The following is a 43,014-nucleotide window of genomic DNA, read 5'->3' on the forward strand; positions in this document are numbered from 1 at the left end:
TTGGTTTTTTTGTTAAACAATAGGAGATTCGTTTGATACAAAGATATCTTCATGTTTCTTTGTAGTACTTAAAACAAATTTATGTTGTAGTAATTGTAGTTTAAATAACGCCAAAGGATCATGATATGTTTCTGGATTGCTTCTTAGCGTCGCTAATGTTTGCTCGTCTTCCTGTATCTCAAGTTGAGCTGCATCTACATTTTGTTTCAATATATTAAGTGGATCTTTGAAGAACATCATGATATCACGTTCTAATGCACCTTCAAATACTTCAAATTGAAGGAAGAATTGTTTGGAAATTGTGTGAGCAATTTCTGTATAGTCTTCTGTTTCAATATATTGTTTATATTTGTTGGCGAGCATAGATTGGTTTTTTTGCATATTACCAAATAATTTTCCGGCACTTTTTAAGAAAAACTGTGTCGGTGTAAAGCGTAATAAAATATTGATGTTCGTTACTGTAATTCGATTTGTCATTCGTGCAACATCTCGATTCCAATCATCTAATAATTTGAAATCGCAAGGAAGTTTCATACGTTCTTCTTTATATAATTTATTAAACGTTTCACTCATTTCATCTAAATAAGCTTGAGCTTGAATAAATTCATTATGTGCGGTTTCAATCCATTCTTGAATAGACCCAGTAAATTTAGGAAGAAGTACCTGTTGTACATGCTTTTGAACACGTTCATTCATTGCAGCATTTAATTCTTCATGAACTAGTTTGAAATCACTATCTTCTTGAACAAGATCAGAGCAACTCTGTAATAATTCAGGAATTTGAGAATGTATATCTCGTGTAATTTCTTCTTTCGTTAAAAGATAGGATTCGGTAATAGAGCGAATTTTATCTTTTTCAAGAGCAGTAAGGTTATTAATAAATCCGGTAAGTTTCACTGAGATGTGTTTATTCCAGCGTACGGATTTTACTAATGTATTTTCTAATTCCACACGTTCATTTATGAGATAAGCAATTGTCTTTTGTGTAAACCATATTAGCTTTTCTATACGTTCTTTTTCTATATCGCGTTTTGCAAGAGTAGAGAGAATAGATTCTGTTACATCTCCAAGTTGCTGGCTACTCTCTTGCGAAGGAGAGTATGGGAAGAATTGTGCATCTGGAAAATGTACTTTAAGTTTACTAATTAGTTTTTCATTAGTAGTCGTATTATTTGTGTGTAATACGAAGTGAATTTGTAAGTTTGGTACTTGTTCACGTAAATAAATTAATGTATCAATTTCTTTACTATGCAATGGTGAAGAAGAATTTAATACGTAAACAAGACTATCTGCTGCTTGTAAGTATTCAAAGTATGCATTGTTTTTATCCAATTGCTCTTGAATGGATGGTGTAAGAAGAAATGTAAACTTATTTTTTCTTAAAAACCTACTTGGTAGCTTAATTTCTATACATTTTTTCTCAATTTCTGACTGAGCAGATGTAGCCGTTATTTGATGGAATTCATCAAGGTTAGGGATATTTCTTATATCTAACTCGGTAAATTCTGTTATTTCAGTTTGACTAGCGTCTTTAAATAGAATAGGAGTTGTTAAAGTTTCAGTTAAGATGTTCTCTCCCAATATTGAATTAACAAATGATGTTTTATCATGGTCACTAGTTCCAGCTATTAGTATTGGTGTGACATTTAAATCACATAGTTCATGGACTAGTAGCGTAAATTGATGACTTAAATCTACATCATTTTTCTCAGCCCATACAGCGATTGTTTCGAATAAATGAGAAACTGTTTCCATATTTACATCTGCTTCAGCTGATGTATTAGAAAGTAAGGATCCAGCACTTTTTACGAGTAATGATTCTAAAGTTGTAGGTGAGACTTCATTCCATGCTAACACTGCTGCAGAGACAACTAGAGAATCTTTTGCTTTCGTTAAACTAAACCAATTTGTTAATAAATTTGGTACAAGTCCGTTTAATTCATGCATAAAATGATTTCCGGTAATTAATGCAAAGTATGTTTCTTGATAGCGAGTAGAAATTTCATTCCAATCGTCATTATTGTCTGTTTCAATATGCAAGAATAAATGATTAATACTTTGAATCCAAGGAAGGTATAAGGATTCATGTTGATAGCTATTCCAAAGAGCAATAACAAGTTCTTTAAATTGAGCTTGATCAACAGCATATAGAGCTTTTAAAGACTCATAGAAATATTCAGGCTTAATATTTTTTGTAAATCCTTTGTTTATGTAATTTATTAACGTATCAAACCAGTGTAAAGATTGTGTTCGAATACCTTCTTGAACAGCTAGTTCGATAGCGTTGTTCCAATCTTCTTGTTTTTCATAGAAAGAACGTGCAATTGCAGTAATATTTGGATAATCCGGTTGGAATGCAACAGCTTCACTAATCGTCTTAAAAGCGAGTCCTAAACGATCTTGTTCGATATAAAGAGAAAGAAGTTGTAAGGAAACCTCCATCGTAAGAGTTGTATCTTCCGTTTGAATAGATTGATAAATTTCTTCTGCCTTTGGTAAGAATCCTAGTTCAAAATAAGCATCTGCAATATTTTTTGTCGCCCAAAGTGCAAGAGCATTATTTACTTTTTCCCATTTAAATATAGCTGCTTCAAAATCTTTATTTTGATAATAAAATTCACCTTGAGCAAATCGAATATTAGAAATGTTGGAGAATTCATTTTTAGATTCATTTATATATGCTTCACCGAGTACTTCCGATGCAGGAGTAGAAGTTTCTTCTGTTAAAAATGTTTTATAGTAAACTTTTTGAATAAATTGATTTTCAATGGTCATGTTCGTTCCCCCCTGTATAATTTAGAAAAATGATGTCGTATGTAAAAGGGTGTATGTTCTTTTAATAGGTAGAAGTTGCATTATATAGACCAAACTATGTTTTTGCTAGATATATCATTTTTCTTGAGAGTTAAACCGTTGCGAAAAGTAACTTTCCTTTATTGTAACAAAAAAACACGCATATGAATTTTTATTTTTTATCGGGTTATTTGCGGGCAGTAAGAATCTAATCTCAGAATTGTTGAATGTAAGTAAGTTATGTGGGAGTCGGGATGTCTGTAGAAGCAAGATTGGCATAGGTTAATAATTAGTAGAGGATGAACAAAACTCCCACTGATTAAAGTTTCACTTTATCTCTGTTAAAGGAAAGGATAGAAGTAGAGTTCATTATAAAAACAATGTATAGTGAATATGTATACCATGTTTGCCTTAAAGATAGAAAGGGTACAATGTGGAATAACGATCGTGCATAGGATGTGTCTTCCGAATGGAACAACATATTGGCGAGTTAATCGCGCATTATGGCTATTTTGGAATTGTTATAGCTTTGGCTGGTGGTATTGTCGGATTACCGATACCAGACGAGTTTTTATTGACCTTTGTTGGTTATAATGTTTCAAAAGGAGTTATGTCAGGAACTGCTGCTTTTTTAAGTGGGATGGCTGGTGCGATGTTAGGGATCACGTTAAGCTACATATTAGGTTTAAAACTTGGGCTCCCTGTTTTAAAGAAATATGGGCCGAAAATTAGAATTAAAGAACATCACATTGAAAAAACACATATTTTATTTGAAAAATATGGGCCATTTCTTTTAATGATTGGTTATTTTATACCGGGAGTACGTCATTTAACGGCATATTTTGCTGGGGTATCAAATTTGACACTTTGGCGTTTTTGTTTGTACGCTTACGGTGGTGCGCTCATTTGGATAAGTGTTTTTATTGGGCTTGGCTGGAAGTTAGGCGAGAAGTGGCGCTTCGTTGAGTATAGTTTACATCATTATGGAATATGGATTTTATTAATTTCAGCAGTTGTTACATGTGTTGTATGGTTGTACATAAAGAAAAAGAAAAACCGCTAATAGCGGTTTTTTTAGCTGAAAGCAATAAATAATACACCAGCTGTAATAAAGACTACACCAACACCGGTCATAAAGTTTAACTTTTCACCGAGGATAATCATAGCGAGAATGATAGAAAATACGACGCTTAATTTATCGACAGGAGCTACTTGTGAAACCTTTCCTGTTTTGAGGGCAAGAAAATAAAATAGCCATGACGAAGCACCTGCAACCCCACTTAATGTGATAAATAGCAGTGCTTTTTTATTTAGCAGTACGTCGCCGATATTTTGAAATTTACCTTGTATGATAATAACGCCTATCATAAATAATGCCATAATAATAGATCGAATTGTTGTTGCAACGTTTGCATCGATGCCGTCTAAACCAAACTTTCCAAAAATAGATACAAGGGCAGCAGCAATTGCTGATAATAGTGCAAATAAGAGCCACGAACTCATAGTAAAATTCCTCCAATCTTACAGTATTATACATGAAAATGATTCTCATGTATAAAGTTGAAGCAATTGAGCTTTATAGAAAGTGCGACTTCAACTTAACTTCTTGCTCCACCTGAATTTTAAGGTGGGAGTTTTACTGCCTGTAAATAGTGGGCTAAATAACGAAATAATCCCCACCTTATATTTTTAATAAGGTGGGGATTATTATACTACTCTGCAATTTCCTCATATAAAAAGTACGTTACATTATAAATATGTTCTACTTCATCGTCTGTCATAAACAGTAATTCGTCACGCTCAATCCCTTTTTTCTTTTCAATAAACTCAATCATATTTTTGCGTTCTTCTCTCTTCATCAATTTTATTTCTCCTCTCAATCTGTTTTAATACAGTTTATTTAAGTTACTGCTATTATATAACAGAATCTTTGGAAAGTTCCACCTATTTTATTATTTTTTTTAAAGAACTTTTCGACAAAACAAGCCCACCTAAGGGGGGCTTGTTTTATTTTATAGTCGTAAAAACTCAGGCTCCGTCGTACCCGCACCATCAATGTAATAAATTGTGTCGGGATTGATTTTGATCAATACGTAATTAGGGTCTTCAGGACCGAGTAACCAACGTTTTAAGCTATTATTCCAAAACTTGTTTTTTAATGTTGAGTCTTCCTCGATTGAAGCTAACCCTTCAACTTCAATATAATCTTCATCTAATTTTTTTCCTTCTCGTCCGAGTAGTACATGGACATTAGGATTTTGTTCAATATCTGTTATCTTTTTTGATTGTCGATCTGTTGCAACATATAGTACAAAATCTTCATGGAAAAACATCATAAAGGCGCTATGAGGTTTCTCATTTCGTACTGTAGATAATACACCAGTACGTTGACCTTGAATAATAGTTGCAATTTTCTCTTTTAAGTGCATATTCTTTACCTCTTTTCCTAATTTATATTTTCTCTGTTTAAAAAAGATAATTTAAATATCTTTCATACTGTTTTCTTCAAGTCGATTTTTTAAACGTAATTGTGATGAAATCGGACAAGTTAGGAGAAGAATAATAATAATATTGAGGAGAAATACACACGATGGAAGGATGAAAAGCATGTTTAATAAAATATTTCTTATAGTAGCACTTATAGGTGTACCACTATCTGTACTTGGAAAAACACTTCATTGGCCAGAAACACTTATGTTCGCTGTGTATTGTATTACGATTATCGCATTAGCTGGTTTTATGGGGAGAGCAACAGAGAGTTTAGCAATTGTTTCTGGTCCTAGAATAGGCGGGTTATTAAATGCTACTTTCGGTAATGCTGTTGAACTTATCATTTCAATTTTTGCACTTCAAGCAGGGTTAATTGAAGTGGTGTTAGCTTCTTTAACCGGTTCTGTACTTGGAAATTTATTATTGGTAGGAGGGTTATCTTTCTTTGTTGGAGGTCTTAAATACAAAAGACAAAGTTTTAATGTATATGATGCAAGGCATAATTCAGCTTTATTAATATTTGCTGTTGTTGTGGCCTTTGTTATTCCAGAGATCTTTTCAATGAAGATGGACGCTGGCAAGACGTATCAATTAAGTATAGGTGTTTCTATTATTATGATTATCATGTACCTTGCTGCATTACTATTTAAGTTAGTTACGCACCGTGGTGTATATCAACATAAAAGTGACGAAGTAGCACATGAAGAAGAGCCAGAGTGGTCAAAAGGGAAGGCGCTCCTTATTTTAGCGATAGCAACACTGGCAGTAGCTTATGTGTCAGAGGCACTCGTACATACTTTTGAAACTGTTGCAAAGTCATTTGGTTGGTCAGAGTTATTTATAGGGGTTATTATCGTTGCGATTGTTGGGAATGCAGCGGAACATGCGTCTGCAATTATTATGGCTTATAAAAATAAAGTAAATATTGCAGTCGAAATTGCAATAGGCTCTACATTACAAATCGCCATGTTTGTTGCTCCTGTATTAGTATTGCTATCTATGTTCTTCGCGCAAAGGATGCCTTTAGTATTTACCATACCAGAACTTGTGTCTATGATTACAGCCGTTTTCTTAACGATTGCGATTTCCAATGATGGAGATACAAACTGGTTTGAAGGTGGCACTTTACTAGCGGCGTATGTCATTATGGGAATTGGTTTTTATTTATTATGAAAAATAGGCATAACAATTGCGCTCAGAGAAAACAATAAACGAAGTAGTATATATACCTACATAGGAAGGAGCCAGACAGGTGAAACGAGTATACAGCATATGTCTTTCAACTATGGTCTCGTTTATTTTATTATTTCCTAACATGAGTTTTGCAAAGACAACAGTAGGAACAAAAATGCCTTCATCTGTTTTAAATATTTCAAAAGACAATACATTTCCAAATGATGCGCAAGATTTGCCACGTTTACAACCAAGTAAATTTGCTCAAGAGCTATTGAAAACGGCTAATATTAAAATTGAAAATCCAGACTTAATTCGAATGTTTAATGAAACGACAATTTCAAATGCGCCGCTTGCAGTAGGGTATCGGGCAAAAATTTATTTAGGTCAATGGGCTTTACATTATGAATCAGTAGACACATCGATTAATTGGGAATATAAACAAGTGAATCGAAATGTGTATGATAATCGCGGAGGAGACCGTTTATATCCACTTCGCTATAAGCAAGAAACACAAAAGACGGTTGAAGGCGATTTAACAGCAGATATGAAAGATGCTGCAGATGTGAAAAAAATGATGCTTCTCAAAGCACTTGAAAAAGTACAATTACCCCTTTCGTTTAAAACGACCATTGGTTATGGTACTGGACATGAGCGTGTGTATAATATTAGTCCGAGTCAACTCGGATATTTATACGCTTATACACCAGCAGTAAATGAAAAAGGGAAAGTAACATTTGGAGAAGTGTATCTTGTATTAAAGGGAAATCAAAAAAGACTTGTTGTGAAAAATATTACTTCTCAAGGAATTGGAGCTGCTATTCCAATTCATGATCATTTGTATTTTAAATTCATTTCTTCTTCCCACTCGCAATAACATGAAAAAACGTCAGCTTATAAGCTGACGTTTTTTTATAATGTAATGTTTGCTGTTTTTGATAAGAAATCTTCTGTCGGATAGTAGCTGTTTTTTACAAGAACATTTGGTCCAAGACATTTTACTGCAGGACAGTGACAGCTTAATGATTTTGCTGTTTTTGAAGCGCTCCATTTTTCATACGCTTCTTGTAATGTGTTTGTTTGTATGTTTCCTAGAAGTGGAACATCACCAAAATCAGTAACGATAATATTGCCATCAAAAATATTTACATTTAAGCGTGACCGACCATCTGGATCGTTACGAACAGTTACATTTTTGCTCTCTTGTAACTTTTTAAATGTGGCAATGTCTCGCTCGTCATCGCTACAAGCATAGAAAGGTAAAGTTCCAAATAACATCCATACATTTTCATCGCGAATTTCTAGTAAATGCTCAATCGCATCACGAATTTCAGCTTTTGTTAAAATCTCTAGATTACTCGCGAAGTCACTTGGATACATTGGATGAACTTCATGACGTTTACAGCCCATCTCTTCGACGATTTGGCGGTGAATATGTTCAATATGTGGTAGAGTTCTTTTGTTTAACATTGTTTCGGCAGATACAAGTACACCTGCATCTGATAGAGCCTTACTATTTGTAATCATTCTTTCGAATAATTTTGCACGTTGTTCGTAAGTAGGCTTACGCTCCATCATTGCAAATCCGCCTTCAACGAAGTCATCGATTGTTCCCCAGTTATGAGAGATATGCAATACGTCTAAATAAGGAATAATTTGTTCGTAACGTGCTAAATCTATAGTTAAGTTAGAGTTGATTTGAGTGCGAACGCCTCGTTCATGGGCGTATTTTAAGAGTGGTGTTACATAGTTGTCGACGGATTTTTTTGAAAGCATAGGTTCTCCGCCAGTAATACTTAAAGAACGTAAATGAGGAATCTCATCTAATCGTTTTAATAAAAGATCCATCGGAAGCGGATTTGGGTCTTTCGGCTGTAACGTGTAACCAACAGCGCAATGCTCACAGCGCATATTGCATAACGTCGTCGTTGTAAATTCAACATTTGTTAATAGTAGTTTGCCGTACTCTTCAAGGTCCATATACGCTTCCCATGGATCGTAAGAAGGAGTAATCGGCTTCATTTTTTGTGATATCGTCATATGAAATACTCCTTTGACTATTGAAATAACAATTTGTCCATTCTCTATAATAGAAGAATATGTGCTTTTTATAAAGTGAAACTTTTTAGCATGAAAAGAGAGAGGGCTTACATTATAGTGGATGACTGTGACAAAATTGATGAAATTTCATGCCCATAGCAATCGTTTTTGCGGTATAATAAAAGCAACTCGAATTAAAAGGAGAGTGCCTTCATGGGAAAAGCAATTCAAGATAAAGATACACAATTAGTATATTTAAAAGAACGTTTAAATATGTTCATTGAAGTAATTGATACAATTGAACCCGAAGAAGTAGAATTAGAAGATGTAGATCGTCTTCTTGCAATGTTAGATGAATTAGAATTAAAATGTGAGCAATTTAAAAAAGACGAATAATATATTAAAAAGGCTACCAATTCCAATTTGGTAGCCTTTTTCTGTTCGGGTAATAGAAGGACGATAGAAAAAGAGGTATAATCAAGTTGTGAAAAATTTCATTTATGCTCTAATAGCGTGAAATAAATAGCTAAAGAGCATAACAATTGAATTTTCAGCTCATAACGTTTTGGTAGCGTTCACAATTGAGGGGGAAGTAACAATGGAAAAGCTTCAAGAAAGCATGTATCAACTAATTGTTGAAACGTCAACGAACTTACCGAAAGATGTTCGTCGTGCGATTCAACAAGCGAAAGAGCGAGAAAATGCAGGGACTCGTTCTGCGATGGCACTTGGCACAATTACAAATAATATTAAAATGGCTGATGATAACATCTCGCCGATTTGCCAAGATACAGGGATGCCAACGTTTAAAATTTATACACCAGTTGGTGTGAATCAATTAAAGTTGAAGGAAGCTATCTATAATGCGCTTGAGCGGGCGACAAAAGATGGTAAACTTCGTCCCAATTCTGTTGATTCTCTTTTTGGAGATAATAGTGGAAATAATTTAGGACCAGGTACACCGGTGATTAAGTTTGAACAATGGGAAAAAGATTATATTGATGCACGTTTAATCCTAAAAGGTGGTGGCTGTGAGAATAAAAATATTCAATATAGCTTACCGTGTGAACTAGAAGGACTTGGACGAGCTGGCCGTGATTTAGAAGGGATTCGTAAATGCCTTCTTCATGCAGTATATCAAGCACAAGGGCAAGGATGTAGCGCTGGTGTAATTGGTGTTGGTATCGGGGGAGACCGCACATCAGGTTATGAATTAGCAAAAAATCAATTATTCCGTACATTAGATGATGTCAATCCAGTACCAGAGTTACAACATCTTGAAGAGTACGTATTAGAAAATGCGAACAAGCTTGGCATTGGTACGATGGGATTTGGCGGAGAAACAACTTTACTTGGTTGTAAAATTGGCGTCTATAATCGTTTGCCAGCTAGTTTCTATGTATCTGTTGCGTATAATTGCTGGGCATATCGTCGCCTTGGTGTGAAAATCCATCCTGAAACAGGAGATATTATGGATTGGCTATATCAAGAAGGGGAAGATACACTTCAGCATGAAGTACAAGAAAAAACAGAGCAACGTGAGATTGTATTAGAAGCACCAATTACAGAAGAGCAAATTCGTGAACTTCGCGTTGGTGATGTTGTAACAATTAATGGCATGATGTATACAGGTCGTGACGCAATCCATAAGCATTTAATGGATAATGATTGTCCAGTAGATTTAAATGGACAAATTATTTACCACTGTGGTCCAGTTGTTGTGAAAGATGAAAATGACAATTGGCAAATTAAAGCGGCAGGTCCAACGACAAGTATTCGTGAAGAACCGTACCAAGGCGATATTATGAAGAAATTCGGTATTCGCGCTGTCATTGGAAAAGGCGGTATGGGTGCGAAAACATTAGCGGCTTTAGAAGAACATGGCGGTGTATATTTAAACGCAATCGGTGGTGCAGCGCAATATTATGCTGAATGTATTAAAGAAGTGGAAGATGTTGATTTCTTACAATTTGGTATTCCAGAAGCAATGTGGCATTTACGTATCGACGGGTTTAAAGCAGTTGTAACGATGGACTCTCATGGTAATAGCTTACATGCAGATGTTGATAAAACATCACTTGAAAAATTAGCTAGCTTTAAAGAGCCAGTATTTAAGTAAATAAAAAATGCATCTCGAATGATTCGAGATGCATTTTTTTGGTATATATAGAAAAACATGTTCAGCATGAAAGAATGCGTTGCAACAGAAACTACAAGTACGATTATATATGGAAAGGAGACTATTTATGAAATATAAATGGTTATATATCGGTCTCATTTTTTCAATTATGATGGCACTTGTTCCAGTTTCAGCACTGGCTTATACAAATACTCCACATAACTGGGGAATCCCGCGTCCTAAAAATGAAACAGTACCAGATGCAGGAAAGTTATATACAGATTTACTACAAAAAAATGGCGGGTTTTATTTAGGAGATACGAAGAAAAAAGATATTTATTTAACATTTGATAATGGATATGAGAATGGATACACAGGGAAAATATTAGATGTATTAAAAGAGAAAAAAGTACCAGCAACTTTCTTTGTAACGGGACATTACATTAAAACACAAAAAGATTTATTGTTAAGAATGAAGGATGAAGGACACATTATTGGAAACCATTCTTGGAGTCATCCTGATTTTACAGCGGTAAATGATGAGAAACTTCGTGAAGAATTAACGAGTGTAACAGAAGAAATTAAAAAAGTAACTGGGCAAAAAGAAGTGAAATATGTACGTCCTCCGCGCGGTGTATTTAGTGAAAGAACGTTAGCTCTTACGAAAGAAATGGGCTATTATAATGTATTTTGGTCACTTGCATTTTTGGATTGGAAAGTGGATCAGCAAAGAGGATGGCAATATGCGCATAATAATGTTATGACGATGATTCATCCAGGATCTATTTTATTACTTCATGCAATATCAAAAGATAATGCAGAAGCACTTGCAAAAATCATTGATGATTTGCGCGAGAAAGGGTATCATTTTAAAAGTCTAGATGACTTAGTAAAAGGCAATCAACCGTAAGCATGTATGCTTACGGTTTTCTCATGCTATAATGATGTGTAAAAAGGATGGGGAAACGTATGTGGAGCGAGCATGTTACGTTAGAGTATCCGTATCATTTTGAAGAAGTATTAAAACGTTTATCTTTTGATCCTCTTAACGTCATTCAATTCGATGAGAAAGTTATTTATATCCCGCTTTGTATCGACGAGGAACAGGTTGTTGTTCGCTTACAAGGGATTGGTACTGTTCAAAATCCACAGTTTTGGATTTCTAGTCAGACAGGAGATCCAGAGAAAGTCATGAAACGAATGAGAGCCATTTTTCATTGGAATGAACCGTTTCAAGATATACAAAATCATTTTTTAAACACATCATTACGTCCACTATTTGAAATATATGCTTATACTCCAATTATTTTAGAATTTGATTATTTTGCTTGTCTGCTTCGCTGTATCATTCACCAACAAATAAATTTGAAATTTGCTACTGTGTTAACAGAACAATTTGTGAAACGGTATGGAACAGAGAAGAACGGTGTATTCTTTTTCCCCACTCCGGAAATAGTAGCAAATATTTCAATAGAAGAATTGAGAGAGCAGAAGTTTAGTCAGCGAAAGGCTGAATATATAGTAGGATTAGGTCGAAGTATTGTCAGTGGTACATTAAATTTAGCGAGTATAGAAAATGGGACGGAAGAAGAAGTTTCAGCACAATTGTTGCCAATTAGGGGAATTGGTGCATGGACAGTGCAAAACTTTTTAATGTTTGGGCTTGGACGGAAAAATATGTTCCCGAAAGCGGACATTGGGATTCAGCGTGCAGTGCAAGGTATATTTCAATTAGATGATAAACCTGATGATGCATTTTTAGAAAAATTGAAACAAGAGTGTGAACCATACTGCAGTTATGCAGCGTTATATTTATGGAAAAGTATAGAGTAGAGGTGTAATAATGATACAAAAGCAACATGAGAGTAAGTTGGAAGTTGGTCAAACGTTTCCTGTGACAATTAAACGTCTTGGGATTAACGGAGAAGGCGTTGGTTATTTTAAGAGACAAGTTGTTTTCATTCCAGGGGCATTACCAGGAGAAGAAGTTGTTGCAGAAACAACGAAAATTCAGCGTGGCTTCGCTGAAGCGAAAGTGAAAAAAGTTCGTAAAGCTTCACCGCATCGTGTGAAAGCACCGTGTCCAGTATATGAGGAGTGTGGCGGTTGTCAGCTGCAACATTTAGATTATAAAGAACAATTGAATCAAAAGCGTGATATCGTTGTACAAGCATTTGAGAAGTACATGAAAAATAGTATGGAAGAGAAAATTCGTCCAACGCTTGGCATGGAAAATCCATGGCATTATCGTAATAAGAGTCAATTACAAGTGGGGCGTAAAGACGAAAAGGTTATTACAGGGCTATATAAACAAAACTCACATCAGTTAATTGATATCGCTCACTGTATGATTCAACATAAAGCAACGAATGAAGCGACAAAAGTTGTAAGACGTATTTTAGAAAAATTAAATGTTTCTATTTACAATGAGAAAAAACAAAAAGGTTTAGTACGCACAATTGTAACACGTACTGCAGTTCAAACAGGTGAAGTACAAGTTACACTTATTACAACAAAAGAAGAATTACCAAATAAAGAACAATTTATTGCAGAAGTACAAAAACAGATGCCAGCGGTTAAATCAATTATGCAAAATGTAAACTGGCGTAAAACATCTGTTATTTTTGGCGACAAAACATTTAAATTAGCTGGAAAAGAAGTAATTCAAGAAACACTTGGTGATTTATCATTTGAATTATCAGCACGTGCGTTCTTCCAGTTGAATCCAGAGCAAACCGTTGTTTTATATAATGAAGCAAAAAAAGCCGCTGCGTTAACAGGCGATGAGAAAATTGTAGATGCGTATTGTGGCGTTGGTACAATCGGTCTTTGGCTTGCAAATGATGCAGCGGAAGTACGTGGTATGGATGTAATTCCAGAAGCGATTGCAGATGCAAGAAAAAATGCAAAGCGTCACGGATTTACAAATACGAAATATGAAGCAGGTAAAGCTGAACAATGGTTACCGAAATGGGTAAAAGAAGGATGGCGTCCAGATGTAATTGTTGTCGACCCACCACGTACAGGTTGCGATGATAAATTACTGGAAACAATTTTAAAAGTGAAGCCGAAACAAGTTGTGTACGTGTCTTGTAATCCTTCTTCATTAGCACGTGATGTACAAGCATTAATGAAGAGCTATGAAGTGGAGTATGTGCAACCAGTTGATATGTTCCCGCATACAGCTCACGTAGAAAATGTAGTGAAGCTTGTTAGAAAGTAAAGTTTATTAATATTCCCTCATGGTATGAGGGAATATTTTCTATGAAGGAGAATATTATGCATAATTATAAATTAACGATTCAGTACGACGGCGCACGTTTTAAAGGATGGCAACGTCTCGGTAATAACGATAATACAATTCAAGGAAAAATCGAAAGTGTCATATCTGAAATGGTCGGAAAAGAAATTGAAATTATCGGTTGTAGTAGAACAGACACTGGTGTACATGCTTTGAATCAAGTTGCTAACTTTCAAAGTGATGAGAAGTTAGTGGAACATAAAGTGAAAAAATATTTAAATCAATATTTACCTAACGATATTAGCATTACGAATGTGGAAGAAGTACATGATCGTTTCCATGCTCGTTACAATTCTAAAGCAAAAACATATCTGTATAAAATTTGGAATGAAGAGCATACAAATCCATTTATGCGTAAATACAGCATGCATGTGAATAAAAAATTAAATGTGAAAAGCATGAAAGCAGCTGCAAAACATTTAGTTGGTTCACATGACTTTACTGCTTTTTCAAATGCGAAATCAAAGAAAAAATCCATGGTTCGAGAAGTATATACACTTGATGTGATGGAAGAGGCAGGGTTTGTACAAATTAGAGTAAGTGGTAACGGCTTCCTTCATAATATGGTAAGAAAAATTGTCGGGGCATTAATTGAAGTTGGATTAGGACAATTAGATGCTGAAGCAATTCCAAACATTTTAGAGGAAAAGCAGCGCAATCAAATTAATTGTCTTGCTGAGGCAAGTGGGTTGTATTTAGAGAATGTTGAGTTTTAATGGCAAATAAAAAAATCGGGCTAAGTAGCTCGATTTTTTTAGTATTAAGAAGATTTTTCGTTTTTTATACGTATCTTCAAATTCCAAAAAGCAGCAAGCATAATAGCTGCAAAGGAGCCAAAAATTGTTCCTAATAGCTTTGCATAAGGAGAGCTGCTTACATCGGCATTAATGAATAACATCATACAGAGCATGGCAGGGAAAAAGTATAAGTATTGTAATAACTTTAATTTTTTATCATTACTCATATATATAGCCCCTTTCTAGCATGTTATATATTTATTATAACATATTTTACCAATTTATTTTTACACTTGGAGACATGTTTATTTCATATGTGTAAATGCAGTTTTTTAATTCGATATTGTAAGTTTTGCCTACTTAATCCTAAAAATTTTGCAGCTTGTGAAATGTTGCCATGATTCTCTTTAAGAATTTGATTAATGTAGTTCTTTTCCATTTTTTCTATTGTGTGTTTTAAAGTTTTAGGTGCATGAGTATTGTGATTAGTTAGTGCATGTTGCATATTGAATTCTGTTTTTATTCGTTCACGAAAGCGAGTAGGCATATGAAACGCTGTAATGATGGTTTCATCTTCTATCAAGTTCATGGAACCTTCAATTATATGTTCCAACTCCCGTACGTTTCCAGGCCAATCATATGCATAGAAAAATTCTCTTACATTTACATCTACATCGGTTACATTGAGCCCAAATTGAGTATTATATTTTTCAATAAAGTGCTGAACAAGATCTGGAATATCTTCTTTTCTTTCACGTAAAGGCGGAAGACATAAAGTAACGACGCTTAATCGGTAATATAAGTCTTCTCTTAATCGATTATGTGCGATGGCTTCGAAAGGATCTTCATTGATAGTTGCTATAATACGAACATCAATTTCTTTTTCGTGTGTGCCTCCGATTCTTCGTATTGTTTTTTCTTGTATAGCTCGTAGTAACTTCGCTTGAAGTGCTGGACTTAATGAGTTGATTTCATCTAATAACAAAGTTCCTCCGTTCGCTTCTTCGAATAAGCCTGATTTATCTATTGCTCCTGTAAAGGCACCTCGATTTGTGCCAAATAGTAGGCTTTCCATTAAGGTATCAGGTATAGCGGCACAGTTTTGTGAAATAAAGGGTTTGGTTGAACGCTGACTTTCATTATGGATGCTTTGTGCAAATAGTTCTTTACCAGTGCCTGTTTCCCCTACGAGAAGTATGGAGGAAGATGTACGAATTACTCTTTTTCCTTCTGTAATGATTGATTGAATGGCTTCAGAATCACCAATTATGTGATCAAAGGTAAATTTAGTGCTTTGTTTTCGAGAAGGACTTATTTTTATCGTTTGTTTTAAGTTACTAATTTCTTTTGATATTTCAATAGCGCCTTTAATTTTTCCATTTTCTATTATAGGGAAAGTATCGTTAATCGTTGTAATTTCTTGTCCTTTATTGTTAAAATACGTTTGTTTTATATTTTTCTTTGTTTTTCCAAATTTTAATGCCTCTATAAGAGTACTATTTTTATTTTCTTCAAATGCAAATACCTCTAAAGGACTTTTATATAATACATCTGAGCGTTCCATTGATTCAATTTCCATCATTTTGCGGTTATAGACAATCGTTTTACTTTCCTCATTAATAATATGAATCCCGATATCGAGTTCATTGATTAAAGTTTCATATAGCATATTCATTTCAATAAGTTGTTTGAAATTAATTTCTTCTGTATGCATGTAACATCTTCTCCTCATTTCACCCTATGAAGACTGACTTTTTATAATTTTATTAAAATTCTTATAAAATCGCAAAAAAATTTTGCTATTTTTCGTTTAAAACTTTTTAAATGATCGAAAAATTTTGCGGTTGTGCACATTTTTTTGTATGAAACTCTCATTTAATATATGAATTAGAGACTTGGTACGTATTTTGCATAAATAATATTCGAAATCTCTAGAGGGGAGAATATGAATTTTTACAGGATATACAACGTTTTGGTGTCAATTAATAAGAGGGAGGAATTTATAAAGTGAAGACAGTTATAGAAGGTGTGTATAGTCCTTGTTATGGAAAAGTAGAGAAGTTATTTGTTACGGAAAGTTCTTACGTATACGAGTGGGAGAAATTAGCGTTAATTGAAACAATAGATAAACAGAAAGTAGAAATTAAGATAGGGATCAGTGGTTATATTGAATCATTAGAAGTAGTAGAAGGACAAGCTATTGCTGATCAAAAATTATTAATAACAGTAAGGGATGACCTTTTAGTAACAGGCAGTGATTAATGTAAGTGACGTGTATTTTTGCTCTTTTCAATCATTATTTTTACAATGAATACTTTTAAAAACGCTTACATTAAATGGGTTGGCAAAGTGAAAAGGGGGGATTTATATGATGGATCAAAACCAAGGATTAAAAAGAGAATTGAAAAGTAGGCACATATTTATGATTGCACTCGGTGGAGTTATTGGTACAGGACTTTTTTTAGGGTCAGGTTATACGATTCATGAGGCTGGACCTGGAGGAGCAATTGTAGCGTATCTTGTCGGTGGATTTGTAATGTATTTAACGATGCTCTGTCTTGGAGAATTAGCTGTTGCGATGCCTGACGCAGGGTCTTATCAAACGTATGCGACAAAGCATATTTCCCCTGCAGCAGGTTATGTAGTGGGATGGATGTCATGGTTAAACTGGTCTGCTACGATAGGTATTGAATTAATTGCAGTTAGTATTTTGATGAAACGTTGGTTTCCTGATGTACCGTCATGGATTTGGTGTGTAGTGTTCGCGGTACTGCTCTTTGCTATTAATGCGTTATCTTCAAGAAGTTTTGCGGAAGTGGAATTTTGGTTTGCAAGTATTAAAGTAATTACAATTATTGCATTTATTATTTTAGGCGGGGCGGCAATGTTTGGTTTTCTAGATATGAAAGGAAATGAACCAGCACCGATGTTCTCTAGCTTTACTGATTACGGGGGACTGTTTCCGAATGGATTATCAGCCATTTTAATTACGATGATTGCAGTTAATTTTTCTTTCCAAGGAACAGAACTAGTTGGTATTGCAGCAGGTGAGAGTGAAAATCCAGAGAAAACGATCCCGAAGGCAATTAACAATACAGTTTGGCGTATACTTGTTTTCTTTGTACTATCTATTTTTATTCTTGCTGGACTATTCCCTTGGCAGCAAGCAGGAGTAATAGAAAGTCCATTTGTAGTTGTATTTGATAAAATTGGTATTCCTTATGCAGCCGATATTATAAATTTCGTTATTATTACAGCAGTACTATCCGTTGCGAATTCAGGATTATATGCAACTTCTCGTATGCTATGGTCTATGTCTAATCAAGGAATGATTAGTCCGATTTTTGGTAAGTTATCTAAAAACGGTGTTCCTATTTATGCATTGATTGTAAGCACAATTGTAGGTTGTCTCTCATTATTATCAGGTATTTATGCGGAAGATACAGTTTATTTATGGCTGCTTTCTATCGCTGGATTTGGAGCGATACTAGTTTGGGCATCTATTGCTCTATCTAACTTATTAGCTAGAAGGTCATACATAAAGCAGGGCGGGGATGTGAAAGACCTGAAATTTAAAACACCGCTGTATCCATTCGTACCACTGCTTGCGTTAGTATTAAATGTAACAGTAATCGTTGGCATGGCCTTTATTCCAGAACAAAGAATGGCATTGTATTGTGGTATTCCATTTATGATTGTTTGTTTACTGTTTTATCGTGCTACAAGAAATAAGGGAAGTAATGTAGAGCATATTGAAAAGACAAATACAACGGAAGTAGAGAGTTTATAATAGTGATCAATTAGGAGACTGTAAAATTGTAAACAGTCTCTTTTTTTGTGAAAATAAAGCTGGAAACATACTATGTATGCAAAGGGGAATTAGCGATGAATCGAGAAATTTCGCAGTTGTTAAAACAAATAGATTCAAGGAAAGAGGAATTGTTAGAACTTACAAAAACATTAATTCGTTTTGAAACACCAGCACCGCCAGCGAGAAATACAAATGAAGCGCAAGAATTTGTTGCAGAGTTTTTAAGAAAACGAAATTTTAGTATTAATAAATGGGATGTATATCCGAATGATCCGAACGTTGTTGGGGTAAAAAAAGGAATAAAAAGTGACTCATATAAAAGTCTTATTATTAATGGTCATATGGATGTAGCTGAAGTGTCAGCAGATGAGGCGTGGGAAACAGATCCATTTGATCCATTTATAAAAGATGGCTGGTTAGTTGGACGTGGCGCAGCAGATATGAAAGGTGGGCTGGCTGGAGCGCTATTTGCCATTCAACTTTTACAAGAAGCTGGTATTGAATTACCTGGAGATTTAATCTTTCAATCAGTAATAGGGGAAGAAGTTGGAGAGGCAGGAACACTTCAATGCTGCAGGCGAGGTTACGATGCTGACTTTGCAGTCGTAGTGGATACGAGTGATTTACATATGCAAGGGCAAGGTGGTGTAATTACTGGATGGATTACAGTGAAAAGTCCGCAAACGTTTCATGATGCAACGCGCAGACAAATGATCCATGCTGGAGGACGTTTATTTGGAGCGAGTGCGATTGAAAAAATGATGAAAATTGTGCAGAGCTTACAAGAATTAGAGCGTCACTGGGCAGTCATGAAAACATATGAAGGCTATCCATCTGGAACAACAACAATTAATCCAGCTGTTATTGAGGGGGGAAGGCATGCGGCGTTTATTGCGGATGAGTGCCAGTTATGGATAACCGTGCACTTCTATCCGAACGAAACACATGAACAAATAATAAAAGAAATTGAAGAATATATTGGAAAGGTAGCAGCTGCCGATCCATGGTTAAGCGAAAATCCGCCACAATTTAAGTGGGGCGGAGAATCAATGATTGTAGATCGTGGTGAAATTTTCCCTTCATTAGAAGTAGATAGGGAACATGCAGCTGTAAAAAAACTTAGCTCAGTACACGAGTCTATTTTATCAAAAAATGCAATTTTAGATATGTCTGCAACGGTAACTGATGGCGGTTGGTTTAGTGAGTTTCATATTCCAGCGATTATATATGGACCAGGTACATTAGAAGAAGCACATTCTGTAAATGAGAAAGTTGAAATTGAACAGTTAATTGAATTTACAAAAGTAATAACGGCATTTATATATGAATGGTGCCACACGAAAAAATAGATTTGTATAGTAAAATCGTACGAGTATGTATACTTGTACGATTTTTTAGTGAACTATTTCAGAGGTGAAAATAAACAACTGAAATAGTTCTTTATTTTGCTATGTCTTTCGTTTTATTTCAAGTAATTTCTCTTTTGCTAATTCAACGGCGATCGCATCATCTAAATAGCCAATTGGAAAGAGATAGTCGGGAATAATATCTGTCGATAAAATGAAATACAGTAATGCGCTCCCAAGAACTGCACGTTCTTCTTTTGAAATGGTTTCATTGCAAAATTGTTGATACATATCTGTTAATTGTTCAATAAAAGGACCAGCACTATCAATTTGCTCTAATTTACTTGCGAAACTGTCATGAATACGTTTTTCGCCTTCTGTTGTCTGGGCGTAGCGTTCGTAATTTTCGAGTTCTTGTTTTACGCGAGTTGTAGTGTAATCGAAATCGAATAAGTTAGAGGATTGTAGCGTTTGCTGAATGGTATCAATAGATGTGTACATATCTGTTTTTTCTTTATTTATGTGAGGAGAATCAGGGTACATTTCATCAAATAACAATTGGGGTGAAACTTGAAGACATTCTGCAAATTTTTGTAGATGTTTTTGTTTTGGCGGTTGTTTGCCATTAATAATTCTTGAGACTGTTGCAGGATCAATATTTGTAAGTATTCCTAGTTGGCGCATAGATAAGGCACGTTCTTTTAAAAGTTTTTTTATTAATTTGCCAAGCCGATCATTCGGGTTTTCATTAGCCATAGTGTAGGCACTCCTTTTTTAGTATTGAAAAAATATTGAGCATTTATTACAAGTATATGAAACAGACAGGCACAGTTGCTCAACATTTTCATAATATGCATTGAAAAGTGAGAAAAAGGGGTGACTATTTATGAGTACAGTAGGCTTATTTTCAATTTTTTTAATCGGGATCGCTTCTAATTTAGATAATGCAGGTGTTGGAATTGCATATGGCATTCGTAAAATTCGTATTTCGTGGTTTAACAATTTTATCATCGCATTCTTTGGATTTTTATTTACTTTACTAGCTGGATTTTTTGGAAACTGGATTGCGTTATTTATTTCAGAGTTTACAGCAAATCTGATTGGAGCAATCGTTTTAGGGGTAATCGGTGTGTTTATTTTGTGCCAGCCTTTCTTGGGTCAAAAAAATACTGCAGGTTCTAAAGATGGTAATGTACTTATGGGCATTTTACGTAATCCGGAAAAAGCAGATTTTGATGGTTCTAAAACAATTAGTTTCTCAGAAGCAATTGTTTTAGGAGTTGCGTTGTCTATTAATAATATTGCAGGTGGATTTGATGCAGGGGTAACAAATTTAAATCTTTGGCTTACAGCGACTATTTCTGGGGTGTTTAGTTTTATTTGTATTAGTGGTTTTGCGTATGTAGGAAAACGATTTTTGGCAGAATACTTAGGGAAATGGGCGACAGTTATCGCAGGACTATTATTAATTCTTATTGGGATCGATCAGTTGTTGTAAGGAGAGTAGAAAACAAGGTTCGAGTATTTCCTTGGAAATACAGCAAGAGATTGCATATATCGACGTACTTTTCTCCATACTAATACGGATTTCTTTTAAGAAAGGGGGATTTGTATGGGACGCGGGAAAGCATTTGATCATAAGAAAAAAGGGCATGATCATCAACCACCTAAAGGTGCGTTCATTCATAAAGATGTAAATGAACATACTTTGGAAGAGGAAGAGCTACCAGTAAATATTGAGGCGTATAAAAATAGTTTAAAAAAACATTAAAAGCACCTACATAGGTGCTTTTTTACCGTATATCTTCAATTAATTGTTCGGATTCTTCATGCATACTGTACTCACTTAATACTTGAATGCAAAGCCACTTTAATTCCTCAATCGTATGCTCAAGTTCTTCAGGAAGCACATGATAAATGTCTTCAAGTCCCATCCCGAAATGAATAAGTTCAAGTACTTGATCATCGATGTTCCGATCCATTAATAATTCAAGTACTTCTAAATTGAATATGTATCGGTGAGCTTCGTCGAGTGAAACAACTTTTAACTTCAAGCTTTCTACAATACTCAATATAAAAAGAAGGATTGTTTTTTCAAGAACAGGTTGTTTTCCCATTTGAAATATTAGTTTCATCTTTCACACCTCCACATATAGCGCTAGGTTGTACTATATTATTCAGGAGGGGGGAACAAATATGCATGATATAGAGAAACTTTCAGCACTGTTTTTGTAAGAGGATTGATAACTGACAAAAGTGAGGTTTTGGCGAAATAAAAAATCCTGCTAGTATAGCAGGATAACTCGCGATTAAAAAATGCTCCAACCTTCTTGAGCAGAAAGAAGTTCAAGAATTTTAAAACCGGCAATACTATTTCCGTTTGCATCTAAAGCTGGTCCGAAAATACCGATTCCCATGTCTCCTTTTACGCAGCCAAAAATACCACCGGCTACACCACTTTTTGCAGGAATACCAACACGAATTGCAAATTCACCAGATTCGTTATACATACCACATGTGACCATAAATGTTTTGCAAATTTTTGTAATATGCTTAGGGATAATTTGTTTTTTCTTATATGGATCATATCCATCCATTGCAAAAATTAAGCCGATACGTGCTAAATCGATGCAGTTTACTTCAACTGCGCATTGACGAGTATATAAATCCATAAGTTCTTCAATATCACAATCGATAATTCCGTTTTGTTTCATATAATAACAAAGTGAACGGTTTAGGTAAGCTGTCTCTAGTTCTGAATCGGCAACTTTAGAGGAATAATTAATAGTAGGATTATCTGTTATTTCACGTACAAAATGAAGAATACGTTCCATTTTTTCCTCGTTATCTTTTCCTGCTAGCATGCTTGTAATAGCTAAGGCCCCTGCATTTATCATTGGATTAAGGGGTTTGGATGGACTTGTCGTTTCTAACTTAATAATAGAATTAAATGGGTCACCCGTTGGTTCCATTCCAACTTTAGAAAATACATATTCTTCACCACGGTCTAAAAGGGCAAGGGCAAGTGTAATTACTTTGGAAATACTTTGAAGAGTAAATAGTGTTTGTGAGTTGCCTGCATGGATATATTCTGTTTCTTTATGGAAAATGGCAATCCCTAAATCGTCTGGATTTGCATTTCCTAGTTCGGGGATATAAGTAGCAAGTTTTCCTTTTTTCGTATATGGTTTTACTTGTTCTAACAACTGTTGTAAGTTGTTTGTTTCAATGCACTGCATAGTACCAACGCTCCTATTTTGAATTAACTAAGTTTACTTTTCCCGATATGCTCGGAAATAAATAATAACATGAAAAAGTGGAATGATAAAACGAAAGTTCAATGTGCTATAATAGGTCTTTCGTTTCGAGTATTCTGTATTTTAAAAAGGAGAATTTTCCTTTTATATAACAGTTTGGAAATAGGAGATTTATCCATAAAAAGTTCAGAAATAAAAACTACACATCTATACAACTATATGTTATTATGGTTATGTAATAGAAAGCGTTTTCTAAAGCGTACTTATAATGATAACGATTTCATAAATTTGATTAGGGGGAATTAAAATGTTGCAGTTTTTACAACGTATTGGTAAAGCTTTAATGCTTCCGATCGCAGTACTACCAGCAGCAGGATTATTGCTTCGTTTAGGGCAACCAGATGTATTTGATATTCCTGTTATGGCACAGGCCGGCGCAGCAGTTTTTGATAACTTAGCACTTATTTTTGCAATTGGTATTGCAATCGGTCTTTCAGTGGATGGTAGTGGTGCAGCAGGTCTTGCAGGTGCAATTGGTTATCTTGTTATGAAAAATAGTATTGATGCACTTAGCAAAGGGTATTCAACTGCTGAATTACAAGGTAAATTAAGTAAAGTCCAAGATTTAATAGGTAATAGCGCAAATGTAGATCCATCTAAGCTTGCGGATACAATGACACAAGTATCTAAGGCTGCTGAATTATCGACTAAAGTAGATATGAAAGTCTTAGGTGGTATTATTGTTGGTGTTATAGCAGGACTTCTTTATAATAAATTCCATAAGATTAAACTTCCAGAATGGTTAGGTTTCTTTGCTGGAAAACGTTTCGTTCCAATTGTTACATCAGTCGTGATGCTGATATTAGGAATTCTATTTGCACAAATTTGGCCAACAATTCAAAATGGTATTGATGCATTAGCTCATGGAATTGTTAATTTAGGTGCAATTGGTTCAGGATTATTTGGTTTATTAAACCGTTTATTAATCCCAATTGGTTTACACCACGTAATGAACACATACTTCTGGTTTGTATTTGGGGACTTTACAAATGCAGCAGGTAATGTTGTTAATGGTGATATTGCTCGTTTCCTTGCAGGTGACAAAACAGCAGGTATGTTTATGACTGGTTTCTTCCCAGTTATGATGTTCGGTTTACCAGCAGCATGTTTCGCAATGATTGCAGCTGCTAAACCAGAAAAGCGTAAAGCAGTTACTGGTATGTTAGCTGGTCTAGCATTAACTTCATTCTTAACTGGTATTACAGAGCCTATTGAATTCTCATTCATGTTCTTATCACCAGTATTATATGGTATTCATGCTGTATTAACAGGTCTTTCTTTATTCATTACAACATCGCTTGGCATTCATGATGGTTTCTCATTTAGTGCCGGTGCAATCGATTACGCTTTAAACTTCGGTATTGCAACAAAACCAGTCTTACTAGCAGGTATCGGTTTAATTTACGCAGCAATTTATTTCATAGTATTCTACTTCTTAATTAAGAAGTTCGATTTAAAAACTCCTGGTCGTGAAGATGACGATGAGTTAGTTGAAGATGGTGAGGCACCAGTTGCAGGTTCAATTGGTGAAACTTACGTAGCAGCTTTAGGCGGAAAAGAAAACTTAACAGTTATTGATAACTGTGCAACACGTCTACGCTTACAAGTAAAAGATGCTGGTCAAGTAAATGAAGCAGCATTAAAACGTGCTGGTGCAAAAGGTGTTATGAAATTAAGTAATACAAGTGTCCAAGTTATCGTAGGTACAAATGTTGAATCTGTTGCCGATGATATGAAAAAACACGTATAAATAATGAGATAAGAGGATGTCCAAAAAGATTGATAACATCAATTTTTTAGAGGATATCCTCTTTTTTTGTTAATAATTTAACGGGAATCTTACTTTTGTAAATTTTCTTTTTCTTTTTTGTACATATAGGTTGGTAATATGTGCAGTGCGTGATAAAGTAGGGATGATATAGAGTGGATTATCCATAATCTACTAAAACGAATCTTTAGTAAAGGAATTAAATTATTGGTGAGTAAGGGGAAAAAAGCAATTATGGATCAGGAAAAAAATAATGCGAATGGGAAAGTACGTCGGCCGATTGTATACATAAAAAGAACAATCATTCTCGTCTTACTATTATCACTTGTATATTTCATGTATACAAAAATTGTTGCGCATAATAAGAAAGAAGAAACTTTAAAAGCGGCAGCAGAAATGAAGAAACAAGAAAAGCTAAAAAAGAAAGAAGAAAAAAAGAAACAAGAAGTACAGAAGCAAAAACAAAAAGAGCAGGAAGAACAAGTGAAGCAAGCGCAAGCTGTGGAGAAGCTTCCCGAGGGACCACCTCAAGAAATTAATGAAAACGCTCAATTGGACCAGTATTTACAAAACGCAGGATTTAGCGGGACAGCTGTTATTGTGAAGAACGGAAAAGTTCTTTTGAATAAAGGGTACGGTATGGCAAATAAAGAACAGAAAGTACCGAATAATTCAGAGACGACTTTTTATATTGGTTCTATTTCAAAGGCGTTTGTAGCAACTGCTATTATGCAGTTGAAAGATCAAAATAAATTACAAGTAGAAGATACTGTTGCAAAGTATATTCCAAATTTTCCTCAAGGTAATAGTATTCAGCTAAAACATCTATTAACACATACATCAGGGATTCCCGAATATGAGCAGGGAAAAGAAGATATTTCTCATGAAGAACTGATAAAGCGGATAGGAAATCAAAAGCGTATCGGTGGTCCAGGAGAGAAGTGGAAGTATTCTGATTCGAACTACTCTATACTTGCATACATTGCCGAGAAGGTAAGTGGACAGTCGCTCGAAGAATATATTAAACAACATATTTTTGCTATTGCTGGTATGAAACATTCTGGTTTTGGTACAGCGTTAGAACAAACAAGATTCCCATCAACGGGTTATAAAATAGTAAATAATAATATGACAACACCTAATATTCCGAGCATGTCACAACTATATGGTTGTGGTGATATATACACAAGTGCGCATGATTTATATTTATTTAACGAAGCACTATTCTCTGGTAAATTAATTTCAAAAGAGAGTTACGATCAAATGTTTACGGGTGGAAAAAAGGATTACGGGTTTGGATGGTACGTAGACCCAGGAAGCTATTCGAATCACGGTGTAATGCCAGGATGGAATTGCTTAAACGGATTTAGTAAAAATGGTAGTGTATATGTTGTTTTATTATCTAACATTCAAAATAACATTAAATCATTTGGTAAAGTGAATAACGATATTTATTCGATATTGCGGAATATTGAAGTGTAAGAAACTATCCTTTTGGATAGTTTTTTTATGCCTTGAACTAAATATTTCTTTTAGAAAATGTATGTCTTACCTATCACAAAAATATCTATTTTGTATACATTAAGATGTATGGATGTGAAATTTTATAATCTAAAAATAATAGGAGGAGAAGTGTATGTGTCTGTTCAGAAAATATTGGCATAAATTATCGAGAGTGTTTAATAGGCAATTAGAATATTTTTTAGATAATAAGTTATTACCTGCTGTGGAAAGACTTTTATTTTCACAAAACTTCGCGAGATTTATCCAAAGAAACTCTAAGCAAGCTACTGAAGAAGTTATTGAATCAAGTAGATTTCAATCTATTATTTGTAACATTTTAAAAGAATGTACTACATCACCTTTTAAAGAAATTGCAGAGCAGTATTTAGGTAAAAACGTAGAAATTACTGTGACAGTGGGACAGTTAACAGGCGTTATTGTAGCAGTTGGTGATGACTTCTTAACATTGCAAGAAGGAATAGGAACAGAAGTTTTATTACCATTTACAAGTATTATATCAATTAAAGAAGCGTAAGAAAGGAGCGTTATATATGTTATTTACTGATGAATTACGTAACCATGTTGGGGAACTAGTGCAAGTTGTGACAGCTGTAGAAATCATTGCAGGCGTTCTTTTATCTGTGACGGATGGGGCAGTAATTGTTCGTACTTCTCCTTCTTATGGACCACCAGAAGATGTAGTTGTGCGTATTCCTATTATTGCTTATGTTCGCTTGGAAGGGTAAGAGTGATACAAGTATGAGAGTGTCAGTTGTTATTCCAGTGCATAATGAAGCAAGTACTTTATCAAAAGTTTTAGTAGAAGTAAGAAAGCTCGAACCATATGAAATTATCATAGTAGATAATGGATCGACAGATGGTACGAAAGAAATAGCGCTACAGCATAATTGCCGTGTAATTTATTATAGATATTCCCTTGGTAATGATGTGGGACGGGCAATTGGTGCTAGAGAAGCAAAAGGTGAAATTGTTTTATTTTTAGATGGTGATATCGTCATGAAAAGTGAAGAATTATACAATTTTATTAAAGGAATACAGCAAGGACATGAGATTGTTTTAAATAATTTAACATGGTCCGTTTATTTGAAGATGAGACCGCATTATACGACGGTTGGAAAATATATGTTAAATCGTTATTTGAACAAGAAGGAGTTTGTTGTAGGATCTTTAATTGCAATACCACATGCGATAAGTCGTAAAGTGATTGAAAAACTGGGGTGGTGGAATTTAGCAGATCCAGCATTATTTCAAGCGATGGCAATGTCTAGAGGAGTAGATATTTCTGATATGGCTTCAGTTGATGTCATTTACACAAATAAAGTTCGTCCTGTCCATACGGGCACATCACCTGGCTCGCCTTATCCGAAAGCGACTAGTCGTATTATGGGTGATCATTTGCGTGCTTTACAATACGTAATCGAAACATACGGTAATCGCGGTGGTTTTTCAGAGGACAATAGAGATAGAGCGTTTGTAGGAAAGTATAAACCAGTTTTATTACAAAAGAAAAAAGCGAAATATAGTGCCATTATCCCGGTATCAGAAGAAAAAATAACTATAAGGTCTGTTATACAAGAAGTGAAAGAAGCAGGTGTAGATGAAATTATAGTTGTCGCGAATGGAGCAGATGTTGAGACTGTTAAACAGGCAAAGCTAGAGAATGTTATTGTAGTTGAATTTACGAAGGCGCTTGGACATAATGTAGCACGAGCAATAGGGGCCATGCATGCTACGGCAGATATTTGTTTATTCGTTGATGGTGATTTTGTTATTCCAGCAAAAAAACTCACTCCATTTTTACATGCTGTTGAAGATGGAAATGACGTGGTGTTAAATGATTTACAATGCTTATTAGATATGTTTCATCCAGCAGATCCAATTAGTATGGGAAAATACTTTTTGAATTTGGTAGCGAAAAGACCAGATTTATGGAATAACTCACTAACTGCTGTACCACATGCCATTCATAAGAAGGTAATAGAGAAAATAGGATATGACTCCCTTATCATTCCGCCATTAGCACAAGTGAAAGCTATTTTAGAAGGATTCTCTATTACAACAGTAGAGTTAGTAGATGTTATAAAAACAAATCAAGTACGTCCAGAGCAACACGAATTTGTAAATGGGCGTATTTCAGCGTTTGATCGTATTTTCGGTGATCAACTTGAGGCGGTTACGTATTTATTACAACGTACGGACGAACGTGGTGGTTTTACAGATGGAGATAGAGATAGAGATGTAATTCAACAATTGAGAAGGGAAGAAGAGAATACAAATGAATAGTAGTAAAGTAGCTATTATTGGGTTAGGGTATGTTGGCCTTCCTTTAGCGGTACATTTTGCAGAAAGAGGGCATACAGTACTTGGATTAGATAAAGATATTAGAAAAATAGACTCAATTATAAAAGGAGAAAGTTATATTCCAGATGTTTCTTCTAAAGAGTTACAAAGTTTATTGACGAAAAAAATTTTAACAGTAAATACACCAGATCAAGGCATTGCTGATTTTCAAAATAGTGATTATGTTATTGTCACTGTCCCGACTCCAATTAATGAACAAAGAGAACCAGACTTAAGTGCCCTCATTTCAGCTTCGCATTATATACAACAAAACCTTCAAAAAGGACAAACCTTCATTTTTGAAAGCTCCACATACCCAGGCACACTTGAAGAAGTCATCCTACCTATTATTTCTCAAAATAGTAACAAGGTAGGGGAAGATTTCTATATCGGATATTCGCCTGAGAGAATTGATCCAGCAAATAGTCAATATTCAGTTCAAGCTATTCCAAAAGTTATTAGTGGACAAACAGAAAAGTGTAGACAAAAGGTACAGGATTTATATAGTACCATTTTTGACGAAGTTGTACCTGTTAGCTCTCCGAAAGTAGCAGAGATGTGTAAGCTATTTGAAAATATTCAGCGCTTAGTTAACATTTCTTTAGTAAATGAACTAAACACACTATGTGAAAGTTTAGGCATTGATTTTTATGAGGCCATTGAAGCGGCATCTACAAAACCATTTGGGTTTACTCCATATTGGCCAGGGCCAGGGATAGGGGGACACTGTATTCCAGTAGACCCTTTATATTTTCAATGGAGAATAAAAAAGAATGGGGCAATTAGTCAATTAATTGAGGCAGCACATATAATTAATGAAGAAATGCCAGAGAAAATGGTCCGGAAAGTAAAAAGTGTGGTGCAATCACCTGCAACGGTGTTAATTGTAGGGATTGCGTATAAAAAAGATGTAAATGATTTGAGAGAATCACCAGCGTTACCGATTATTCAATTATTAAGAAATCAAGGATACGAGATAGAATATCATGATCCTTATATTTCTTTCGCGGAAATTGGAGATAAGGTGTATCAATCTGTTTCTTTAGATAAAGAAAAAGTTAAAAAAGCGGATTGTATTTTAATTTTAACGGATCATTCTAATATTGATTGGAAGCTTTTTAAAGGAATGGACCGAGTAATAGATACACGCGGGATTGTAAAGAAGGTGAGTAAATGAGTAAGAAATGTTTAATTACAGGTGGGGCCGGATTTATCGGGTCGCATTTAGCTGAAGAGTTGATGAGAAGAGGTTATGAGGTCACTGTTGTGGATAACTTTTATAAAGGTAAAAATAAGTACCATGAAGAGTTAATGAAAAAAATCCGTGTTATTCCAATAAGTGTTTTAGATAAAAATTCTATTTATGAATTAGTAGATCAGCATGATGTCGTGTTTCATTTAGCAGCAATTTTAGGTGTGAAAACAACAATGGAAAAAAGTATAGAGCTCATAGAAACGAATTTTGATGGGACGAGAAATATTTTACAAGCAGCGTTAAAAGGAAAGAAGAAAGTAGTTTTTGCTTCTACTTCAGAAGTATATGGTAAGGCCAAGCCGCCTTTCTCTGAAGAGGGAGATCGATTATACGGGGCAACTTCTAAAATTCGTTGGAGTTATGCAGTTTGTAAAACGTTGGAAGAGACATTATGTTTAGGATACGCATTAGAAGGTTTACCGGTAACGATTGTTCGATATTTTAATATTTATGGTCCAAGAGCGAAAGATGGTCCGTATGCAGGGGTAATCCCGCGATTTATTAGTGCGGCTTTGCAAGGAGAAGACATTCTCGTATATGGAGATGGAAAGCAGACACGTTGTTTTACGTATGTGAGTGATGCGGTAGAAGCAACAATTCGGGCAATGGATGAGAAGGTAAATGGTGAGATTATTAATATAGGTTCTGAGAATGAACAGAGTATAAAAGAAGTAGCAGAAGTAATTAAAAAATTAACGAATTCTTCTTCGAAGATTGTACAAGTGCCTTTTGAAGAAGTATATCCTCATGGTTTTGAAGAAATTCCAAATAGAAGACCAGATGTAACAAAATTAAAAAAGCTTGTTCAATTTCAGGCGAAAGTAACGTGGGAAAACGGATTGAAGGAAACAATTAAGTGGTTTCGTGAACAAAACAATGGCTAAGTCATTATCTGTTATTATTCCTGCATGTAATGAGGTCGATACGATTTCAGACGTTATTCAATCGGTAAGACCATTAAATCCAGTAGAAATTATTGTAGTAGCAAACGGTTGTAATGATGGAACAGAAGATGTTGCAGATCGTTTAGGGTGTAAAGTAATCAAACATACAGAGCTACTAGGGAACGATGTTGGACGTGCAGTCGGCGCAAAACATGCGATAGGTGATGTATTACTATTTATAGATGGTGATTTTGCTATTCAAACTTCAAAATTAAAATTATTCCTTAATCCGATTTTATACGATCAGGCAGATGTAGTTTTAAATAATTTGGATGCATTATTTTTAAAAAGGCAAAAACCTACTTCTATTACAGTATGGCGCCAAATATTAAATGCAATGTTAGAGCGTGAAGAATTAAAAATTAATTCTTTATTAGATGTACCTCATGCGCTGACGAAAGAAGTCGTTCAAAGCATCGGATATGAATGTTTTGTTAATCCTATTGTGGCTCATTTACGCCTACTTCAAAGTAAATGGAGAATTAGTCGTCATTGCGCCATTGACGTTATTACGCCAAATAAATTTCGTCCATTCCAACATGCTGCATATGGAACAAATCTTTCCCAATCTGAAAAAAGAATGATAGGTGATCATATAGAAGCAGTAGCGGCACGGATATTAAGCAGTGATGAGCGCGGAGGATATTATGATGGAAATAGGAAAAGGGATAGTGTCTATCATACTTTAAGTTTTGAAGAGTTTTATCAAGGATGGGGCGTCACATCTAATTTGTATAAAGGAAAGCAACTATCTGTTGTTATTCCCGTACAAGATGAAGAGAAAACAATCGGAAACGTTATAGAAGAGCTTCGCAAAATTGAACCCTTCGAAATTATCGTTGTCGTAAATGGTTCGTCAGATAAAACGAAAAAAATTGCAAAAGACAAAGGGGCAACGACAATTGTATATAAAGAAGCACTCGGAAATGATGTGGGGCGCTCACTTGGAACGTATTTTGCAAAAGGAGAAATTGTGTTATTTATAGACGGCGATTTTATTATTCCAGCGAGTGAGCTATATCCTTTTGCAAAAGCTATAGCAGATGGAAAGGACGTCGCATTAAATGATTTAAATCATTATTTAGATTTAAGAGTACCGCTTCATCTTGTAACTGCATTTAAGTATGCACTAAATTTAGCTTGTGATAGAAAGGATTTAGGGGTAGGCTCACTTATTGCGGTACCTAATGCATTTAGCCAAAAGTGTTTGAAAGCAATTGGGTATAAATCTTTATTGTCACCTTGTGTAGCACAAGTGAAGGCTCTTCTGTCTGGATTTGAAATTGCATGTGTATATCGTGTTGAGGTTGATAAGATGAACCGTATTCGTCCCAGTGAACATTTCGCAAAAATAGGTCACCCTCCAGCTGTACTTCGAATTATAGGTGATCATATAGAGGGGCTAGAGCAAATAATTTCATTAACAGACAATCGTGGCGGATTCTATGATGGCAATAGAAAAAGAGATGTTTTATAGAAGTAACAAAAAAAGTGTACAACATGTGTACACTTTTTTGTTCTGTTATAAAAACTATAACAGATTAGGAGATAAGAGTATTACAGCTCTACAATGGGTATTGTTCTTATATTACAAAATAGGACTCGTATATAAGGATACCAAAAAAATACAATTAAGGAAAGGGTTAATTTTAAAGACTTTTAAATGAAGTTAACACTATATATATAGTAGTTTGCTCAATATTTCACAAACATGTCACAACTATTTCGTTCACTTTCGTAAAAAAGTAGTATTCTAAGTGTGTAAGCTGTTATATAAAAAATCTTAGTCCTGTACTAATCAAAAATGGAGGAGATTAGGATGACTCAAGTATTAGAAAATGTTAAAAACGCATGGGAAAACTTTAAAGGTGAAAAATGGAAAGCAGAGATTGATGTTCGCGATTTCATTTTAAATAATGTAAACGTTTTCGAAGGAGACGAATCTTTCTTAGCAGAAGCAACTGAAGCAACGAAACAACTTTGGGATCAAGTAATGGATTTAACAACGAAAGAACGTGAAAACGGTGGCGTTCTTGATATGGATACAAAAATTGTTTCTTCTATTACATCACATGCCCCTGGATACTTAAATAAAGATATTGAAAAAGTAGTCGGTTTCCAAACTGATAAACCATTTAAACGTTCTTTACAACCATATGGTGGTATTCGTATGGCAGAACAAGCTTGTGAATCTTATGGATACGAAATGGATAAAGAACTTAGTCGTATTTTTAGAGATTGGAGAAAAACTCATAACCAAGGTGTATTTGATGCATACACACCAGAAATGAGAAATGCACGTAAATCAGGTGTTATTACGGGTCTTCCAGATGCATACGGACGTGGACGTATTATCGGTGACTATCGCCGAGTAGCGTTATATGGTATTGATCATTTAATTGAAGCGAAAAAAGCTGATTTAAATTTAACTGGCGGTGTAATGAGCGAAGATACAATGCGTTTACGCGAAGAGTTATCTGAGCAAATGCGTGCACTTCAAGAGTTAAAAGAAATGGCCGCTTCTCATGGCTTCGATATTTCTAAGCCAGCAACAAACACGCAAGAAGCATTCCAATGGTTATACTTCGCATACCTTGCAGCGATTAAAGAGCAAAACGGGGCTGCAATGAGTCTTGGGCGTACTTCTACATTCTTAGATATTTACATTGAAAGAGATTTAGCAAATGGTACTTTAACAGAAGAAGAAGTACAAGAAATTGTAGATCACTTCATTATGAAATTACGTCTTGTGAAATTCGCAAGAACACCTGATTATAATGAATTATTCTCTGGTGACCCAACTTGGGTAACTGAATCTATCGGTGGTATGGCATTAGATGGTCGTCCATTAGTAACAAAGAACTCATTCCGTTTCTTGCATACATTAGATAATTTAGGACCAGCTCCAGAACCAAACTTAACTGTTCTTTGGTCTAAACAATTACCAGAGAACTTTAAAAACTACTGTGCGAAAATGTCTATTAAAACATCAGCAATTCAATATGAAAATGATGACATTATGCGCCCTGAATACGGCGATGATTACGGTATTGCATGTTGCGTATCTGCAATGAGAATCGGTAAACAAATGCAGTTCTTCGGAGCTCGTGCAAACTTAGCGAAAGCATTATTATATGCGATTAACGGTGGTAAAGATGAAAAATCTAAAGCACAAGTTGGTCCTGAGTACGCACCAATTACTTCTGAAGTATTAAATTATGAAGAAGTTATGCATAAGTTTGATATGACAATGGAATGGTTGGCGGGTCTATATTTAAACACATTAAATGTTATCCATTACATGCATGATAAATATAGCTATGAACGTATTGAAATGGCACTTCATGATACAAACGTTCTTCGTACAATGGCAACAGGTATTGCTGGTCTATCTGTAGTAGCAGATTCATTAAGTGCAATTAAATACGCAAAAGTAAAACCAATTCGTGATGAAAATGGTATTGCAGTTGACTTCGAGATTGAAGGAGATTTCCCTAAATACGGTAACAATGATGATCGTGTAGATGAGATTGCTGTAAATCTTGTAAAAACATTTATGAATAAACTTCGTAAACATAAAACATACAGAAATTCTGTTCATACAATGTCAATCTTAACAATCACATCTAACGTTGTATACGGTAAGAAAACTGGTAATACTCCAGATGGCCGCCGTACTGGAGAACCATTTGCACCAGGTGCGAACCCAATGCATGGACGTGATACAAAAGGTGCATTAGCTTCATTATTATCTGTGGCTAAATTACCATATGAAGATGCACAAGATGGTATTTCTAATACATTCTCTATTATTCCGAAAGCACTTGGTAAAGAAGATGATGTACAAGTACGTAACTTAGTATCAATGCTTGATGGCTATGCAGTAAAAGAAGGCCACCACTTAAATATTAACGTATTTAACCGTGAAACATTAATGGATGCAATGGAACATCCTGAGAAATATCCACAATTAACAATTCGCGTATCTGGTTACGCTGTAAACTTTATTAAATTAACTCGTGAACAACAAATTGATGTAATTAACCGTACAATGCATGAAAGCATGTAAATGAAAAAAGTGTCCCTTCGCTCTTAATATATAGCGAAGGGAGGCTGTTTCAATAAAGGAGGAAGTAACATGGTAAAAGGAAGAATACATTCTGTAGAGTCTTGTGGTACTGTTGATGGCCCAGGGATTCGTTATGTCATATTTACACAAGGGTGTTTATTACGTTGTCAATATTGTCATAATGCTGATACGTGGGAAATCGGTAAAGGTAAAGAAATAACAGTTGAAGAAGTGATGCAGGATGTGACATGTTACCTTCCATTTATTGAAGCTTCCGGAGGCGGTATAACAGTTAGCGGTGGAGAGCCATTATTACAGCTAGACTTTTTAATTGAGTTGTTTAAAAAGTGTAAAGAGGCTGGTATCCATACAACAATCGACTCTTCTGGTGGTTGTTATTCTGAGGAACCAGAATTCCAAAATAAGCTAGATATTTTAATGGATTATACAGATTTAGTTTTATTGGATCTGAAACATATCGATTCCAAAAAGCATCGTAAATTAACAGGGAAACCAAATGAACATATTTTACAATTTGCTCGTTATTTATCGGATAAGAATAAACCGATTTGGGTACGACACGTATTAGTTCCTGGTGTTACGGATAATGAAGAGGATCTACAAAAACTATCTAGCTTTATTCAAAGTCTGTCTAATGTTCAAAAAGTTGAAGTGTTACCATATCATAAGCTTGGTGTATATAAATGGGAGGCGCTTGGACACAAGTATCCACTCGCAAATGTAGAACCACCTACTGAGAAAAATGTAGAACATGCTAAATATATTTTACAAGCGGTCTAATCCAAATATTGGATTAGGCTTTTTGCTTTCTTTACAATAAAATCTAGAGTATATATTGATAAAAGAGTATACTGAAAATAGAATATCCATAATTTTGTACGGAATAAATGGAGAAATTTACATAATTGTAAAGGGAAATCAAAATAGTAAAAAGAATTAAGAAGTAAAAGAGTGAGTATCATGGAATAGAGAACATTTGTAAGTTATTGCGAAAGCTCTTATAGGAAAGTATAATGTAAAGATATGAGCACAGATAGGATTAAGGGGTCAATCTTATATGCTTTGCATATCCACGACAGGTACATAGCTGAAAGGGAATTATTAAAATCTGTTTATGTAATTTTTAAGGAAAATGTTTTTCCTATTGTCGTATATGCAATATGGAGAAACAAAAAGCTAGGAGTGGATTTGTTTGATAAAAAACCCCAAGGTTTTAATATTAACTGCACATTACGGTAATGGTCATGTGCAAGTAGCAAAAACATTAGAACAAACATTTCGCCAAAAAGGAATTGAAGATGTTATTGTATGCGACTTGTTTGGAGAATCACATCCATTTATAACTGACATTACAAAATATCTATATTTAAAAAGTTATACAATAGGAAAAGAATTATATCGTTTGTTTTATTACGGGGTAGAAAAAATTTATGATAAGAAAATAGCATCTTGGTATGCGAACTTTGGAAGGAAACGTTTGAAAACACTTTTACAGGTGGAGAAACCAGATATTGTAATTAATACATTTCCAATTATCGCTGTACCAGAATTAAAGAAACAAACAGGTATTTCAATTCCTGTCTATAACGTATTAACGGATTTTTGCGTGCACAAAATATGGATTCATCGAGAAGTAGATCGTTATTTTGTTGCAACGGATCATGTGAAAGAATTGATGGTTGATATCGGTGTACCTGCGGAACAAATTGTTGAAACAGGAATTCCAATTCGGAGTAGTTTTGAGTTAAAGGTAAATCCAGAAATCATATATAATAAATATCAGTTATGTAAGAATAAAAAGATTTTACTAATTGTAGCAGGTGCTCATGGGGTATTAGGAAATGTAAAAGAACTATGCCAATCATTTATGTCAGTGCCTAATTTACAAGTAGTTGTCGTTTGTGGGAAAAATGAAGCTTTAAAACAGGATTTATTAAGTTTACAGAAGCAAAATTCCGATGCATTAAAAGTGTTTGGGTATGTTGAAAATATTGATGAATTATTCCGTGTTACTTCTTGTATGATTACGAAGCCAGGCGGAATAACATTAAGTGAAGCAGCAGCGTTGCAAGTACCTGTCATTTTATATAAGCCTGTTCCAGGACAAGAAAATGAAAATGCGATGTACTTTGAAAGAAAGGGAGCAGCAGTTGTCATTCGCGATGATAGTGAGGTTTTTGCAAAAACAGAGGCATTATTACAAGATGATGTGAAGCTTCTTCAAATGAAAGAAGCAATGAAAAGCATCTATCTTCCAGAGCCAGCTGGCCATATTGTAGATGCAATTTTGGCGGAAAATCATGCAGAACCGCGTCATATACCTATTAAATCACCTGCTCTTGCACAATCTTTTACTTAATATGAAACCCTCTTTGTATATGTAAAGAGGGTTCTTTATTATTTTTAAAGAAAATTTAGTGAGTTATCCACAAAAGGATTGCGCTTTCATTAAACGGTAAAGTCGGAATATTAACAACTATATCCACATTGTCCACAATTTTTAGAAAAATATCCACAATTAAAACAGCTGATATATGCTTTAATATAGAAAAATATTAAATGTTTTTGAAAATTACTAACAATTTCATCAGTTTTGTGGATAAAGTTGTCCACAGCAAAAAAGTCCCTTATGTATAAGGGGCTTTTTTGCTTACTTCTATCAGTCGAGAAAATTATGTAATGAAAATGAATAATTAGGGGGGAAACTTCTAATTATTCATTTTCACTTTAAATGCTTTTCGAGCGATATCCTGCTGCACGATCTGCTTTTTGAAATTCGTGTTGATAGAGAACTTCTTGTGTACTAGATAATGTGTTTTTTGCTTTATCACGTTTCTTTTTATCCATTACAAATCACCTCGTGTCTTAAAGTTACTATTTATCGTTTCCAAAGACATGAGGGGATATACGCATATGGAAAATGTTAACGATTGATTATCATTTCAGAAAATTTAGATTACGCTTCTTTTAATTGATGAGCATCTTGGAAGGTTGTATCTCGCATTGTAGCAAGTGTGTATTGATCTTTTGGAATTTCATATAAGTTATACACTTCTTCGTTTGCGTTAATTTCATCATATACGGCTTTTCTTGTTTCGTTTGCTAGATTCACATATTGCAGTTTTTCTGCAGCTTTAATAGAACGAATATTTATTTTACGAATACGCATGAAAATTGTTTCAATATCTAATTCATAGAAAAGTTCACTAAAAAATGAATCTTTTGCCAATTTGTTATAGCCTTTTCCATGATATGGTTTGCCAAGCCATGTCCCGAGAAATCCAGCTTTTTCTTGCACATCAAATAAAGTAATTGTTCCGATAGGGTTACCCCATTCATCTAAAATTGTGCGTGAAATTAATTCACCACGCTCTTCAGCTTCAATCGTTTGTTTCGTTAAGAATAAATATTCTTCATAAGAATAAGCCTTTTGACGCACAAAAGGGAAGACAGCTGGATCCACCATTAACTCGTATAGAACGTGGCTGTCGTGTAAGTCGCGTTTTTTCAACATACTAACTCCTCCTCACACGAGGGTAGCATGACGAAAAAACACCCCACCCTCGAAATTTTTATATCAATCTTTAAAAAATTTCGGGGTGGGAATCGAACCCACTAGAACCAGTTTCTAACGCTGGTGGCGCACCATTTGCCTTCCCCATTCATCAATTTGAAAATGATAATCACGACACAAATTGATTATGGTTTCATTCAGTTTATAATCGTATAATACTTTATCTAGTCAAAAAAATAAACTAGTTTTTTTATTTTTTTGTAAATTATTTTTCCATCAATCATAGTTAGTACAGGCTTGGCTAAATAATGGAAAGGATGATGAGTCCATAGCACGAGATCGGCGTCTTTTCCAACCTCGATGCTTCCAATTCTATCCTCTAAACGCAAATTTCGTGCTGGGAATATGGTGATTCCTTCTAGTGCTGTTTTCTCGTCTAACCCTTCTCTTACTGCAACAGCAGCGCAAACATTTAAATATTGAATGGGTGTATAAGGATGATCTGTTGTGATAGAAACTTCCACACCATTTTTTGATAATATATGGTAAGTATCCCATGTTTTGTTTTTTAGTTCGATTTTAGAACGGCGTGTCAGAGTGGGACCAACTGAAACCTTCAAATTGTGTTTTGAAAGTTCTTCAACAATAAAGTGTCCTTCTGTGCAATGTTCAATGCGTAAATCGAGATTGAATTCTGTTGCAAAGCGTAGAGCAGAACTAATATCATCTGCTCGGTGAGCGTGGATACGTACGGGTATTTCACGACGTAGTGCTTTTAAAATAGGAAGCATTCGAAAATCAGCTTCGTGCCCGTAGTGTTGTGCTTCATAGAATGATTCCCGAAGTAACCCCATAATCCCCATACGTGTAATGGATTCTTTTGTTCCATTACTATGGACTTTTTTAGGATTTTCTCCAAAGGCAATCTTTAAACCAGCAGGTTCTTGAATAATCATATGATCAATACAAGTTCCAGCTGTTTTTATTACACAAGTAGTACCCCCGATAATATTTTGACTGCCAGGCATAACGTGAACGGTTGTAATTCCGTTTTGTACAGCGTCTTGAAAGGCAATATCGAAAGGATGGATTCCATCTAAAGAACGAATATGTGGTGTTGAAACTTCAGATGTTTCATTGGCATCATTTCCAGCCCAACCAGTACCTTCATCATAGAGACCAAGGTGAGTATGGACATCAATAAAGCCAGGTAAGAGATGGAGTGCTCGTGCATCTATAACGGTCATATCTTGAGTAGGTGGAATAAAAGGTTTGACCTCGGTAATTCGCTCTCCTGTAACGAGTACATCTCCTTGAAACTTTTGAGATGTAATAGGGTATACAATGGCTTGTTTGAGCAATATTTTCATAGGTACCTCATTTCTGTTACTTTATAATGCTAATGGAAGTTAAGGGAAAGTAACTGAAAGGTTATTTGTATGGTAATGCTTCGGATCCTAGAAAATGAAAGTTTTGAAAGAGCCCATGTAAAATTGTGTTTTAGAAGTACTACATTGTATGCGAAAGTATATTTTGTAATGCATGGTCTATTTCTGGAAATGTGTATTGGTATCCATGTTCAATTGCTTTAATGGGTAATACACGTTGCCCTTCTAGTACAAGTATGCTCATTTCACCTAATAAAGTTTGAATGATAAAAGAAGGTACAGGCAACCAATGAGGCTTTTTCATTATAGTTGCAATGGTTTCTCCAAATTCCTTCATTCTTATAGGTGTTGGTGCTGTCATATTAAGAGGACCATCAATTTCTTTTTTGTGTATAATGAAATCCATCATACGAACGACATCGTCTATATGAATCCATGATAACCATTGCTTCCCAGAACCAATGGTGCCGCCGATATAGAATTGATAGGGAAGTAGCATTTTTGGAAGAGCTCCTTCATTTGCACCTAATACAACTCCAAATCTTGCGTAGATTGTTCGTATTCCGAGAGAACGCGCTTTAGATGCTTCTTGTTCCCATGAATATACTGTATTTGCTAAAAAGTCATTTCCAGGAGTCTCATGCTGTTCTGTAAAAGACTCTATTTCAGACGTTCCATAGTATCCAATAGCACTTGCGTTAATAAATGTGTGTGGCTTTGTATGGAGTCCCTGCAATTGTTTAATGAGTCCTTTTGTTGTTTGAATTCTACTGTTTAAAATGGCTTTCTTTTGTTGCTTTGTCCATCTACTATTAATAGACTCTCCGGCTAGATTAATAACTACATCAATAGAAGAGAGGGGGAAGGTTTGTAAATCTGGTGTCCATTGAACATACTGAAGGTTAGGATCGGAAGTTTCAGTAGTTTTTTTTCGTGTGAGAATGTAAACAGTATATCCTTTTTGAATAAAAAAAGTAGAAAGGGATTTACCGATAAAGCCTGTACCACCAGAAATTGCGATTTTCACAAGTATTTCCTCCTCATTATATATATTCTTGAAAAGAAAAAATGTTCCTCGACTATGTTAAAATAATAGAGAGGTGAGAGTATGGCTGTCATTACAAAAATAGAAGTACAAAAACGATCGAAAGAACGATTTAATATTTATATTGATAAAGGTCAAGGCGAAGAGTACGGATTTAGTGTGGATCAAGTAATCTTAATAAAACATGGATTACAAAAAGGCTTAGAAATTGATGAAATCGAGTTAGGAAATATTTTGTACAATGAAGAAGTGCAAAAAGCATATTTACAAGCAATCTCCTATTTATCCTATCAAATGAGAACAAAACAAGAAATAGAAGATTTTTTACGAAAAAAAGAAGTGGGACAGGCCATCATCTCTGAAGTCGTTTCGAAATTATTACATGACCGATATATTAATGATAAAGAGTATGCTGTTTTATATACGCGAACGCAAAGTAATGTGAATCGAAAAGGTCCAACTGTTATTAAAAGAGAGTTATTAAATAAAGGTGTTCAGGATTTAATTATTACACATAGTTTACAAGAATATCCGAAGGAAAAGCAAATTGGGAATGCCTTGTTTCTCATAGAGAAGAAGAAAAAATCTTATCAAAAACATTCTTTTTTACAAATGAAACTAAAGTTAGATGAGATGCTTGTTCGAAAAGGATATTCTAGAGAAGTAATTCAAATTTGTTTGGAAGAATTGAAAGACGAAAAAGATGACGAAAAGCAACAAGAAGCGTTACACTATCATGGGAATAAATATTATGAGAAATATAAGAAGCATGATGGATGGACATTTGAAAACAAGATGAAACAAGCGTTATATCGAAAAGGATTCTCTATTGATGAAATCGAGATATTTTTGCAAATGAAACGCGAAGAGGAATGAGGAGAATAAGATGAATATGCCAAAACGCTACAGTGAAATGACACCGCATGAGCTAAGGGAAGAAATTGGCGCTTTGAAGGAGCAAGCAGTAAAAGCTGAGCAGCTTGGGATTGTCAATGAATTTGATGTATTAATGAGAAAAATGGCAATGGCTCGTGCTTATATGACGGATATAAACAAATTCCGTATTGGTGAAACATATGAATTAGTAGAAGAACCTGGTGTATTATTTAAAATTACGTATTTCAATGGGGTATTTGCTTGGGGATATAAGCAAAATGATAATGAAGAGATTGGCATACCAATTTCCTTATTGCAAGAAAAATAAAAACCAGAGAGCATATATCTCTCTGGTTTTCATCTTTGGTAGGCGTTAAAGGAGATAGGAGATTCTAAAATTGGCGTTTTTTACATTCATTTGCCAATATAATGAGAGACTGGGTTTGTTGCGTCTGTCCGTTAACTTGCGCTTTCGCATGTTTTGGACGAGTCCACGTATGGTTAAATAATTCAGAACGACTATCTAAGCGATCACGGTAGCTCATCTTTATCACCTCGTGTAGGAAGTTAATTTAATTTGTATTACTCTTCCTGCTGATTTGCAGCACGCATACGTTCTTGTGGGTGCGTGTTAATTGTGCCGTTAGGTCGTTTCGAAGCGAAGCGTGATTTCGCTTTCGGTTGACCGTCGATTTTGCTGTTGTTTTTTGACTCAGACCAAAATTCGGCTTGTTTACCCATTACGAACGCCCTCCTCATTATCGGTTGATACCTCTTTAAGAAGTATCAATTATAGAATGTGCAAAATTGAAGAAACTATCCTTTAGAAATGAAGGGATAAATAGGTAAAAGGAGATTATAATATGAATGATATTTATGAAACATTAACGAAAGAATTATTAGACAAGAATGACAAGCTTTCTTACGCACAAGCTCGTGCGTGGGTTGAGTTACTATGGGAAGATTTTCAAACAACTTATGCAAAATCAGGTCGTTATCAAGGCGATGAAATGACAGAACAAGTGGTACGATCATGGATTAATAATCATGGTGTACGCCTTCATGAAATGCGTACAAATAATCCGAAGTATAGTCATTTAATTAATCAAGAAGATCATTTGAAACATTAAAAAAAGACGACTT

General features: G+C 34.8%; 45 protein-coding genes and 1 pseudogene. 30 read left to right on the top strand and 16 right to left on the bottom strand.

The genetic code is table 11. The annotated features are described in order from the left end of the window. Window positions 1-12: 12 nt before the first annotated feature. Window positions 13-2,775 carry a tetratricopeptide repeat protein gene (locus tag HMPREF1014_RS25350; RefSeq protein ID WP_000151405.1) on the bottom strand — a complete coding sequence of 921 codons (2,763 nt, stop codon included), beginning with the start codon at window positions 2,773-2,775 and terminating at the stop codon, window positions 13-15. Between the two features lie 487 nt (window positions 2,776-3,262). Here HMPREF1014_RS25350 and HMPREF1014_RS25355 point away from each other — a divergent pair, with 487 nt between their 5' ends. Then, window positions 3,263-3,856, top strand: coding sequence for a DedA family protein (locus tag HMPREF1014_RS25355; RefSeq protein WP_000434878.1), 594 nt, complete (start codon window positions 3,263-3,265; stop codon window positions 3,854-3,856). Between the two features lie 11 nt (window positions 3,857-3,867). On the opposite strand, the gene HMPREF1014_RS25360 is transcribed toward HMPREF1014_RS25355, so the two are convergent. The 3 genes from HMPREF1014_RS25360 to HMPREF1014_RS25370 all read right to left on the bottom strand — a co-directional run bounded on the left by HMPREF1014_RS25360 (window position 3,868) and on the right by HMPREF1014_RS25370 (window position 5,222). Continuing rightward, window positions 3,868-4,296: an EamA family transporter gene (locus tag HMPREF1014_RS25360; protein WP_000100296.1), complete on the bottom strand. Its 429-nt coding sequence runs from the start codon at window positions 4,294-4,296 to the stop codon at window positions 3,868-3,870. A 209-nt stretch (window positions 4,297-4,505) separates the two neighbouring features. Next, window positions 4,506-4,652: a BH0509 family protein gene (locus HMPREF1014_RS25365; RefSeq protein WP_000817786.1), complete on the bottom strand. Its 147-nt coding sequence runs from the start codon at window positions 4,650-4,652 to the stop codon at window positions 4,506-4,508. A gap of 153 nt (window positions 4,653-4,805) precedes the next feature. Next, the gene (locus HMPREF1014_RS25370; protein WP_000550220.1) at window positions 4,806-5,222 is read right to left on the bottom strand and encodes a pyridoxamine 5'-phosphate oxidase family protein; all 417 of its coding nucleotides are present in this window, start codon (window positions 5,220-5,222) and stop codon (window positions 4,806-4,808) included. A 178-nt stretch (window positions 5,223-5,400) separates the two neighbouring features. On the opposite strand from HMPREF1014_RS25370, the gene cax reads away from it, so the two are divergent. Together cax and HMPREF1014_RS25380 are read left to right on the top strand one after the other, a co-directional pair. Further along, a complete protein-coding gene (gene cax / locus HMPREF1014_RS25375) occupies window positions 5,401-6,456 on the top strand; it encodes a calcium/proton exchanger (protein WP_000482139.1) in 1,056 nt (351 codons plus the stop codon). 79 nt (window positions 6,457-6,535) lie between these two features. Next, window positions 6,536-7,333, top strand: a complete 798-nt coding sequence (locus HMPREF1014_RS25380; protein WP_002102695.1) for a YfkD famly protein — start codon at window positions 6,536-6,538, stop codon at window positions 7,331-7,333. A gap of 35 nt (window positions 7,334-7,368) precedes the next feature. On the opposite strand, the gene yfkAB is transcribed toward HMPREF1014_RS25380, so the two are convergent. Next, window positions 7,369-8,496 carry a radical SAM/CxCxxxxC motif protein YfkAB gene (gene yfkAB / locus HMPREF1014_RS25385; protein WP_000156023.1) on the bottom strand — a complete coding sequence of 376 codons (1,128 nt, stop codon included), beginning with the start codon at window positions 8,494-8,496 and terminating at the stop codon, window positions 7,369-7,371. A gap of 213 nt (window positions 8,497-8,709) precedes the next feature. Between yfkAB and HMPREF1014_RS25390 the strand changes: the two genes are divergently transcribed. The 6 genes from HMPREF1014_RS25390 to truA all read left to right on the top strand — a co-directional run bounded on the left by HMPREF1014_RS25390 (window position 8,710) and on the right by truA (window position 14,632). Next, window positions 8,710-8,892 (top strand): SE1561 family protein, encoded by a 183-nt coding sequence (locus HMPREF1014_RS25390; RefSeq protein WP_000513558.1) that lies wholly within the window; start codon window positions 8,710-8,712, stop codon window positions 8,890-8,892. A gap of 202 nt (window positions 8,893-9,094) precedes the next feature. After that, entirely contained in the window at window positions 9,095-10,615 is a 1,521-nt protein-coding gene (gene fumA / locus HMPREF1014_RS25395) for a class I fumarate hydratase (RefSeq protein WP_000413521.1), read from the top strand. A 127-nt stretch (window positions 10,616-10,742) separates the two neighbouring features. Next, the gene (gene pdaA / locus HMPREF1014_RS25400; RefSeq protein WP_000875956.1) at window positions 10,743-11,525 is read left to right on the top strand and encodes a delta-lactam-biosynthetic de-N-acetylase; all 783 of its coding nucleotides are present in this window, start codon (window positions 10,743-10,745) and stop codon (window positions 11,523-11,525) included. A 59-nt stretch (window positions 11,526-11,584) separates the two neighbouring features. Beyond that, window positions 11,585-12,448 (top strand): DNA-3-methyladenine glycosylase family protein, encoded by an 864-nt coding sequence (locus HMPREF1014_RS25405; RefSeq protein WP_000269413.1) that lies wholly within the window; start codon window positions 11,585-11,587, stop codon window positions 12,446-12,448. Between the two features lie 10 nt (window positions 12,449-12,458). After that, complete coding sequence (gene rlmD / locus HMPREF1014_RS25410) at window positions 12,459-13,838, top strand: 23S rRNA (uracil(1939)-C(5))-methyltransferase RlmD (protein ID WP_000615200.1); 1,380 nt, start codon at window positions 12,459-12,461, stop codon at window positions 13,836-13,838. A gap of 56 nt (window positions 13,839-13,894) precedes the next feature. Beyond that, complete coding sequence (gene truA, locus HMPREF1014_RS25415; RefSeq protein WP_000553122.1) at window positions 13,895-14,632, top strand: tRNA pseudouridine(38-40) synthase TruA; 738 nt, start codon at window positions 13,895-13,897, stop codon at window positions 14,630-14,632. Between the two features lie 44 nt (window positions 14,633-14,676). Here truA and HMPREF1014_RS25420 read toward each other — a convergent pair whose 3' ends face one another. Together HMPREF1014_RS25420 and HMPREF1014_RS25425 are read right to left on the bottom strand one after the other, a co-directional pair. Continuing rightward, the gene (locus HMPREF1014_RS25420; protein WP_000063860.1) at window positions 14,677-14,880 is read right to left on the bottom strand and encodes a hypothetical protein; all 204 of its coding nucleotides are present in this window, start codon (window positions 14,878-14,880) and stop codon (window positions 14,677-14,679) included. A gap of 83 nt (window positions 14,881-14,963) precedes the next feature. Next, the gene (locus HMPREF1014_RS25425) at window positions 14,964-16,367 is read right to left on the bottom strand and encodes a sigma-54 interaction domain-containing protein (protein ID WP_000556698.1); all 1,404 of its coding nucleotides are present in this window, start codon (window positions 16,365-16,367) and stop codon (window positions 14,964-14,966) included. Window positions 16,368-16,660: 293 nt separating this feature from the next. Between HMPREF1014_RS25425 and HMPREF1014_RS25430 the strand changes: the two genes are divergently transcribed. The 3 genes from HMPREF1014_RS25430 to HMPREF1014_RS25440 all read left to right on the top strand — a co-directional run bounded on the left by HMPREF1014_RS25430 (window position 16,661) and on the right by HMPREF1014_RS25440 (window position 19,813). Beyond that, window positions 16,661-16,915 carry a biotin/lipoyl attachment domain-containing protein gene (locus tag HMPREF1014_RS25430; RefSeq protein ID WP_000859489.1) on the top strand — a complete coding sequence of 85 codons (255 nt, stop codon included), beginning with the start codon at window positions 16,661-16,663 and terminating at the stop codon, window positions 16,913-16,915. Window positions 16,916-17,021: 106 nt separating this feature from the next. Then, window positions 17,022-18,443: an amino acid permease gene (locus tag HMPREF1014_RS25435; RefSeq protein ID WP_000969250.1), complete on the top strand. Its 1,422-nt coding sequence runs from the start codon at window positions 17,022-17,024 to the stop codon at window positions 18,441-18,443. Between the two features lie 95 nt (window positions 18,444-18,538). Then, complete coding sequence (locus tag HMPREF1014_RS25440; RefSeq protein ID WP_001078357.1) at window positions 18,539-19,813, top strand: acetylornithine deacetylase; 1,275 nt, start codon at window positions 18,539-18,541, stop codon at window positions 19,811-19,813. A 99-nt stretch (window positions 19,814-19,912) separates the two neighbouring features. Here the strand turns inward: HMPREF1014_RS25440 and HMPREF1014_RS25445 are convergent, their stop codons facing one another. After that, complete coding sequence (locus HMPREF1014_RS25445; protein WP_001262779.1) at window positions 19,913-20,566, bottom strand: DUF1232 domain-containing protein; 654 nt, start codon at window positions 20,564-20,566, stop codon at window positions 19,913-19,915. A gap of 130 nt (window positions 20,567-20,696) precedes the next feature. Between HMPREF1014_RS25445 and ytaF the strand changes: the two genes are divergently transcribed. Beyond that, window positions 20,697-21,308, top strand: coding sequence for a sporulation membrane protein YtaF (ytaF, locus tag HMPREF1014_RS25450; protein WP_000108731.1), 612 nt, complete (start codon window positions 20,697-20,699; stop codon window positions 21,306-21,308). Window positions 21,309-21,422: 114 nt separating this feature from the next. After that, window positions 21,423-21,581 carry a hypothetical protein gene (locus HMPREF1014_RS31765; RefSeq protein ID WP_000532409.1) on the top strand — a complete coding sequence of 53 codons (159 nt, stop codon included), beginning with the start codon at window positions 21,423-21,425 and terminating at the stop codon, window positions 21,579-21,581. 22 nt (window positions 21,582-21,603) lie between these two features. On the opposite strand, the gene HMPREF1014_RS25460 is transcribed toward HMPREF1014_RS31765, so the two are convergent. Together HMPREF1014_RS25460 and glsA are read right to left on the bottom strand one after the other, a co-directional pair. Beyond that, window positions 21,604-21,945 carry a DUF3969 family protein gene (locus tag HMPREF1014_RS25460; protein WP_000766604.1) on the bottom strand — a complete coding sequence of 114 codons (342 nt, stop codon included), beginning with the start codon at window positions 21,943-21,945 and terminating at the stop codon, window positions 21,604-21,606. Window positions 21,946-22,119: 174 nt separating this feature from the next. Continuing rightward, a complete protein-coding gene (glsA, locus tag HMPREF1014_RS25470) occupies window positions 22,120-23,049 on the bottom strand; it encodes a glutaminase A (RefSeq protein ID WP_001149850.1) in 930 nt (309 codons plus the stop codon). 69 nt (window positions 23,050-23,118) lie between these two features. On the opposite strand from glsA, the pseudogene HMPREF1014_RS32525 reads away from it, so the two are divergent. The 13 genes and pseudogenes from HMPREF1014_RS32525 to HMPREF1014_RS25530 all read left to right on the top strand — a co-directional run bounded on the left by HMPREF1014_RS32525 (window position 23,119) and on the right by HMPREF1014_RS25530 (window position 37,407). Next, window positions 23,119-23,233 (top strand): annotated as a pseudogene (locus HMPREF1014_RS32525) (transcriptional regulator). 141 nt (window positions 23,234-23,374) lie between these two features. Continuing rightward, a complete protein-coding gene (gene nagE / locus HMPREF1014_RS25475) occupies window positions 23,375-24,877 on the top strand; it encodes an N-acetylglucosamine-specific PTS transporter subunit IIBC (protein WP_000938903.1) in 1,503 nt (500 codons plus the stop codon). Between the two features lie 252 nt (window positions 24,878-25,129). Further along, the gene (locus HMPREF1014_RS25480) at window positions 25,130-26,377 is read left to right on the top strand and encodes a serine hydrolase domain-containing protein (protein ID WP_000371844.1); all 1,248 of its coding nucleotides are present in this window, start codon (window positions 25,130-25,132) and stop codon (window positions 26,375-26,377) included. Window positions 26,378-26,531: 154 nt separating this feature from the next. Continuing rightward, window positions 26,532-26,933 carry an LSm family protein gene (locus HMPREF1014_RS25485; protein ID WP_000335545.1) on the top strand — a complete coding sequence of 134 codons (402 nt, stop codon included), beginning with the start codon at window positions 26,532-26,534 and terminating at the stop codon, window positions 26,931-26,933. 16 nt (window positions 26,934-26,949) lie between these two features. After that, window positions 26,950-27,144: an LSm family protein gene (locus HMPREF1014_RS25490; RefSeq protein WP_000899469.1), complete on the top strand. Its 195-nt coding sequence runs from the start codon at window positions 26,950-26,952 to the stop codon at window positions 27,142-27,144. Window positions 27,145-27,157: 13 nt separating this feature from the next. Further along, on the top strand, window positions 27,158-28,702 hold the full coding sequence (locus HMPREF1014_RS25495) for a glycosyltransferase family 2 protein (protein WP_001266462.1): 1,545 nt from the start codon (window positions 27,158-27,160) through the stop codon (window positions 28,700-28,702). Further along, window positions 28,695-29,936 carry a nucleotide sugar dehydrogenase gene (locus HMPREF1014_RS25500; RefSeq protein ID WP_001088920.1) on the top strand — a complete coding sequence of 414 codons (1,242 nt, stop codon included), beginning with the start codon at window positions 28,695-28,697 and terminating at the stop codon, window positions 29,934-29,936. Before HMPREF1014_RS25495 ends, HMPREF1014_RS25500 begins: the two co-directional genes overlap by 8 nt. Next, window positions 29,933-30,898 (top strand): UDP-N-acetyl-alpha-D-glucosaminuronate decarboxylase, encoded by a 966-nt coding sequence (locus HMPREF1014_RS25505; protein WP_000037016.1) that lies wholly within the window; start codon window positions 29,933-29,935, stop codon window positions 30,896-30,898. Before HMPREF1014_RS25500 ends, HMPREF1014_RS25505 begins: the two co-directional genes overlap by 4 nt. Further along, window positions 30,891-32,435 carry a glycosyltransferase family 2 protein gene (locus HMPREF1014_RS25510; RefSeq protein ID WP_002100715.1) on the top strand — a complete coding sequence of 515 codons (1,545 nt, stop codon included), beginning with the start codon at window positions 30,891-30,893 and terminating at the stop codon, window positions 32,433-32,435. Before HMPREF1014_RS25505 ends, HMPREF1014_RS25510 begins: the two co-directional genes overlap by 8 nt. Next, complete coding sequence (locus HMPREF1014_RS25515) at window positions 32,404-32,625, top strand: hypothetical protein (RefSeq protein ID WP_002094217.1); 222 nt, start codon at window positions 32,404-32,406, stop codon at window positions 32,623-32,625. The genes HMPREF1014_RS25510 and HMPREF1014_RS25515 overlap by 32 nt, the downstream gene beginning before the upstream one ends. Window positions 32,626-32,777: 152 nt before the next feature. Continuing rightward, window positions 32,778-35,027, top strand: a complete 2,250-nt coding sequence (gene pflB, locus HMPREF1014_RS25520; protein ID WP_000195464.1) for a formate C-acetyltransferase — start codon at window positions 32,778-32,780, stop codon at window positions 35,025-35,027. 69 nt (window positions 35,028-35,096) lie between these two features. Next, window positions 35,097-35,828: a pyruvate formate-lyase-activating protein gene (gene pflA / locus HMPREF1014_RS25525; RefSeq protein WP_000238467.1), complete on the top strand. Its 732-nt coding sequence runs from the start codon at window positions 35,097-35,099 to the stop codon at window positions 35,826-35,828. Between the two features lie 412 nt (window positions 35,829-36,240). Beyond that, window positions 36,241-37,407 (top strand): diglucosyl diacylglycerol synthase, encoded by a 1,167-nt coding sequence (locus HMPREF1014_RS25530; RefSeq protein WP_000594688.1) that lies wholly within the window; start codon window positions 36,241-36,243, stop codon window positions 37,405-37,407. Window positions 37,408-37,775: 368 nt separating this feature from the next. Here the strand turns inward: HMPREF1014_RS25530 and HMPREF1014_RS25535 are convergent, their stop codons facing one another. The 4 genes from HMPREF1014_RS25535 to HMPREF1014_RS25550 form a co-directional block, all read right to left on the bottom strand. Continuing rightward, window positions 37,776-37,895, bottom strand: coding sequence for a YfhE family protein (locus tag HMPREF1014_RS25535; RefSeq protein WP_000358481.1), 120 nt, complete (start codon window positions 37,893-37,895; stop codon window positions 37,776-37,778). A 109-nt stretch (window positions 37,896-38,004) separates the two neighbouring features. Next, window positions 38,005-38,562 carry a GNAT family N-acetyltransferase gene (locus tag HMPREF1014_RS25540; RefSeq protein ID WP_000914737.1) on the bottom strand — a complete coding sequence of 186 codons (558 nt, stop codon included), beginning with the start codon at window positions 38,560-38,562 and terminating at the stop codon, window positions 38,005-38,007. Window positions 38,563-38,786: 224 nt separating this feature from the next. Beyond that, entirely contained in the window at window positions 38,787-39,932 is a 1,146-nt protein-coding gene (locus tag HMPREF1014_RS25545; protein ID WP_000698313.1) for an amidohydrolase, read from the bottom strand. Window positions 39,933-40,071: 139 nt separating this feature from the next. Continuing rightward, window positions 40,072-40,977, bottom strand: a complete 906-nt coding sequence (locus HMPREF1014_RS25550) for a TIGR01777 family oxidoreductase (RefSeq protein ID WP_000684380.1) — start codon at window positions 40,975-40,977, stop codon at window positions 40,072-40,074. An 81-nt stretch (window positions 40,978-41,058) separates the two neighbouring features. Between HMPREF1014_RS25550 and recX the strand changes: the two genes are divergently transcribed. Continuing rightward, window positions 41,059-41,871, top strand: coding sequence for a recombination regulator RecX (recX, locus tag HMPREF1014_RS25555; protein WP_000268504.1), 813 nt, complete (start codon window positions 41,059-41,061; stop codon window positions 41,869-41,871). Window positions 41,872-41,881: 10 nt separating this feature from the next. Beyond that, a complete protein-coding gene (locus HMPREF1014_RS25560; RefSeq protein ID WP_001057024.1) occupies window positions 41,882-42,199 on the top strand; it encodes a YfhH family protein in 318 nt (105 codons plus the stop codon). 64 nt (window positions 42,200-42,263) lie between these two features. Here HMPREF1014_RS25560 and HMPREF1014_RS25565 read toward each other — a convergent pair whose 3' ends face one another. Together HMPREF1014_RS25565 and HMPREF1014_RS25570 are read right to left on the bottom strand one after the other, a co-directional pair. Next, window positions 42,264-42,416 carry a YpzG family protein gene (locus HMPREF1014_RS25565; RefSeq protein WP_000122093.1) on the bottom strand — a complete coding sequence of 51 codons (153 nt, stop codon included), beginning with the start codon at window positions 42,414-42,416 and terminating at the stop codon, window positions 42,264-42,266. 37 nt (window positions 42,417-42,453) lie between these two features. Continuing rightward, a complete protein-coding gene (locus HMPREF1014_RS25570; RefSeq protein ID WP_000517891.1) occupies window positions 42,454-42,612 on the bottom strand; it encodes a small, acid-soluble spore protein K in 159 nt (52 codons plus the stop codon). Between the two features lie 122 nt (window positions 42,613-42,734). On the opposite strand from HMPREF1014_RS25570, the gene HMPREF1014_RS25575 reads away from it, so the two are divergent. Beyond that, window positions 42,735-43,001, top strand: a complete 267-nt coding sequence (locus HMPREF1014_RS25575) for a YfhJ family protein (RefSeq protein WP_000998166.1) — start codon at window positions 42,735-42,737, stop codon at window positions 42,999-43,001. Window positions 43,002-43,014 lie beyond the last annotated feature (13 nt).

This window comes from Bacillus sp. 7_6_55CFAA_CT2 (assembly GCF_000238655.1).
Taxonomy (GTDB): Bacteria; Bacillota; Bacilli; order Bacillales; family Bacillaceae_G; genus Bacillus_A; species Bacillus_A cereus.

Excerpts from the sequence above, each read along its gene's own strand:
- HMPREF1014_RS25540 (WP_000914737.1), bottom strand. The coding sequence starts at position 38,562 with ATGTTGAAAAAACGCGACTTACACGACAGCCACGTTCTATACGAGTTA.
- fumA (WP_000413521.1), top strand. The coding sequence starts at position 9,095 with ATGGAAAAGCTTCAAGAAAGCATGTATCAACTAATTGTTGAAACGTCA.
- HMPREF1014_RS25505 (WP_000037016.1), top strand. The coding sequence starts at position 29,933 with ATGAGTAAGAAATGTTTAATTACAGGTGGGGCCGGATTTATCGGGTCG.
- HMPREF1014_RS25420 (WP_000063860.1), bottom strand. The coding sequence starts at position 14,880 with ATGAGTAATGATAAAAAATTAAAGTTATTACAATACTTATACTTTTTC.
- HMPREF1014_RS25405 (WP_000269413.1), top strand. The coding sequence starts at position 11,585 with ATGTGGAGCGAGCATGTTACGTTAGAGTATCCGTATCATTTTGAAGAA.
- HMPREF1014_RS25485 (WP_000335545.1), top strand. The coding sequence starts at position 26,532 with ATGTGTCTGTTCAGAAAATATTGGCATAAATTATCGAGAGTGTTTAAT.
- HMPREF1014_RS25440 (WP_001078357.1), top strand. The coding sequence starts at position 18,539 with ATGAATCGAGAAATTTCGCAGTTGTTAAAACAAATAGATTCAAGGAAA.
- HMPREF1014_RS25510 (WP_002100715.1), top strand. The coding sequence starts at position 30,891 with ATGGCTAAGTCATTATCTGTTATTATTCCTGCATGTAATGAGGTCGAT.
- HMPREF1014_RS25490 (WP_000899469.1), top strand. The coding sequence starts at position 26,950 with ATGTTATTTACTGATGAATTACGTAACCATGTTGGGGAACTAGTGCAA.
- HMPREF1014_RS25500 (WP_001088920.1), top strand. The coding sequence starts at position 28,695 with ATGAATAGTAGTAAAGTAGCTATTATTGGGTTAGGGTATGTTGGCCTT.
- pflA (WP_000238467.1), top strand. The coding sequence starts at position 35,097 with ATGGTAAAAGGAAGAATACATTCTGTAGAGTCTTGTGGTACTGTTGAT.
- HMPREF1014_RS25495 (WP_001266462.1), top strand. The coding sequence starts at position 27,158 with ATGAGAGTGTCAGTTGTTATTCCAGTGCATAATGAAGCAAGTACTTTA.
- HMPREF1014_RS25445 (WP_001262779.1), bottom strand. The coding sequence starts at position 20,566 with ATGGCTAATGAAAACCCGAATGATCGGCTTGGCAAATTAATAAAAAAA.
- HMPREF1014_RS25480 (WP_000371844.1), top strand. The coding sequence starts at position 25,130 with ATGGATCAGGAAAAAAATAATGCGAATGGGAAAGTACGTCGGCCGATT.
- HMPREF1014_RS25535 (WP_000358481.1), bottom strand. The coding sequence starts at position 37,895 with ATGGATAAAAAGAAACGTGATAAAGCAAAAAACACATTATCTAGTACA.
- HMPREF1014_RS25560 (WP_001057024.1), top strand. The coding sequence starts at position 41,882 with ATGAATATGCCAAAACGCTACAGTGAAATGACACCGCATGAGCTAAGG.
- HMPREF1014_RS25515 (WP_002094217.1), top strand. The coding sequence starts at position 32,404 with ATGATGGCAATAGAAAAAGAGATGTTTTATAGAAGTAACAAAAAAAGT.
- HMPREF1014_RS25370 (WP_000550220.1), bottom strand. The coding sequence starts at position 5,222 with ATGCACTTAAAAGAGAAAATTGCAACTATTATTCAAGGTCAACGTACT.
- HMPREF1014_RS25570 (WP_000517891.1), bottom strand. The coding sequence starts at position 42,612 with ATGGGTAAACAAGCCGAATTTTGGTCTGAGTCAAAAAACAACAGCAAA.
- nagE (WP_000938903.1), top strand. The coding sequence starts at position 23,375 with ATGTTGCAGTTTTTACAACGTATTGGTAAAGCTTTAATGCTTCCGATC.
- HMPREF1014_RS25355 (WP_000434878.1), top strand. The coding sequence starts at position 3,263 with ATGGAACAACATATTGGCGAGTTAATCGCGCATTATGGCTATTTTGGA.
- pflB (WP_000195464.1), top strand. The coding sequence starts at position 32,778 with ATGACTCAAGTATTAGAAAATGTTAAAAACGCATGGGAAAACTTTAAA.
- glsA (WP_001149850.1), bottom strand. The coding sequence starts at position 23,049 with ATGCAGTGCATTGAAACAAACAACTTACAACAGTTGTTAGAACAAGTA.
- rlmD (WP_000615200.1), top strand. The coding sequence starts at position 12,459 with ATGATACAAAAGCAACATGAGAGTAAGTTGGAAGTTGGTCAAACGTTT.
- yfkAB (WP_000156023.1), bottom strand. The coding sequence starts at position 8,496 with ATGACGATATCACAAAAAATGAAGCCGATTACTCCTTCTTACGATCCA.
- HMPREF1014_RS25350 (WP_000151405.1), bottom strand. The coding sequence starts at position 2,775 with ATGACCATTGAAAATCAATTTATTCAAAAAGTTTACTATAAAACATTT.
- pdaA (WP_000875956.1), top strand. The coding sequence starts at position 10,743 with ATGAAATATAAATGGTTATATATCGGTCTCATTTTTTCAATTATGATG.
- HMPREF1014_RS25390 (WP_000513558.1), top strand. The coding sequence starts at position 8,710 with ATGGGAAAAGCAATTCAAGATAAAGATACACAATTAGTATATTTAAAA.
- HMPREF1014_RS25435 (WP_000969250.1), top strand. The coding sequence starts at position 17,022 with ATGATGGATCAAAACCAAGGATTAAAAAGAGAATTGAAAAGTAGGCAC.
- recX (WP_000268504.1), top strand. The coding sequence starts at position 41,059 with ATGGCTGTCATTACAAAAATAGAAGTACAAAAACGATCGAAAGAACGA.
- ytaF (WP_000108731.1), top strand. The coding sequence starts at position 20,697 with ATGAGTACAGTAGGCTTATTTTCAATTTTTTTAATCGGGATCGCTTCT.
- cax (WP_000482139.1), top strand. The coding sequence starts at position 5,401 with ATGTTTAATAAAATATTTCTTATAGTAGCACTTATAGGTGTACCACTA.
- HMPREF1014_RS25575 (WP_000998166.1), top strand. The coding sequence starts at position 42,735 with ATGAATGATATTTATGAAACATTAACGAAAGAATTATTAGACAAGAAT.
- truA (WP_000553122.1), top strand. The coding sequence starts at position 13,895 with ATGCATAATTATAAATTAACGATTCAGTACGACGGCGCACGTTTTAAA.
- HMPREF1014_RS25360 (WP_000100296.1), bottom strand. The coding sequence starts at position 4,296 with ATGAGTTCGTGGCTCTTATTTGCACTATTATCAGCAATTGCTGCTGCC.
- HMPREF1014_RS31765 (WP_000532409.1), top strand. The coding sequence starts at position 21,423 with ATGGGACGCGGGAAAGCATTTGATCATAAGAAAAAAGGGCATGATCAT.
- HMPREF1014_RS25460 (WP_000766604.1), bottom strand. The coding sequence starts at position 21,945 with ATGAAACTAATATTTCAAATGGGAAAACAACCTGTTCTTGAAAAAACA.
- HMPREF1014_RS25545 (WP_000698313.1), bottom strand. The coding sequence starts at position 39,932 with ATGAAAATATTGCTCAAACAAGCCATTGTATACCCTATTACATCTCAA.
- HMPREF1014_RS25365 (WP_000817786.1), bottom strand. The coding sequence starts at position 4,652 with ATGAAGAGAGAAGAACGCAAAAATATGATTGAGTTTATTGAAAAGAAA.
- HMPREF1014_RS25425 (WP_000556698.1), bottom strand. The coding sequence starts at position 16,367 with ATGCATACAGAAGAAATTAATTTCAAACAACTTATTGAAATGAATATG.
- HMPREF1014_RS25565 (WP_000122093.1), bottom strand. The coding sequence starts at position 42,416 with ATGAGCTACCGTGATCGCTTAGATAGTCGTTCTGAATTATTTAACCAT.